Genomic DNA, 55493 nt, shown 5'->3' on the forward strand with positions numbered 1-55493 from the left:
ACGCGGAGATTTCGTCGGCGCGCACCGCGTGCTGACGGCCGCCGCCGGCATGCTGGGCGATCCGGCGCTCGTGGCGTCCGCCCGGGAAGGCCTCCTCCGCGCCCAGCCCGAGGTCTCGCTTGCCTGGATCACCCGCGAGCTACCGATGCTGCGGGACGAGGATCGTGCGCACTATCTCGAAGGCTTGCGACGCGCGGGCATGAAGTAGTGGCGGGGCGACAATGACCACGCACCTTCTCCATTGCAGCTTCCGATCCTGGGCCGGGTGTTATTCGTCATCCGGCCCGAACAGCCTGATCTGCGGAAAGCCGCTGCGTGGCCGGCCCGCATAGTCGCGCGCTTCGGAATCTTCGCGGACGTTGCGCGCGACGTCATCCCAATCGGTGCGGTCGCGCATGCCGCGCGGTTCGCGCAATTCATGGTGCCGGCGCTCGGCCCAGCGCTCGCGGCGCTCCGCCCGGCGCCGTTCGGTCGCCGCACGCTTCACGTCGGATTCCCTCGCCTTGGCATAGGCATTGTTCGAGGCGGATGACGGCTCGGTCGAGGCCTGCGGCTCGGCAGGTCTCGCGGCCTGCGCGGACACTGCCGGCGCCGGCCTGGGCGGCTCGACTGCAGCGGCTTGCGAAGGCTGCGGCGCCGGCGGTTCAGCATTCGCCTGCGTGGTTTGCGTGTCAGACTTTGCGGCTTCAGGCTTTGCTTCGGCCCGCGCTGGCGCAGCCATCATCGCCCCGAAGGCCTGCGAGCCGGTGAGATAGTTCACGCGCTCGGACGGCGCGTTCGTGGTCGCCGGCGTGGCGCCCTCGGTGCGCTGCGCCATCTTGCTGGTGTCCGGGCCCTGCCTGGACGCGACCGGATGCATGATGTTGCCGGCAACGATACCGCCGCCGAGACCAATGGCGATGGCCGCGATGATGGTTCCGGCACCGACAAAATAGGCTGTCGAGGCGCGCATTCGTCCACTCCCTCTTTGGAGCGGCCAACGCGTGGGGATTGCCAGATGTTCCTGATGGCTGCGGCTCCTGAAGCAGGAACCGCGCCGGATCAGATCTGCTGCGCGACCTTCTCGAGCCCGATGAGGCGAGCGAGCTTGCGCACTTCTTCCTTCTGGTCGTCACGCAGCTGGAACAACAGCGGCATCGCGGCCGACTTCAACTGCTGCACCTCGTCGCAATTCGGGTCGATCTGCGAACTGGGCGGCGCGTTCGGATTCGACAGCTTGTTCGCCTGGATCTTGCGGGCAACGTTGCGAAGCGCGGTCTCGACCGAGGGCCAGTAATATTCCTGCGACGACGACAGCTTCAGGCGATCCCTGATGCCCGCGATCTGCACGTCGGACAGCAGCGAATAGGCCTTCTGCGGCTGCGGCTTGGCGACGACCTTCGGCTTGGCCGGAACCTCGACGGCCGGAACCTCCGCCGCGGCGGGCGCCTCGTGCGCGCTTGCCTTCGGCATCGGGAAATCGGAGGGCGTGGCGGCGGCGAAGGCCTGGCGCAACGGCTCGGTCAGGACGGGCGCCTGGGAAAGCTTGTCGGCGGCCACCTGGACCGGCTCGATCGCGGCCGAGGCCAGCGCGAGTGTCGGGACCAGACGGTCGGCCTTGGCGGCGCGGTTGGTTGCGAGCGGCTTGGCCGGGGGCGTCTGGTCAATCATCTCGGCGCTGACGCTGGGCACGCTGTCGCGGCCGAGAATGGCGGTGGTGGCGGCGCCGAGGACGAGGAAACAGGTCAGCGCGACGATGGTGATGGCTTTGGACAAACGTCTCTCCGCGTCCGACTTCAAGTCCACGTGATCACTGCCCCGAAACTGGGCGATAAATAAGGCTTAACCGTGCCATTGCAGCGGCAATCGCTCGGACTGCGGCGACACCGCGCGAAAAACTCAACGAAATCAGGCGGCTGCCGCGAGGTCATAGGCGTCCTGGATGTCGGCCACGATCTCCGAGGCCTCCCAGACCGCGCGCGGCTCGACCGATTGCAGCGTCACCGTCCAGTTGCCGCCGCGGCGGGTCCGGGGAACGCTGACGATGTCGAAGCGGACGTTGCGGCACAGCGGGTGGCGGGCCAGGGCATGGGCGACGCGGACGCGGATTTCGTCCATCGTCGCAGCTGACTTGCTGTTGAGAAAATCGAAGTCCATCGCCTGTCCCCTCTCGGTCTGGTTGGCGGCCGTGAAGGGGATTCTTGGCGGGCGATGGTTAATCTGCCGTTAAGTGCGGGCGCGCAGGGGCCCGCTCGATTAACTGTGATCGGGGCCCGCCTCTTGATATTCCGCACGCGTCCGCGCGACGAGATCGTCGACCGCGAGCACCTCCGTCACCCCAGATGCGGAGTGCCCGGCGCTCCAGATGTCGCGCCAGCGCTTCGGCCGGTTCTCGCGCGCGGAGACGTCGATGTCCTTGACGATGTCGATCGCGCCGCGCGCCGGCAGGTCGTCCGGATCAAGTCCGGCGGCGACGACCGACGGCCGCAGCATGCTGGTCTGCAAGCCCGTGAACGCGGTGGTGAGCAGGACGTCGTCGGCGCTGCTCTCGACCAGCATCCGCTTGTAGCGGTCGTCCGCCATGCTCTCCCGCGTCGCAATGAACTTCGTGCCCATATAGGCGAGATCGCAGCCCAGCACTTCAGCGGCCCGCAGCGCGTAGCCGTCGCTGATGCCGCCCGCCAGCACGATGATGCCGTCGTAGAATGCGCGCACCGCGCGGACGAAGGCGAACGGGTTGAGCCAGCCGGTCTGGCCGCCCGCGCCCGCCGTGAGCAGCACCAGCCCGTCCGCGCCGGCTTCCGCCGCACGCTCGGCGTGGCGGATCGAGGCGACATCCGCCAGCACCAACGCGCCGGCATCATGGAGCGGCCTCAGCACCTGCGCCGGCGATCCGACCGAGGTGATGACGATCTCCGGCCCGTGCCTCAGCAGCACGGCGAGATCCTCTGCGAGCCGCGCATTGGAACGGTGCACGATCAGGTTCGGACAGAGCGGCGCGACCTTGCGCCCGGTCTGATCTTCGTGCCGTCGCAGCCGCGTGCCGATCTCGGTGAACCATGCGTCGAGTTGTTCCGTGCTGCGGCAATTCGCGGTGGGAAAGCTGCCGATCACGCCGTTGCGGCAGGACGCGACCATGAGCTCGACGCCCGACACCAGAAACATCGGCGCCGCGATCAGCGGCAGCGCGAGACGATCGTGGAAGCGTTGCAGTTGATCCGATGGCATGCATGCCTCCCTGCGCGGGCTTTGTCGTTTCCTCCCGCATTCGCTGTGCTAGCGTCATCGGTAACATTGGCACGCCAGAAGCCGGTGACAAAGCAACGAGGAAACATATGTCTGATCCGCTCCACGCATCGCCTCCAGCTTGTGCGCAGACGCTACGGGCGCTGTCGCGCTATCCCGATCGCACCGCTTTCGCCTGGCCCGAGGGTTCGCTGAGCTATGGTGGCACCATCGACCTGATCGGACGCATCCAGGGCGTGTTCATGCGGCTTGCATTGCAGCCAGGTGCGCGCGTCGCCTTCCTCACCGCGAATCGCGCCGATACCTGGTGCGCCGGTGTCGCCGCGCAATTGGCCCGGCTCTGCATCACCTGGCTGCATCCGCTGGGATCGCTGGAGGACCAGCTGTTCCAGCTCGAAGACTCCGAGGCAGAGATGCTGGTGGTCGATGCCGCCGCCTTCCGCGACCGCGGTGGCGAGCTCGCAGCCAAGGCCGGCCGGCTGAAGGCGGTCTTCACCATGGGGCCGGCCGGCTACGGCGTCGATCTGCTGGCCGCCATCGAAAATGCCGGACATGCGCGCCCGCTGTGCCTTGCCGGCCCCGACGATCTCGCCACGCTGAACTACACCGGCGGCACCACCGGCAAATCCAAGGGCGCACTGCGCTATCACCGCGAGAACGCCGGCGCCGCAGGCGCGATCCTCGCCGACTTCGAGATTCCGGAGGCTGCGCGCTATCTCACGGTCGCGCCGATCAGTCACGTCGCTGGGACGAAGGTGCTGCCGACCCTGATGCGCGGCGGCACCGTGCACATGCTGAAAGGCTTCGATCCCGAGGCGGTGCTGACGACGATCGCGCGGGAGCGCATCAACTTCACGCTGTTCGTGCCGACCATGATCTATGTGCTGCTCGATCATCCCGCCCTGGACAAGACCGATTTGTCCTCGCTCGAGCTCGTGCTCTATGGCGCCTCCGCGATGTCGCCGAGCCGATTGCTCGAGGGTATCGAACGCATCGGGCCCGTGTTCGCGCAGCTTTACGGCCAGACCGAATGCTATCCCGTCTCGGTGCTGCGCAAGGCCGACCACGATCCCAGGACCCCGGAGCTGTTCCTGTCCTGCGGTTTCCCGATCGCGGCCTGCGAGGTCAGGATTCTCGACGACGACGACCAGGAGGTGAAGACGGGCGAGCCTGGCGAGATCTGCGTGCGTGCCCCGCACGTGATGGCGGAGTACTGGAAGCGGCCGGACATCACCGCCGAGACGCTGAAGAACGGCTGGGTCCACACCGGCGACATCGCGCGCCAGGACGAGCGCGGCTACATGTTCATCCTCGACCGCAAGAAGGACATGATCGTGTCCGGCGGCTTCAACATCTTCCCGCGCGAGGTCGAGGACGTGCTGTCGCAACACGCTGATGTCGCGATGGTCGCGGTGGTCGGCATTCCCGACGAGAAGTGGGGCGAGGCCGTCACCGCCATCGTCGTGCCGCGCGAGGGCGCAAGGCCCGATCCGGACGAGTTGATCAACCTGGTCAAGACGCGAAAGGGCTCGGCGCATGCGCCGAAGCAGATCCAGTTCGTCAAGCAATTGCCGATGACCGGCGTCGGCAAGGTCGACAAGAAGGTGCTGCGGGCGGGCTTCTGGAGCGGGCGGGACCGGATGGTGGGATGAGCACCCGGGATTCTACGGGGGAGTTGTGGCCCGGACACCACAACACGCAACGGAGTTGTTGGCGACGAGGTCCACGAATTGCCGGCGAATCAGGGAATCACCTAGACCGCTGATGGGGCTGGGAAGCGGAGTAAGAGATGAGAGTCGCTTCCCTGGAAAGTGCAATCGCCGCGGTTACGTTGATCACGGCGATCATCGTGGTGCTGTGGGAGATCAAGATCTTCTACGGAATGTGAACTGGCAGGATGCCCTGGTCGAGCACGACCTTGCATCCCTTCCGCGGCGGCGGAAGCCTGCCGTTCAATCGGCTCCAAGAGCGACGCTAGCCGTCGCGCTCACCGCTTCTCGATCACCAGGCTCTGCACCGCGCGGCCGAAATAGCCCTGCCGGTCGGCCAGCCGAGACATCGCAAGGCCGGCGCCGTCGGGACCGATCCACGACTCGCCGTCGAGCAATATCCACTCACCGATGGGTTGGCGCGAAAAGTTCACGGTGAGATCGGCGTTGATGTAGGTCCAGGCGCGGAAGTCGAGCGTCGAGGCGGTGCCATTGGAGAAGTCGGCGGCGACCACGGCGCGCATCGCCTGCGAGACCGCTTCACCGGCTATCAGCGGATGGTCGACGCGAAACCAGATCGCGCCGGCGCCGGCTTGGCCGAAGCGACCGCGCGCGGCACGCATCGAGACCGATCGCACGAACGGGCTGGTGGCGGCGTGACCGTCCTCGACCAGCGAGTCCTCCGGCAACGGCAGCGTGACCGGCAGCTCCTCGACGTCTTCAGGCAAGGTCAGCGCTTGGCGCCTGACCTTCAGCACGGTGGCGCCGACGACCTGCACGCCGTCGGCGAGCAGCTTGACCCCGCACAGCTGGATCTTGCGGCCCTCGCGCAGGACCTCCGTGGCGATCGTCAGCGGCGCCACGGGGACCGGGCGCATCAGATCGATGGTGACGCGCGCGATGTCCATCGGGGCAGGCGTCGGAATGCGTTCGGCAGCCCACGTCACCAGGGAAGCAGGCGCCGAGCCGTGCTGCATGCGCCTGTCCCAGGGACCGGCGGCATCCGGGCTGGTGATGACGCTGTTGCCGTCGACGCGGTAGATGGCGGTCATCATTTCAATCGGTCTCGGTTGACGTTGCCCCGACGCGGCGCAGCGGTGCGCCGCTGATCCGGGGTCCCACGCGTGGCGGCGATGGTCCCCGGCTCTGCGGAGCAATGCTACGCATTGCACCGCGTCCGGGACAAGAGAACTACAGCGGCGGATCGACCGCCTCGTCGTATTCCTTCTTGAAGCGCGCGATCAGCTCGGCGGCGGGGACGACCTTGTCGATGCTGCCGATGCCTTGTCCGCTTCCCCAGATCTCCTTCCAGGCTTTCGGCTTGGCGCGCTCGCCGGAGGCGTCGGTGCCGAAATTCATCTTGGAAGGATCGGAGGTCGGCAGATTGTCGGGATCCATGCCGGCCGCGAGGATCGAGGGCTTCAGATAATTGCCGTGCACGCCGGTGAAGAGGTTGGAATAGACGATGTCGTCGGCCGACGAACCCGCGATCATCTCCTTGTAGCGCTCGACCGCATTGGCCTCCTTGGTCGCGATGAAGGCCGAGCCGATATAGGCGAAGTCGGCGCCGAGAATGCGTGCGGCGCGGATGGCCTTGCCGTTGCCGATCGCTCCCGACAGCGCGATCGGACCGTCGAACCATTTTCGCGTTTCGGCAACGAAAGCCAGCGGCGAGATGGTGCCGGCATGGCCGCCGGCGCCGGCTGCAACCAGGATCAGGCCGTCGGCGCCCTTCTCGATCGCCTTGTGCGCGAATTTCTGGTTGATCACGTCGTGGAAGACGATGCCGCCCCAGCCGTGCACGGCCTGGTTCAGCTCCTCGCGCGCGCCGAGCGAGGAGATGATCATCGGCACCTTGTACTTGGCACACAGCTGCATGTCGTGGTCGAGCCGGTTGTTCGACTTGTGCACGATCTGGTTGACCGCGAACGGCGCCGACGGCTTGTCGGGATGGGCGCGGTCATAGGCCGCGAGTTCTTCGGTGATCCGCGCCAGCCATTCGTCGAGCAGCTCCGGCGGCCGCGCATTCAGCGCCGGAAACGAGCCGACCACACCCGCCTTGCACTGCGCGATCACGAGATCGGGCACCGAGATGATGAAGAGCGGCGAGCCGATCACGGGGATCGACAGGCGCCCTTTGAACAAGGCAGGCATGGACATTGCGGAACGATCCTCTGTTGGCCGGTCAATGGAAGGTTGGGCACCATACCAACAAGGCAATCTTTCCACTGTCAAGTATTGCGTTTTGGCGCCGTGGCGGAGGCGCCGATCGCAATTCCAACCAACGGAATTCTTCTTCCGTCATTCCGGGGCGACGCGAAGCGTCGAGCCCGGAATCCATCGGGCGTCAGTACGCGTAGTAAAATGGATTCCGGGTTCGCGCTTCGCGCGCCCCGGAATGACGAGAGGAGAGACCTGCCCCTACCCGATTATATCCGGATTGATCAGCCGCTCGAACGAGAACATCTCGTCCCACTTCTCCTGCGTGAGCAGTTTGCGCTCGACCACGACGATCTGATGCAGCGATTTGCCCGTCTTGTAACCCTCGCGCGCGATCTCGGCGCATTGCTTGTAGCCGAGCAGCGGCTTCAGCACGGTGACGATGCCGAGAGAGTTCAGCACCATGTTGCGGGTGTGCTCCTCGTTGGCGGTGATGCCGACCACGCAGTTCTCGCGCAGGCTGTTGACCGCGCGCTCCATGGTGCGGATCGAGAAGAACAGCGCGAACGAGATCACCGGCTCCATCACGTTGAGCTGGAGCTGTCCGGCGGAAGCCGCGAGCGTCACCGTGGTGTCGAGCCCGATGACGAGGAAGCTGGTCTGGTTGACGACCTCGGGGATGACAGGATTGACCTTGCCGGGCATGATCGAGGAGCCCGGCTGCAGCTGCGGCAGATTGATCTCGTTGAAGCCGGCGCGCGGACCCGAGGCGAGCAGGCGGATGTCGTTGCAGATCTTCGTCAGCTTGCTCGCCGTGCGCTTCAGCACGCCCGAGAGCTGCACATAGGCGCCGGTGTCGGAGGTCGCCTCGACGAGATCGCCGGCGAGGATGAAGTCGACGCCGGTAAGCGCGCTGAGGTGCCGGACGGCGAGCTTGGGATAGCCGACCGCGGCCGTGACGGAGGTGCCGATCGCGGTGGCGCCGAGATTGATCTCGCGCAACAGCGCGCGCGCTTCCGAGATGCGCTCGACCTCCTCGCCGATGGTGGTGCCCCAGCCGCGGAATTCGGCCCCGAGCGACATCGGCACCGCGTCCTGGAGATGCGTGCGGCCCATCTTCAGCACGCGGTCGAATTCGCGGCCCTTGGTGAAGAAGGCCTCCTGGAGCTGGCGCAGCGCCGTCATGTAGCTCTCGAGCCGCAGGATCAGCGCCAGCCGAAAGGCGGTCGGATAGGTATCGTTGGTCGACTGGCCGTAATTGACGTGATCGTTGGGACTGACGTGCTGGTAGTCGCCCTTGGCAAAGCCGAGCGCTTCCAGTGCGAGGTTCGCGATCACCTCGTTGGCGTTCATGTTGGTGGAGGTGCCGGCGCCGCCCTGGATGAAGTCGGTGACGAACTGATCCATCATGTCGCCGGCGATGACGCGGTCGCAGCCGAGGATGATGGCGTCCGCGACCTTGGCGTCGATCGCACCGAGATCGCGATTGGCCATCGCGGCAGCCTTCTTGACGTAACCGAGCGCCTTCACGAAGTAAGGCTCCTGGCTCATCGGAATGCCGGTGATGTGGAAGTTCTCCTTCCCGCGGATGGTCTGGACGCCGTAATAGATGTCGTCGGCGATCTCACGCTGCCCGAGGAAGTCCTGCTCCGTCCTGCTCATGGGCACTCCTTGTTGCTCGCGCGATGTCCTCTAATTCTGGCACAGCGCACTGGTCACGAACGTATCGGTGCGGCAATCATCCGGTTTGCGTTGCCTGCCCGGAATGAGAACCTTGGCTGAGCATTTCTCCGCGGAGTCGGCGTTCAGGCTCTTGCCTTCCTTGTAGCCCTTGCCCTGGCAGAGCTGGTCGGCGGCCTGCTTGCAGTCCGGGGCGCCGTTCGACGAGATGGGGCAGACCACGCGCCCTGATACCATGGTCGAGGGCGTGGCCAGCCGCGACAGGTCGTTCATGGTCTCGCTCGGGCTTTTGATCGGCGGCAGGATCGAAGGCAGCTTGTCGAACAGCTTGCCCATTTCATTGATCAGCCCGGGATTTTCCTCGCGGGTCGGCGCGGCGGACGAGGCCGGCGTCGAGGGCGACGGCGCGGACTGGCCCCCCTGCTGCTGGAGGCCGAGCGATGGCGGTGCAGATTGCGTCCATCCGATGCCGCCGCCACCGAGAAGGAGCAGCAGCGCCGCTGACATCAGCGTCCCGAGCCGGACCGCCGGATTGCCGGATCGAACCATCATGGCGGCAACCGTAGCCGAAGCCGGCCCTGCGGCAAAGCCGCCAGCGCCTAGATCAACTTGACCGCCACCACGAAGCCGAGCACCAGCACGATGGCACCGAGCGCGACCCACAATCCGAGATGCCGCTCGATCCTGACCCGGATCCAGTCGCCGTAGCGGTTGAGCAGGATCGCGACGACGAAGAAGCGTCCGCCGCGCGCGACAATCGAGCAGAGGATGAACAGGATGATGTTGTAGCCGGCAAAGCCCGAGGTGATGGTGACGAGCTTGTAGGGGATCGGCGTCAGCCCCTTGAGCAGGATGATCACCGCGCCCCATTCCGCATAGGAGGCGCGGAAGGCGTCGACCTTGTCGCCGAGGCCGTAGACCTGGATCAGCCATTGGCCCACCGAGTCGAACAGCAGCGCTCCGATGGCGTAGCCGACGATGCCGCCAAGCACCGACGTCGCGGTGCAGACCGCCGCATAGAGCCAGGCGCGCTGCGGGCGCGCCAGTGACATCGGAATCAGCATCACATCCGGCGGGACCGGAAAGAATGAGCTTTCGGCGAAGGAGACGACACCCATGATCCAGAGCGCGTAGGGCTTGTGGGCGGCGTCGATGCACCAGTCGTAAATACGTTTCAGCATGGCGCCGCGATGAAGCACCATGGGACGGATTTGTCCATGCCGAGATTGAGGCGAATTATGACGTTTCTAGTGGCGCTTGCGCGCGGCACGGCTCTCGAGCGCGACAATTGGCCGCCTGGCCGCAGCGCGGGGTGACGCGACTTTGGGCAGTTTCATCGGTGATTTCGGCAGCTTCTCGGCAATGCCGAGCATGTCTTCACGCCGCGTCATCTCCTGCCAGACGTCCTCGGGGCGTACCCCGGCCGAGGCCCACAGCACGGTGAGATTGTAGAGCAGATCGGCACTTTCCCGGATGACGGCCTCGCTATCGCCGTTAACCGCATCGATTACGACTTCGATGGCCTCTTCGGCCAGCTTCTTCGCCATTTTTGAAGGGCCGCGCTGAAACAGCCGGGCCGTGCGCGATGTTGCCGGATCAAGATCTCTGGCCGCGAGCACAGCCAGATATAGCCGCTCAAGCGAATCACTCATGGTACTCAAACTACTCTAAACCAATGGCGAGCGCGTTAACGCGCGACAATAAAAGCAGAAAACGGGCCGGCGCAAGCGCGACGGCCCGTCATGGTCAACCCATGGATGCCGAACTAGTAGCAGTTCTGATAGTAGCCCTGGCCGCAGAACTCGGACGGAGCCGTGCCGCCATAGCGCTGATACTGGTAGTTCGGGCCCGGACCATAATAGGGACCATAGGCCGGAGCGCTGTAATAGACCGGACCGCCGTAATAGCCGTAGCCCGGACCGTAGTCATAGGCATAGGCGTTGCGGCTGGCGGCGATGGCGAGACCCGTGCCGATGGCGGCGAAAGCCGCAGCTGCGGCCGCGCCGCCTCCACCGCCATGCCAGTGGCGGCCGCCCGCATATGAAGCGGTCGGGGCAATCGTGGTCAGCGCCAGCACGGCGGTGGTGGCAAGAACGGCCTTTCGGCCCGCAAATTTGGAGACTCGCTCGAACATGTCTTGGCCCTCCTTTGGGACCTGGAATGGACGCCTGCGGACAGGCTCATGCCTCTCAAACCCACATAATCTAAGTTAGGTTCCCCAAGCCCAATACAAGCTGAACGGGGTTGCGTAACGATGCCGCAACGCCGCTCATCCTGCGTTCATGTTGGCGCGCGCACGGTCGCGGGCCGCGCGCTGCAAGCGTCACGAAACCATAACAATGCGGGACCGGCGCAACCGATGTCAGGATTCAAGACAACCGCACTTCACGGCCTGCTGGCTCTCTCGATCTTGCTTGCGACGCTGTTTGCACGCGATGTCGGCGCGACCGAGACCAACGCGCCCGTTGCGATCCACTTCACCTTCGACCGCCCACCGGACGCAAGCATGGCGCCGTTTTTCCTTGCGGCGAAGGACGGCAGGTTCGGCGCCGAGCGCCTCAACGTGGCCTTCAACAGCGCAAGCGGATCGCCGGAGGCGCTCGCACGTGTCGCCAGGGGCGACAGCGAGCTTGCGCTCGTCGACATCAACGAGCTGATCCGCTTTCGTGACAAGGACGACGCGGCGCCGATCAAGGCCGTGTTCATGCTGTTCAACCGCGCGCCCTACGCGATCGTCGCGCGCAAGAGCCGCGGGATCCAGCTGTTGACCGATCTCGACCGCAAGGCCGTCGGCGTCGCCGACAGCGATCTGTCGATGCGGCTGTGGCCGGCGCTGGCGCGGCAGAACGGAATCGATCCATCGCGCGTCAAATTCCACAAGATCAGCGCGGCGGTGCGCGAGCCGATCCTCTCCGCGGGCCAAGTCGATGCGGTCGCCGGCTTCAGCTATCTCACGGCGGTGAACCTGCGCGACCGCGGCGTGCCCGACGCCGATCTCGTCGTGCTGCGCTACGCGGACTACGGCTGCGAAGCCTACGGCTTTGCCGTGGTGGTCAATCCCGCCTTTGCCGCAGCAAAGCCGGACGCCGTGAGGGGCTTCGTCCGCGCCCTGATGGCCGGCATCACCGCGACCGTCAGGGAGCCGGGACGAGCGGCGGAGGAGGCGGCGAGCCGCATCGACGGCGGCGACCCCAGCCTGGAGCTTGAGCGCCTGCGCGCCGTACTCGCCGACAACATCCTGACGGACGAAGTCAGGCGCAACGGCCTCGGCGGCGTCGACCCGGCACGCTTCGATCGTTCGATCGGCCAGATCGCGCAGGACTTCAAATTCCGAAAGCTGCCCACGGCGGGTGATATCTTCGACGACCGGTTCCTGCCACCGGTTGCCGGACGGCTGATCAACTGAGCAAAACTGACAGCTTCCGCTATATCTCCCGCACGATCCCTGCTTAGAATGCGGGCTCCGTTACTCGCCCGAGCTCGTCGCCGCATGTCCATCTTCCGCCTCTACATCCGCGTTCTCGAGCTGCTCGGCAAGGAGGCGCGGCTGGGCTGGCTGCTCGCGGTCGCCAATCTCCTGCTCGCGGCCTCGCAATTCGCCGAGCCTGTGCTGTTCGGCCGTATCGTCGACGTGCTCTCGGGCAAGGCGGTGGCCGGGTCGAACTCGGCCTGGCCGTTCCTGGCTGCCTGGGTGGCGTTCGGGCTCTTCACCATCGCCTGCAGCGCGCTCGTGGCCTTGCAAGCCGACCGGCTCTCTCACCGCCAGCGTCAGGCGGTGCTGACGAGCTATTTCGAGCACATCCTGCAACTGCCGTTGACGTTCCATTCCGGCACCCATTCCGGTCGGCTGATGAAGGTGATGCTCAACGGCACGGACGCGCTGTGGCGGCTCTGGCTCGGCTTCTTCCGCGAGCATTTTGCCGCGATCCTCTCGGTCGTGGTGCTGCTGCCGCTGTCGCTCTACCTGAACTGGCGGCTCGCAATCCTGCTGTTCGTGCTCTGCATCGTCTTCACCGCGCTGACCACCTTCGTGGTGCGCAAGACCTTCGGCATGCAGATGGCGGTCGAGGAGCACTACAGCGAGCTCTCCGCGCGCGCCTCCGACGCACTCGGCAACGTCGCGCTGGTGCAGAGTTTCGTGCGTGTCGAATCCGAGGTGAAAGGGCTGCGCTCCGTCGCCGACGAGCTGCTGGCCGCGCAGATGCCGGTGCTGTCGTGGTGGGCGCTGGTCACCGTGATCACACGCGCCTCCACAACCATCACGGTGCTCGCGATCTTCACTTTCGGCATCGCCCTGCACGACCAGGGGCTCACCTCGGTCGGCGAGATCGTGATGTTCGTGAGCTTCGCGACGATGCTGATCCAGAAGCTCGAGCAGGTCGTGAGCTTCATCAACAACGTGTTCATGGAGGCCCCGCGCCTGCGCGAGTTCTTCAATGTGCTCGACGCCGTGCCCGCGGTGCACGACCGGCCCGACGCAATCGACGCCGGCCGGCTGTCCGGCCTCGTCGAGTTCAACGACGTCACGTTCTCCTATGACGGCAAGCGGCCGGCGATCGAGGACCTCACCTTCACCGCCCTGCCCGGCCAGACCATTGCGCTGGTCGGCCCGACCGGCGCCGGCAAGTCGACCGCGATTGCGCTGTTGCATCGCGCCTTCGATCCGCAGTCCGGCGTCATCAAGATCGACGGCATGGACGTGCGCGGCGTCACCTTGACCTCGCTGCGGCGAAACATCGGCGTGGTGTTCCAGGAAGCGCTGCTGTTCAACCGCTCGATCGCCGACAATTTGCGCGTCGGCAAGCCGGACGCGACCGAGGCCGAGATGCGCATGGCGGCGGAGCGCGCGCAGGCGCTCGCGTTCATCGAGCGCAGCGGCGGCTTCGAGACCAATGCCGGCGAACGCGGCCGCATGCTCTCGGGCGGCGAGCGCCAACGCCTGTCCATCGCCCGTGCGCTGCTGAAGGATCCGCCGATCCTGATCCTGGACGAAGCCACCAGCGCGCTCGACGCCGTCACCGAGGCCAAGGTGAATGCCGCTCTCGACGAAGTGATGAAGGGCCGAACCACCTTCGTGATCGCCCACCGCCTTTCGACCATCCGCAACGCCACGCGGATCCTGGTGTTCGAGAATGGGCGCGTGATCGAAAGCGGAACTTTCGATGAACTCGTGGCCAAAGGCGGCCATTTCGCCGAGCTCGCCAAGGCCCAGTTCATGGTTCAGGAGACCGCGCGGGCCAGCGTGACGGCGGCCGAGACTGCCGCGACGGCCGCCAAATCCCCCTAGCAAGTCCCCACGGCGCCGTCGAAATTCGGCCTATTTCATTGCGGAATACCGCGCCGATCCCCCTATTCTCGACGCACGAGCCGGTATAGGTTTGCGACGCCGCAAGCGGCGGCGCTGGATTTCAGGAACCGACCATCAGATCACGAGAGCCGACCGTATCAGGCGGATCTCCAAGGACCGGAATCGGATAGTGCACGCCCTTCGCCCGCTGCTTCGCAAATCGCTGTTCAACCTGTTCGCTGCGAGCCTCGCATGCGCCGCATTGCTCGCGCCGCGCGAGGCGAGCGCCGAAGCGCTGCTGCTGATCGAGGCCGACAGCGGCAAGGTGCTGCAGGCGGACAACGCGACCATTCCCTGGTATCCGGCCTCCGTCACCAAGATCATGACCGCCTATGTCACGTTGAAGGCGGTCAAGGACGGCAGGCTGACGCTCGACACGCTGCTCACGGTGTCGCCGACGGCGGCCTCGCAGTCGCCCTCGAAGATGGGCTTCCGCCCGGGGACGCAGCTCACCGTCGACAACGCGCTGAAGATGATGATGGTCAAGTCGGCGAACGACATGGCCGTGGTGCTCGCCGAAGGCGTCGGCGGCTCGATCGACGGCTTCTCCGCGATCATGAACGACACCGCGAAGAAGCTCGGCATGACGCAGACGAGCTACGTCAATCCGAACGGCCTGCCCGCCGACGGCCAGATCACGTCCGCGCGCGATCTCGGAATCCTGGCGCGCGCCTTCCTGCGCGACCTGCCGGAATACGAATACTTCGTACACATCCCGGCGATCCGCTTCGGCAAGCGCGTTACCGGCAATTTCAACAAGCTGATCGGCCGCTATCCCGGCGCCGACGGTTTCAAGACCGGCTTCATCTGCGCCTCCGGGTACAACCTGGTGGCCTCGGCCACGCGCAACGGCCGCCGGCTGATCGCAGTGGTGCTCGGCGCCAGTTCCGGCACCGCGCGCGCGGTAAAGGCGGCGCAGCTGCTCGAGCGCGGCTTCGCCCAGGACAATCTCACCTGGCTGCGCCCCTCGCTCGGCACCGTCGACAATCTCGTCCCGGTCGACGCCTCGCCGCCGAACCTGCGCGACGAGATGTGCGGGCCCCACCGCAAGCGGCCGGCCAGTGACGACGACGATGCGCTGATTGCGGCCAATGGCGGCGCGACCGGATCGGCCTCGGCCACCGGTGGAGAAGCCCAGGTCACCTTCTTCACGGCGGGCCTGCAGCCGCCCCTGATGATGAAGGCTTCCGAGCTGATGGCCTCGGCCCCCGCGGCGGCCGAACCCGTGCTGGTCTATACCGGCCCGACCCGCACCGGCACCGCCCTGATCGCGGCGGTCGCGGCCGATGCCGACCAGCAGGCCGCATCCAAGCCGCGTGGCAAGAAGTCGCGCGTCGCCAAGAAGCCTGAGGCCGCCGACAAGCCCAAGGATGGGAACAAGGATGGACACAAGGACGCAGGCAAGGACACCAAGACGGCGGCGGTGAAGCCGGACCCCAAGTCCGAAGCCAAGCTTGGAGCCAAGTCTGAAGCCAAGTCCGGCGCCAAGGGTGACGCCAAGATCGCAGCCAAGCCGGCCGGGTCCAAGCATGCCGCGACCAAGCATGATGCGGCGGCGAAGCCCGCCGAGAAGCCTGCGGCAGGCGGCGATCAGGCAGCCAAGCCCGCCAAGCCCAAGGCCGCGACCAAGCCCGCCGCTGCCGCCAAGCCGGCGAACAACAGTTAACGTTCCTCGGGCCTAACCGCAGCCCGCGCTTCGCACCCGCGGCAGCGCGGTTTGCGACGATTCCAGTAGCTACGCCCCGACCTTTGCCCTAAGCCACGACGGCTTGCCACCAGTTCCGGCAGGCTGGATACTGGCGGCAATGCGGCAAGCCCGTGACACAACGGGCTCTGGTCAATGAGGGGAGTTTTCCATGGAGCGCATCTGGCTCAAGCAATATCCGCCCGGCGTGCCCGCCGATATCGAGCCGACACAATACGCATCGCTGGTCGACCTTCTGGAGGAGAGCTTCACCAAGTTCGCCGACCGCAAGGCGTTCATCTGCATGGACAAGTCGATCAGCTATCGCGACCTCGACCAGATGTCGGTCGCGCTCGCCGCTTACTTGCAGGGCCGCGGGCTCCAGCGCGGCGCCCGTGTTGCGATCATGATGCCGAACGTACTGCAGTACCCCGTCGCGACCGCCGCCGTGCTGCGCGCCGGATACGCGGTCGTGAACGTCAACCCGCTTTACACCCCGCGCGAGCTCGAGCACCAACTCAAGGATTCCGGCGCCGAAGCCATCATCGTGCTGGAGAACTTTGCCCACACGGTCGATCAGGTGATCGCGAAGACGCAGGTGAAGCACGTCATCGTCGCCAGCATGGGCGACCTGCTCGGCTTCAAGGGGATCATCGTCAATCTCGTCGTCCGCCGGGTCAAGAAGATGGTACCGGCCTGGTCGCTGCCGGGGGCGGTGGCCTTCAACGACGCGCTCTCCGCCGGCCGCGGCATGACGTTCAACAAGCCGAAAATCTCGCCGGGCGACGTCGCGTTCCTGCAATATACCGGCGGCACCACCGGTGTCTCCAAGGGCGCGACGCTGCTCCATCGCAACATCGTCGCCAACGTCCTGCAGAACGACGCCTGGCTCCAGCCGGCGCTCGCCGCGCCGCCCCATGTCGACCAGCTCATGATCGTCTGCGCGCTGCCGCTCTATCACATCTTCGCGCTGACGGCCTGCTACCTGCTCGCGGTACGCGCCGGCGGCTGCAATCTCCTGATCCCCAACCCGCGCGACATTCCCGGCTTCATCAAGGAGCTGGCGAAATACCAGGTCAACAGCTTCCCGGCCGTCAACACGCTCTACAACGGGCTGATGCATCATCCCGACTTCAAGAAGCTCGACTTCTCCAAGCTGAAGATCTCCAACGGCGGCGGCATGGCGGTGCAGCGACCCGTTGCCGACCAGTGGAAGGCGATCACCGGCTGCTTCATCGCCGAAGGCTACGGCCTGTCGGAGACCTCGCCGACGCTGACCTGCAATCCGGCGACCGCGACCGAGTTCTCCGGCTCGATCGGCATCCCCGTGCCATCGACTTACATCTCGATCCGCGACGACGACGGCAACGAGGTCCCGCTCGGGCAGCCCGGCGAGATCTGCGCCAAGGGCCCGCAGGTGATGTCGGGCTACTGGAACAGGCCGGAAGACACCGCGAAGGTCATGACGGCGGACGGCTTTTTCCGCACCGGCGACATCGGCATCATGGACGAGAAGGGCTACACCAAGATCGTCGACCGCAAGAAGGACATGATCCTGGTCTCCGGCTTCAACGTCTATCCCAACGAGGTCGAGGAAGTGATCGCGAGCCATCCGGGCGTGCTCGAATGCGCCGTGATCGGCATGCCCGATTCCAAATCGGGTGAGGCGGTGAAGGCCTTCGTGGTGAGGAAGGACCCGAACCTCACCGCCGAGGCGGTGATCGCGTTCTGTCACGAGCAGCTCACCGGCTACAAGGTGCCCAAGCACATCGAGTTCCGCACCGACCTGCCGAAGACCAATGTCGGCAAGATCTTGCGCCGGCAGCTCCGCGACGAGCAAAAGGCCGAGGCGGCGTAAGCCGCGCCTCCGGTTCATGACCGACGTCGACGACATCTCGCCGTCAGGCATTCTCGCCTTCTGGCGCGAGGCCGGCCGCGAGCGCTGGTACGCGCGCGACGAAGGCTTCGACGCGGAGATCAGGCGCCGCTATCTCGCGCTCTGGCACAAGGCGGCCGCCGGGGAGCTGGCGGACTGGGAGACCAGCGACGAGGGCGCGCTGGCGCTCGTCATTCTGCTTGATCAGTTTCCGCGCAACATGTTCCGCGGCACGCCGCAAGCCTTTGCCAGCGATGCGCTGGCGCGCGACGTTGCCCGCCGCGCCATCCAGCGGGGGACCGATCGCAGGATCGATCCCGCCCTGCTCGAATTCCTCTACATGCCTTTCATGCATTCCGAGCACCTGGCGGACCAGGAGCGCTGCGTCGCCCTGTTCGAGGGCGCCGGTGACGCCGAGAGCCTGAGCTACGCCCGGGAGCACGCAGACATCATCCGCCGCTTCGGCCGCTTTCCTCACCGCAACCGCATCCTCGGCCGCGAGACCTTGCCCGAAGAACAGGCTTTCCTGGACGGTGGCGGCTTTGCAGGCTGATGACGTCGCCGTGAGGGCCGGTCGGCCTTGCTGCTTCCCCGGCCGGCAATATTGTGCAGTCCCGCCGCACGGTCTAAAACGCGGGACCGATTTCCAGGGAGACTGATGATGGCGATCCAGATTGGCGACAAGCTACCCGAGGCGAAATTCCGCGTGATGACGGCGGAAGGCCCGCAGGTGAAGACCACCGACGACATCTTCAAGGGCAAGAAGGTGGCGCTGTTCGCGGTGCCCGGCGCCTATACCGGCACCTGCCACAAGATGCATCTGCCGAGCATCTTCCTCAACGCCTATGCCATCAAGGACAAGGGCGTCGACACCATCGCCATTATCTCCGTCAACGACGCCTTCGTCATGAACGCCTGGAAGCGCGACACCGACCAGCGCGACGAGGCCGTCTTCCTCGCCGATGGCAATGCCGACTTCACCAAGGCGATCGGCATGGAGCTCGACGCCTCCGCCAACGGCCTCGGCATCCGCTCGAAGCGCTATTCGATGCTGGTCGAGGACGGCGTGGTCAAGAAGCTGAACCTCGAGGCGATGCCCGGCAAGGTCGAGGTCTCCGGCGGCGATACGCTGCTCGGGCAGCTGTAAGGCGACCGCCGTTATTGGCTACGCGTAACGCTGTCATGCCCCGCGAAGGCGGGGCATCCAGTACGCCGAGGCCTCTCGGCTCAATCACAAGCGTCTCTGGAATACTGGATCGCCCGCCCCTGTGCGCAATTGCGCACTAGGCGGGCGATGACAGCCGAGAGTGGGGCAATGACAGCGCGCCCCCTACTCCCTCACCCGCTGCTGCAAGCGCGCCATCGCAACGCCCTCGCGCGCGAGCTGATCGGCGCGCTCGTTCTCCGGGTGCCCGGCGTGGCCCTTGACCCAGTGCCAGCGGACCTCGTGCTGCTTCAGCGCGGCATCCAGGCGCTGCCATAGCTCCACATTCTTCACCGGCTTCTTGTCGGCGGTGCGCCAGCCGTTGCGCTTCCAGCCGAAGATCCAGCCCGTGATGCCCTGCCGGACATACTGACTGTCGGTGTAGAGATCGACCGTGCACGGCTTCTTCAGCGCCTCGAGGGCGGAGATCGCCGCCATCAGCTCCATCTGGTTGTTGGTGGTATGTCGCTCGCCGCCGTTCAGCTCCTTTTCCTTGTCGCCGAACTTCAGGATCGCGCCCCAGCCGCCCGGCCCGGGATTTCCCGAGCAGGCGCCGTCGGTATAGATCGTGACATTGGGGAGCTCGCTCACGCCACCAGCCCCGACGGCGTCAGCCCATAGTCGCGCGCACTCGTCACGCTCTGGTGGAAGCGCAGCTTGCGGAAATATTCCAAGGGATCCTTCGGCCTGACCAGCGCGCCCGGCGGCACGTTGAGCCAGTCGACCAGCCGCGTCAGCAGGAAGCGGATCGCGGCGCCGCGTGCCAGCAGCGGCAGCGCCGCCTCTTCCGTCTCGGAGAGCTTGCGCACCCGGCCATAGGCGTTGAGAAAAGCGCGCGCCTTGGTGACGTTGAAGGAGTGATCCGGCTCGAAGCACCAGGCGTTGAGGCAGATCGCGACGTCATAGGCCAGCATGTCGTTGCAGGCGAAAGTGAAGTCGATGATGCCCGAGAGCTTGTCGCCGAGGAAGAAGACGTTGTCGTTGAAGAGGTCGGCGTGGATCACGCCCTCCGGCAGATTGGTCGGCCAGACGCCGCTCGAGAGATAATCGAGCTCGGCGGCAAGAAAATCGCGCAAGCCCGGCTGCACCTCGTCGGCACGGCCTGAAGCCGCCTCGAACAGCGGCCGCCAGCCGGAAACCGAGAGCGCATTGGTGCGCTTGATCGCAAAGTTCGCGCCCGCCAGATGCAGTTTCGCCAGCCCGTCGCCGACCCCGGCGCAATGCGTCGCGTTCGGCTTGCGCGGCCAGACGCCTTCGAGAAAGGTGATGATCGCCGCGGGCCGGCCTGCCAGCTCGCGCAGCGCCTCGCCGTCTTTCGCCTTCACAGGCAGCGGACAATTGACGCCGTGCTCGGCCAGATGCGTCATCAACGCGAGGAAGAACGGCAGATCGTTCTTCGCCACGCGCTTTTCGTAGAGCGTGAGAATGAACGAGCCCTTGCTGGTGTGCAGCAGGAAGTTGGAATTCTCGACACCCTCGGCGATGCCCTTGTAGGAGAGCAATTCGCCGAGATCATATTGTTTCAGGAAATCCGCAAGCTCGTCGGCGGCGACGTCGGTGTAGACCGCCATAAACGTCTACTCGGCGGCAGCTTCGGGGCGCACCTGACGCGGCAGCGGGAAGAACTCGTTCTCCTCCGCGGCCGAGACCGTCTCCACATGCAGCGTGTAGCGCTCGGCGAAGGCGTCCATGATCTCCTCGACAATCACTTCAGGCGCGGAGGCGCCCGCCGTGATGCCGAGACTGGCGATGTTGCCGAACCTGGTCCAGTCGATGTCGGTGGCGCGCTGCGCCAGCACCGCGATCTTGCAGCCCTCGCGCTCGGCGACCTCGCGCAGGCGCTGCGAGTTCGACGAATTCGGCGCACCGACCACGATCAGGGCGTCCACCACCGGCGCCACCTTCTTCACCGCGAGCTGGCGGTTGGTGGTGGCGTAGCAGATGTCTTCCTTGTGCGGGCCGTTGATGTTCGGGAAGCGCTCCTTGAGCAGCGCCACGATCTCCGCGGTGTCGTCGATCGACAGCGTGGTCTGGGTCACGAAGGCAAGGTTGTTGGGGTCCTTCGGCGTGATCGTCTTGGCGTCCTCGGCGGTCTCGATCAGGGTCACAGCACCGGGCGGAAGCTGGCCAAGCGTGCCGACCACCTCGGGATGGTGGGAGTGGCCGATCAGGAAGATCTCGCGGCCGCGCTTGAAATGGATCGCGGCCTCGCGGTGGACCTTGGTCACCAGCGGGCAGGTCGCGTCCAGCGAGAAAAGATTGCGGGACTGGGCGTCGGCCGGAACCGACTTCGGCACGCCGTGCGCCGAGAACACCACCGGAGCGGTGGTGTTTTCCGGGATTTCAGCGAGCTCCTCGACGAAGATGGCGCCCTTCTTCTTCAACCCATCGACGACGTACTTATTGTGCACAATCTCGTGGCGAACATAGACCGGGGCGCCGTACTTATCGAGCGCCCGTTCCACGGTGTCGATCGCCCGGACCACGCCGGCACAAAAGCCGCGGGGAGAACAAAGCACGATCTTGAGGTCTGGTTTGGCTGACATTGAGCGATCTCGGGACCGAATCGCCCGTTTCGCCTTCTGGCGGGGGCGGTCGATGGATTGAATAGGGGCTTAAAACGGTCGGCTTGAACCCTACAGCGGTTCAAAGGGAATTGGGCCCCCTTTCGGGCGGTGTCAAGGCACTATCTATAGCAGAACCATTGCGTGGCTGCCCCCTCCCGGCTTATATAGCGCGAATTCCCTGTCATCGCTGATGACCACCGGTTTCGCCTCCAGAGGGGTGGGCGAAGCACAAAGGAGATTTGCCATGAGCAACGCACCTCTGATGCCCAAGGCGACCGCCGTCTGGCTGCTCGACAACACCGCGCTGACCTTCGACCAGGTCGCCGATTTCACCAAGATGCACCCCCTCGAGGTCCGCGCGATCGCCGATGGCGACGCCGCCCAGGGCATCAAGGGCATGGATCCCCTCTCCAACGGCCAGCTGACGCGCGAGGAGATCGAGAAGGGTGAGAGGAACCCGGATTACCGGCTCCGCCTGCAGGAGAGCAAGGTGGTGCTGCCGCCCCAGCCCAAGCGCAAGGGACCGCGCTACACCCCTGTCTCGCGCCGCCACGAACGTCCGAGCGCCATCCTCTGGCTGCTGCGCAACCATCCGGAACTCAAGGACGCCCAGATCATGCGCCTGGTCGGCACCACCAAGAGCACGATCGCGAGCGTGCGCGACCGTACCCACTGGAACACGTCGGCGCTGACCCCGATCGACCCCGTCACCCTCGGCCTGTGCTCGCAGATCGAGCTCGATTTCGAGGTGCAGCGCGCTGCGAAGGAAAAGCCGATCGACGCAACCTATGGCGGCGCGACCCTGCTGCCGGCCTCCGAGACCACCCGCAAGGACGAGTACGAGCCCGCGGAAAAGTCCAGCGACGATCTCAATGTCGACGCCGTGTTCGCCAAGCTCAAGACGCTCGGCGGCAAGAAGCACGAAGACGACGAGGAGTGAGGCGCTCCGGGTAATTCGACGATCGATCGCAAAAAACGCGGCAGGGAAACCTGCCGCGTTTTTGGCTTTATGAGATCCGCGGGCGTCGCGACGACGCCGCAACCGCCTCAGAACTTGTACGTCACACCCGCGCCGACCAGCCACGGATCGATATGCGCTGTGCCGGTCACCGGCAGGCCGGAGACGGTCGCCGAGTAGTTCGGACGCAGCCAGAGCTTCTTGACGTCGACGTTGAGACCCCAGTGCCGGTCGATCATGTAGTCGAAGCCGAACTGGACGGCACCGCCCCAGGCGTTGCTGACGTGCAGGTTGGTGGTGGTGGCGACGATCGCGGGCGGACCGGCGATCGCAGCCGGCGCATTCGCGGCGGAGTTGTTGAAGAACACCGTGTAATTCACGCCGGCGCCGATATAGGGCTTGAACGCGCCGAAATTGTCGAAGTGATATTGCAGCGTCAGCGTCGGCGGCAGCAGCGTGGTCTTGCCGATCGGCAGGTTTGCCAGCGAGCCGGTGCCGCTGATCGAGTGCCTGGTCACGCCGAGGATCAGCTCGGCCGCGATGTTCTTGGTGAAGAAATAGCTGATGTCGAGCTCGGGAACGACCTGATCGCTGATCGACAGGCCGGAATTCGGCGACGAGAGCGAGGGCACGCCCGCCACGTTCACGCTGCTGCCGCCGCCATCGGGCAGCACGCCGAGCGCACGCAGGCGGATCATCCATGGATTGAACGCCTCTACCGGCGGCGGCGCCTTCTTGTAGACCGGCAAATCGGCAGCCTGCGCCGAGGCAAAGGTGCCCACAAGCATCGCGCCAATCGTGGCCAGCCGCGCCAGGTTTCTCGTCGTTCTGTGCATTTCAATCCCCTTCAGCCATCTCTCGCGCATCGTTGCGCGACATCAGCGTCAGAGCAGAAAGGAGATGGTGAAGGATTTGATGCCGATCAAATCAGGACAAGCGCGCCACGATTTGGTCGAGGCGTTGCAGATGTGTCACGAAAAGCACGAACGCACGGCGCGTGGAGCGGCACCATAATGCCGCGCCTCACATCACGGCCGCACGGGATTGTTCAGCATGTACTCGCCGAGGTCGCGCTGGCGGCGGTCGGCGCGGGCGGTGGCGGCATTGCGCTGGACGTCGCGGTCCTTGCGGCAGGCCACGTATTCCGGCGAGCCTTGCGCATAGCCCCGGCTCTGGCAGACCGCGTCATCATCGTCGCCGCCCATCGCCACCGGCGTCTGGTAGCGCGCGGAGCAGGCGGCGAGAGCGATGGCGAGAGCTAAAGCGATCAGCAGGCGCGACGTGACGGCGAGTGGCATACGAGGTTCCCTATCGGCCGCCCTGTTTAGCGCGGAATAAGGAGATTGTAAGTCCCCGAACGCCGTTCCCCGCTCGCGGTCATTCCCCGCGACCCGGCTACGCCAAGGCTTCGCCGGGTCGCGGGTGATGACAGCGGAGATTGGGTTGCGCCGTCGCGCCTCACTGGCCCGGCGACCGAAGCGCAATCCTCACACCCTCCCCTTCAGCGCCTCCCCGATCTCCTCGAGCGCCTTGGGATCCTCGATGGTCGCCGGCATGGTCCAGGAGTCGCCGTCGGCGATTTTCTTGATGGTGCCGCGCAGGATCTTTCCGGAACGCGTCTTGGGCAGGCGGCCGACGGTGATGGCGAGCTTGAAGGCGGCGACCGGGCCGAGCTTGTCGCGCACCAATGCGATGATTTCCTTCTCGATCTCGGCCGGCGGGCGCTTCACGCCCGCTTTCAGCACCAGGAAGCCGCAGGGCACCTCGCCCTTGATCGCGTCCTTGACGCCGAGCACGGCGCATTCGGCGACGTCGGGATGCGAGGCCAAAATCTCCTCCATGCCGCCGGTGGAGAGCCGATGGCCGGCGACGTTGATGATGTCGTCGGTGCGGCCCATGACGAAGACATAGCCGTCCTCGTCCTTGTAGCCGGCATCAGAGGTTTTGTAGTAGCCGGGGAATTCGCTGAGGTAGGCCTCCTTGAAGCGCTCGTCCTGATTCCACAGCGTCGGCAGACAGCCCGGCGGCATCGGCAGCTTGATGACGATCGAGCCCATGGTGTTGGCGCCGACCGGCTTTGCCGCTTCATCGACGACATCGACCTGGTAGCCCGGCATCGGCACCGTCGGCGAGCCGTGCTTCACGGGCAGCATGCCGAGCCCGACCGGATTGCCGGCGATGCACCAGCCGGTCTCGGTCTGCCACCAATGGTCGATCACCGGCACGTTCAGCTGCTGCTCCGCCCACTCCACCGTCGGCGGATCGGCGCGCTCGCCGGCGAGGAACAGCGTGCGGAATTTGGAGAGGTCGTACTGCCGGATGAATTTTCCTTCCGGATCGTCCTTGCGGATGGCGCGGAATGCGGTCGGAGCGGTGAAGAAGGCCACCGCCTTGTGCTCGGAGATCACGCGCCAGAACGCGCCGGCATCGGGCGTGCCGACCGGCTTGCCCTCGTACATGATCGTGGTCGCGCCATGAAACAGCGGGCCGTAGACGATGTAGCTGTGGCCGACCACCCAGCCGATGTCGGAGCCGCACCACCAGACCTCGCCCGGCTTGACGCCATAGAGGTTGAACATCGACCATTTCACCGCGACGAGATGCCCGCCATTGTCGCGCACGACGCCCTTCGGCACGCCGGTCGTGCCCGAGGTGTAGAGGATGTAGAGCGGATCGGTCGCGGCGACAGGCACGCAAGCCGCGCTCTTGCCGTCGTTCAGCGCCTTGCGGCGCAGGCTGGCCCAGTCGTAGTCGCGGCTTGGCGTCATCTCGCAGGTGAGTTGCGGACGCTGCAGCACGATACAGGCTTTCGGCTTGCTGCCGGCGAGCCTGATCGCCTCGTCGAGCAGCGGCTTGTAATGCACGATACGGCCGGGCTCGATGCCGCAGCTTGCGGAGAGGATCAGCTTCGGCTGCGCGTCGTCGATGCGGGTGGCGAGCTCTTTCGCCGCGAAGCCGCCGAACACGACGGAGTGCACCGCGCCGATACGCGCGCAGGCCAGCATCGCGACCACCGCTTCCGGCACCATCGGCATATAAAGGATGACACGGTCGCCCTTGGCGACGCCGAAGTCCTGCATGACGGCGGCGAGCGCCTGGACCTCGTTCAGCAGTTCGGCATAGGTGAGTTTGGTGACCGAATTGGTCAGCGGCGAATCATGGATCAGCGCGACCTGGTCGGCGCGGCCGCGTTCCACATGGCGGTCGAGCGCGTTGTAGCAGGTGTTGACGACGCCGCCGGCGAACCAGCGGCCGTAGGTTCCTTGCGAGGGATCGAAGATCCTGGTCGGAGGCTCGATCCAGTCGATCTCCTTCGCCGCCTCGGCCCAGAAGCCGGCGGGATCGGACAGCGAGCGCGCATGGACCTCATGATAACGACTTTTGCCGTCGGCGTTCCCTTGGACGTTCCCTTGGACGTTCATTCCCGCGCTCCCGTGCCTTTATTCGCCTGCCCTTGACCCTTGTGGCAGGACAGGCGCCCCGCCATGACCAGGATCAATTGCCGGCCTTGTTGTGAAGCTATTTTCGCGGGAACGGGCCGCGGTTCAAGCTCAAAAGGATGGGCCTTTCGGGAAAGACACAACTACCGCCGCGCGGGCGGTGCGCCCCCTCGCCCCGCTTGCGGGCAGGGTGATCGCATTTGAAATATTGCAGAGGTCGTCATGCCCGGGCTTGTCCCGGGCATCCACGTTCTTTGTGCTGCATGGAAGGGCGTGGATGGCCGGGACAGGCCCGGCCATGACGTTGTGGGGACAGTCGGTGCCCATAGCCACATCTCATATGCGATAGCCCTGCGCTTGCGGGGGCAGGGGTCTCCGGAAGGACGGTGGTGGTTCGACTCGAGGAGAGACGACGAGTTCGGAACGCTTCTCAGCTCTCCATCGCGTTCAGCTTCTGCAACCGCTGCTGCATGATCTTCTTCAGATCATAGTCGGGGCGGCCGAAGCTGGCGTTGCGCGTGGCGAGGAAATCGCGCTGCGTCCTGCGCAATTCGCCGGCCGAGCGCTTGTTCGCCAGCTTCAGCACGCGCTCGTAGGCCTCTGCGATCCGGCGGTCGAGCACGCCGAGCTGGGGATCGGCACAGATCACCTTCTCGACCTCGCGCTTCGCCGTCGCGCAATCGAACGACGGGCCGTTGCCGAAAGCCGCATTCAGCGGACGTAGCGGCTCGGCACCGAACTTTGCGATCTCGGCGATCATGGCGCGGCGGCCGTTGGCTGCATTCTCGTTGCCCGGATCGAGCTTCAGCGTCGTCTCGTAGTCCGCCAGCGCCTTCTTGCGCTCGCCCATCTTCTTGTAGAGCACGGCACGGTTGTTGTAGGTCTTCGCAAAATTCGGATCGAGCTCGAGCGCGGCGTCATAGTCGCTCAGCGCGGCCCCGAGCTCGCCCTTGAACTGGTAGGAATCGCCGCGGTTGGTCAGGAAGTTGGCGCGCCGCTCACGCCGGATCGCTTCGTCGTAATCGGCGATGGCCTTGTCGTACTCGCCCATCGCGGCATAGGCGAGACCGCGATTGTCGTAATATTCCGGCACCTTCGGGTCGAGCCTGATGGCCTCGGTGTTGTCGGCGACCGATTTGTCGTTCTGGCCGAGCTTCTTCCAGGCCGCGCCGCGGTTGGTGTAGGTGCGAGGCCGGTTGGGGTCGAGCCGCAGCGCCTCGTCGAAATTCCTGATGGCCTTCTCGTTGTCGCCGCCGAGATAGTAGGCCACGCCGCGGTCGGACCAGGCCTGCGCATCGTCCGGCTTCAGCTTGATGGCCTGGTCGTAATCGGCGAGCGCGCGGTCGAGCCGGCGCTGATTGGTGTAGACCACGCCGCGCGACTCGTAAGCCTCCGCATCCTGCGGATCGAGCTCGATCGCCCTGGTCAAATCCGCCGCAGCGCGGCTGAGATCGCCGCCGGCCTCGCGCAGGAGGTCGCCGCGCAGGCGCCAGGCCTTTGCGTTCCTGCCGTCGAGCGCGATGGCGCGGTCCAGATCGCGCAGCGCCTGCGATTGCCCGCCAAGGGTTCGCGCATTGGCTTCGGCGCGGACAACGAGGGCCGGGCTGCGATCGGAGGCCGGATTTGCAGTCTTGTCGATGATGGCGCTGCATGCCGCAATCAACTCTGCCGGGGCAGCCTTGCTGCCCAGCACGCACTCGGTGCTCGCCGAGGCTGGGGAAGCAAGAACAAGGCTCATTGCCGCGCTGAGGAAAAAGGCGCGAAGCGAGATTTTGGCAGGCGAAGGCGCTTGCGCGGAGGTTTGGGTGCCGCACATGACATTGGGCTCCGTGACGTCGGGTTCTCACCGTTGTCGCAGCCGGCAAGGGATGGGTTCAAATCGGGTCCGTCCGCGCCGTCATGGCCGGGCCTGCCTCCGGCGAAGGCCCGTCAATATCCGCCCGCCCCGTTCAGCCGCTGCAACCGCTCCTGCATCGCCTTCTTGAGATCATAGCCCGGCCGGCCGAAACCGGCATTTCGCCGCGCGATGAATTCATCCTGCTCGCGCTGGAGTGCCTTTGCTTCATCCGCATTGCGCGCCGCGCGAATCACGCGCGCGTTCGACGCAAAAATCTCCCGGTCGAGATCGGCGAGCTCGCGATTGCCGCAGATCGCCCTTTCCACCGCGCGGCGCGCTCGCGCGCAATTGAAGCTGGGCTTGCCGGCGACCGCCATCTGCGCGCCGATCCGCTCGAGCTCGCGCGCCATCGCCTTGTGATTGGCCTTGGCCTTCGCGTGGTTCGGATCGATCTTGAGTGCTGCGCCGAAATCCTGCACCGCCCTGGGCTTGTCGCCCTTCTTCAGCCAGAGCTCGCCGCGCGCGTTGAAGATGTCGGCGAGGGTCGGATCGAGCAAAAGAGCACGGCTGTCGTCGGCGATCGCACGGTCGACCTGGTCGTGCCGCGCCAGCAGTGCGCCGCGCGCGATCAGCGCCTTGATCAGATCCTCCTTCGTCGTCTTCTCATTGTCGATCACGGCAGCGCAGGCGGTGGCCGCCTTGTCCACGTCGTCGGCCGCGGTCGCCGCGAGGCAGAGCTCGACATCGACCTGCGTCACCGCTACCGGCTCGCCTCCGGTCGCAGCATCGGCCGGGGCGAGCGAGAGTGCGTAGAGCAGCCCGGCGCCAAACAGGTGAAGGAGAGAACGCATGTTCGTTGCAGCCGGAAAGCCTTGTCTCAGGATCTTGTCTTAAGGTCTTGCCTTGACGCTGCACTATCCATCATACGGCCGGATTGGTGCTAGCTTGTGGCGCCGCTCAGGTCGGTCTCGGGGATCATCGTGTCGACATTCGAATGGATCATTGCACTTCTGCTCGGCGCTGTTGCCTTATCGGCGCTGGCGCGGCGGATCAAGGTCCCTTACCCGACCTTTCTCGCCATCGGTGGCGCTCTGATCGCCTTCGTGCCGTCCAGTCCGTCCTGGGCGCTGGAGCCGGACCTGGCCTTGGCCCTTTTTGTCGCACCGGTCCTGCTCGATGCCGCCTTCGACACCTCGCTGCGCGATCTACGGAACAATTGGGTTCCGGTCTCGACCCTGGTGGTCGCCGCAGTCGGCCTGACCACGGCCGCCGTGGCCTACGTCGCGCACCGGCTGATGCCCGACATGCCCTGGGCCGCCGCGGTCGCGCTCGGCGCGATCGTGGCGCCGCCGGATGCGGCCGCTGCCGTTGCGATCCTGAGCCAGGTGAAGCTGCCCCACCGCATGATGAAGGTGCTGGAGGGCGAGAGCCTGCTCAACGACGCCAGCGCGCTTCTAATCTATCGCATCGCGGTCGGCGCGGTCGCCACCCAGCATCTGACATGGAGCCAGGTCGCACCGACCATGGCGCTGGGCCTGGTCGGCAGCGTCATCGCCGGCCTGGTCGCGGCCCGCATCATCCTCCCCATCATGGAGCGCGTGAAGGAGGCGCCGAGCGCCATCATCGTGCAGTTCGCCACCACCTTCATGATCTGGATCGCCGCCGAGCATCTCGGCCTCTCCGGCATCCTCACCATCGTGGTCTATGCCATCGCGATCGCGCGCACGGCGCCGGTACGCATGCCGGCGCGGCTGCGGGTGCCGTCCTATGCGGTCTGGGAGACGATGGTGTTCGTGCTCAACGTGCTCGCCTTCATGCTGATCGGCATGCAGATGCGACCGATCTGGACGCGGCTGGACGCGGACGTGCGCTGGGAATATTGCGTGGCCGCCGGCTGGATCCTGCTCACCGTGGTGCTGGTACGGCTGTTCTGGGTGACGTTCTACCGCGCCACGTTGCGCGCGCTGGTCGCGCGCGGGATCTACCATCCGAAGGATCCGAAACAGGTCGCCTCGGCGAGGGGCGGCCTCATCATCTCCTGGTGCGGCATGCGCGGCCTCGTCACGCTGGCCGCCGCCTTTGCCCTGCCCGAGAACTTTCCCTATCGCGACTTCATCGTCTTCATTGCGTTCGCGGTGGTGCTGGGTTCGCTGGTGATCCAGGGCCTGACGCTGCGGCCGCTGATCCTCGCCTTCAACCTCGAGGACGATGATCCGGTCGGCGTCGAGGTCGCGCGCGGGCGCGCGGTCGCCTATCGCGCAGCGCTCGATGCGATCGAGAGCGATCCGTCGGAGGAGGCGGAAATCCTGCGGCTCGAGTATCGCGCCATCCTGATGCAGGCCGAGACCGATCCGAACGGCGGCATCGCCAATGGCGAATTGCCCGCCGATCCCCTGCGCCGCCGCGCCATCGAGGCCGCGCGCAAAGCGATCTTCGACCTCCGCACCACCGAGGTGATCGGCGACGACGCGTTTCATCGGCTGGAGGAAGAGCTCGATCGCGCAGAATTGAGCGCAGGGGGATGATGTCTCTCCGCGGTCGTCCCGGACAAGCGCGCCCTAAGCGCGCAAATCCGGAAATGACGGCGAGCTTTGGGGCGTTCAGCAACGTGCGCCAGGTCACACAGATCATCCCGAACTTTGAACCAAGCCCCGCCGCCCCAGACTCACCCCTGATGACGACCCTGATCGACGACCGTCGTGTCCGCGCGCGTGATGCGTCGCCTGCACGATATTTTTATCTCAACATGGCGCTTGCCTGCGCCGCGACCGCCTTCCTCGGCTTCGCACCGACCTATTGGGTGCCGCTCGCTCACCGGACGTTGTCCGCAAGCCCGGTGATTCATTTTCACGGACTCTTGTTCTTCACCTGGTCACTCTATTTCGTGCTCCAGACTTGGCTCGCGGCCTCGGGCCGTGTGGTCAACCACCGCTCGTTAGGCATTGCCGGCGTCTCGCTTGCGACCGCTATGGTCATATTTGGCTTCTTCGCATCCGTGACCTCGATGAAGAACGCCGCGGCGCTTGGGAAGGCCGATGCAGGCGTTGCCTTCTCGATCGTGCCGATGAGCGGAATCGCGTTCTTCGCCGTGGTGTTCGTGCTGGCGATCATGAACACGCGCAGACCGGAGATCCACAAGCGCCTGATGCTGCTGGCGGCGGTCTCGATCCTCGATGCCGCGATTGCGCGCTGGTTCCTGACCTTCCTCGCGCCGCCGGGACCGCCCGGCCCGCCGCCGGTGCCCGTGACGATTGCGCCGGCCGTCGTCGCCTCCCTTCTGCTCGTCGTCGCCATGGTGCGCGACTGGCGCACCGAGGGCCGCGTGCATCCGGTCTACATCTACGGCACGCTCGCGCTATTGGCGGTGAAGGTGCTGAACTGGCCGGTCAGCGAGACGGCGGCATGGCATGCCTTCGCCGGCGGCATCCTGGCGCTGGCGCAGTAATCACCGCTGTCGTCCCGGATCGGCGCGCGCTGGTCCGGGACGACAACGGAGTATGAGGCGCTTACGCCCCCGCCTTGCACGTGATCCCGCCGTCGACCACGAGCTCGATTCCCGTCACGTATTTCGACTCGTCCGAGGCTAGGAACAGCGCGGCGTTGGCGACGTCGAAGGCATCGCCCATGTGGCCCATCGGCACCTGCGCATCGCGCGCGCGCCACATCGCTTCCACGTCGCCCTTGGCGTAGCTGGCGGCAAGACCCGCTGAATGCTCGACCATCGGCGTCTTCATCAGGCCGGGCAGGATCGCGTTGACGCGGACATGATGGCGCGCGAACTCGATCGCCGTGGTGCGCGTCATCTGGTTCATCGCCGCCTTCGAGGTGCCGTAGGTGACGTAGGAGATGCCCATGTGGCGGATCGAGGCGATCGAGGAAATGTTGATGATTGAGCCGCCGCCCTGCTTCACCATGACGGGGATGACGTGCTTCATGGCGAGATAGGCGCTCTTGAGGTTGACGCTGAAGACGCGGTCCCAGCTCTCCTCGCTCACCTCGACCACGCTGCCCATCTCGGCAATGCCGACATTGTTATCGAGCACGTCGATGCGGCCATGGGCCTTCAGGCACGCTGCCACCATCGCCTCGATCTCACTTGCGCGCGACACGTCGGCCGTGAACGCCGTCGCCTTGCCGCCTTCCTCGGTGATGATCTTCGCGGTCTCCTCGGCCGCGGCATCGTTGCGATCGACGCAAAACACCTGCGCGCCCTCGCGCGCGAACGCCACCGCGGTGGCCTTGCCATTGCCCCAGCCGGGCCCGATCGAGCCGGCGCCCACCACCATCGCAACCTTGCCCTTGAGCCTATCCATCATGATCTCCCTTTATTTCTCTTGTTGTTCGCAGATGCTCATTGTGGTGACGTTAGCACCGATCGGATGGCCGACAATCTCCGACAATGTCCGGCACTTCCCGTCATGGCACAATCGCCATTCCCCGGCCGCACCGGAATTACCGAGGATCACCTCCTGCATCGGCGAACGCTGCGGCCGCCATTGAAACCAGCCATCGACGAGCCGCGCCTCGGGCGGCGGCTCCATGCCGGGCCCGGTGCCCTTGACGCGAGCCTGCACCAGCTCGAGGCCGGCAGGCGTGACACGCCAATCTTCCTGCCATTCGACCTTCGCGACCGAATGCGTCCAGGCCAGCGTGAAGGCGGACAGGGCCAGCGCCTTCACACCTGATGCCGTTGCGAAGCAGAGGCTCACGCCGCCTCGACCGCCGCCGGCGGGCGCTGCCGCCATTGCCACAGCGCCAGCGCAGCAGCGAGCACGAAGCCCGCGGTGTCGCTGAACGGGAATTCGCCGAGCAGGCAGAACGCGGCGCCGAGCGCAACCAGGCGCTCGATCAGCGTCAGCCGCGTGAACAGGAAGCCGATCGCGACCATGCCGAACAGGCCGATCGCCACCAGCGCCTTGGTGGCGGCCAGCGCCACCGCGCCGTAGAAGCCAAGCTTGGCCGCCATGGGATCGCCCGCCTGCAGCATCAACGCCGGCGAGTAGACGAAGATGAAGGGGATGACGTAACCGGCGAGCGCGATGCGCATCGCCTCCCAGCCGATCTTGTCCGGGTTCTCCTTCGCAATCGGTGCCGCCGCAAGCGCGGCCAGCGCCACCGGTGGCGAAAGGTCGGCCATGATACCGTAGTAGAACGCGAACATGTGGCTCGCGATCAGCGGCACGCCGAGCTTGGCGAGGGCCGGCGCGGCGAGCGCGGCGGTGATGATGTAGGTCGGGATGGTCGGAATGCCGGTGCCGAGCAGGATCGACAGCAGCATGGTCATGACCAGCGCCAGGAACAGGCTCTTCTCGCCGAGCCCGATCACCCAGCCGCCGAAGATGGTGCCGACGCCGGTCTGCGACATCATGCCGATGATGACGCCGACGATGGCGCAGGCCATGCCGACGGTGATGGCGGATTTCGCGCTCTCGGCCAGCGCATCGCGGCAGGCGCGCAACGCCGCAAAGCCGCCGCGGACGAAGGCCGTGATCACGATCAGCCCGACCACGACGCTTGCGACCGGCACGATCTGCAAGCCGTCGCGTGACAGCGCGGCGACCACGAGCGCAAGTCCGATCCAGAAGATGTAGCGGATCGCCGTCGCGGAGACGCCGGCCGTGATGGCAGTGCCAAGGATCAGCGTCACGGTCAGCGCGAGGCCCATGCTGCCGGCATAGAGCGGCGTGAAGCCCTCGAACAGCATGTAGACGAGGGCGGCGAGCGGCAGCACGAGGTACCAGCGCGTCACCAGCGCCTTCCAGGCGCTCGGGATTTCCGAGCGCTTCATGCCGACGAGGCCGTGCTTGCCGGCTTCGAGATGCACCATCCAGAACGCGGAAGCGAAATAGAGGATCGCGGGGATCGCGGCAGCCTTGACGATCTCCGAATACTGCACGCCGAGCGTCTCGGCCATGATGAAGGCGACCGCGCCCATCACCGGCGGCATGATCTGGCCGCCCATCGACGCCGTCGCCTCGACGCCGGCGGCGAAGGCACGGCGGTAGCCGAACCTGATCATCAAGGGAATCGTGAACTGGCCGACGGTGACGACGTTGGCGACGCCCGAGCCTGAAATCGTGCCCATCATGCCCGAGGCGAACACCGCGACCTTGGCAGGTCCGCCGCGGGTGCGGCCGAACAGGCCGAGCGAGACGTCGGTGAAGAGCTGGATCATGCCGGCACGCTCCAGGAACGAGCCGAACAGGATGAACAGGAAGATGTAGGTCGCCGACACGTAGATCGGCACGCCGTAGAAGCCTTCGGTGCCGAACGACAGATGCGTGACGATCTGGTCGAAATCATAGCCGCGATGGTTGAGCGGCGACGGCAGGTACTGGCCGAAGAACCAGTAGACCAGACACGCGCCGCACATCAGCGGCAGCGCCGCTCCCATCAGGCGCCGCGTGCCCTCGAAGATCAGCACCGCGAGCAGCGTGCCGACCACGAGATCGAGCCGGGTCGGATCGCCGTCGCGCGCGATCAGGTCGGCGTAGAAGATCCATTGGTAGAGGCCGCAGAAGAAGCCGGCGCCGCCGATCACCCAGCCGAGCGCACGGCCGAAATTGCTCTTCGCAGTGAAGTTCGCGATCAGGCCGAAGGTGAGCAGAACGAGGAAGCCGACATGGACGCCGCGCACCACCTGGCTCGGCAGATAGTTGAAAGCGGCGACATAGAGCTGGAAGGTCGCGAACGCGATGCCGATCCAGTAGGCGAGCAGTCCCCACCAGCCCGGGCCGAAGCCTTCCGGGAAACCATGCTCGAAATTGTCGAACTCGACCTTGACCTTGTCGGGCGCCGTCGCCGTGCCCTCTGCCTTTTCGAGCATATCGTTCGTCCTTAGCCTGTCCGCCCCGGACAGCGGTGGCACATGGCGCCAAAACGTCATGCCCGGGCTTACCCTGGGCATTCACAACTTTCCCTCTCCGTCATTCCGGGGCGATGCGCAGCATCGAGCCCGGAATCTCGAGATTCCGGGTCTGGTCCTTCGGACCATCCCGGAATGACGACGAAAGAGAGACCTACTTGATCAGCCCTTTTTCCTTGTAATAGCGGATCGCGCCGGGGTGCAGCGGAACCGGGCTGCCATTGGCTGCGGTCTCGAGCTTGATCTCCTTGCCGGCCGCATGGGCGTTGACGAGTTCGGGCAGCGACTCGTAGACCAGCTTGGTCATCTGATAGGCGAGATCGTCCGACACGGCGGAGCTCGTGACGAGATAGTTGATCACGGCCGCAGTCGGCACGTCCTTGTCCTGACCGGTATAGGTCTTGGCCGGAATGATCGCCGAAACGAACGGGGGCCCGATCTTGTCGACGGTCTCCTTCGGCACCGACACCACAGTGATCGGGCTCGAGGTCGACAGGTCCTTCAGCGAGGCGACGCCGAGCCCGGCCGATTGCAGCGTGGCGTTGAGCTGCCGGTTCTTCATGAGATCGACCGATTCGGCGAAGGGCAGATATTCGACCTTGCCGAGATCCTTGTAGCTCATGCCGGCGGCCGCGAGGATCGCGCGCGAGTTCAGCTCCGTGCCGGACTTCGGCGCGCCGACCGACAGGCTCTTGCCCTTGAGGTCGGCGAGCGTCTTGATGCCACTGTCGGCGGTCGCGACGATCTGGATGTAGTTCGGGTAGATCGCGCCGATGGTCCGGAGCTTGTCGAGCTTGGTCTTGAAGCCGGCCTCCTCCTCGCCGTCCCAGGCCGCTTTCAGCGAGTCGCCGAGCGTGAACGCCAACTCACCGCGCCCCTGCTGCAGCAGGATCAGATTCTCGACCGACGCCTTGGTGGCCTGCACCTGCGTCTTCACGTTCGGAATCTTGTCGCCGTAGATCTTCCCGATTGCGACGCCGAGCGGATAGTAGACGCCCGAGGTGCCGCCGGTCAGCACGTTGATGAAGGATTGCGCATGCGCGCAAGGCGCCGACGCCGCCAGAGCAAGAGCCGCGGCCACGCCGAAAATCGTCCGTTTCATGGTTGTTGTTCTCCCCAAACCGGCGGCGAAATTGGCTGGATGAGGGGTGCGGGTCAACCCATCCAAAAGGCAAAACAGGACTGCCGTAAGGTTCGGCTCGTTCTTTTCGGGAACCCGGCGGCTGCGGCGAGTTGGCGCAGCGCGAGGCCGTTGCTGCGTCGGATGCGAAGGCTGGAGCGGCTTGCTCGGTCACCCTCCCGTGTGCGGGAGAGGCCGGCGCGTCCGGGCGAGGGTTCTCTCCTCTAGGGGACTATCCCATCGTGGAGACACCCTCTCCCCAGCCCTCCCCGCAATCGGGGGAGGGAGCGCACCATTGCTGGCGATCTACTGGAACGTCATGTCCAGGCACTTGGAGATGTCGGAGCCGAGGCCGGAGGAGATGGTGATGCAGCCGCGGATCTTCTGCGCGCCGACATCGGCGGCCCAGACCGAATAGCCGCCGGGGCCGAAGAACGAATTGGTGTTCGGCGGCTCGGTCTCGGTGGCGTCGAAGTCGTAATGTCCGTCGGTCTCGAAGATGCGCGGTTTCTTGGTGCAGCCGCCGTCGGTCTGGACGTTGATGACCTCCTTGTTGTCGCGGGTCAGAGCCAGGGAAACCTGGCAGCGGAAATATTCCGACGTCTTGGTGTTGAAGAGATAAGTGTAGGACTTGCAGGTCGCCGTGTTCAGCTTGCCCGGCGCGAGGCCGCGGCTGCAGGAAATGCGCTGATTATGGCTGAGCTGGTAATCATCGGCGCGGGCCGCCGGCGCCATCGCCGCCAGCGACAATGCAGCAGCCCAGCAAAGCTTGATCACATGGCGCATCCGAATCATCCCTACCAGTAATTTTGTCGAATTGCGTTCTAGACGGAAAGCGGAACATAGTCGCGAGGGGACGAAGGGAAAATCACAAGCTACTGGGCAAGACGTGATGCGCTGCGGCGCTTTCGCAAATTGACCCTGTCGCGCCGTTCGTGATTTGTTCAAGCCTGGAATGTCCCGACGGTGGGAGGATGGGATGACGGCATTTTCAACCAAGACATTTGCAATCGTAGCCGCGCTCGGCGCCTGCGCAGGGCCCGCATTGGCGCAAACCGGAGCGACGCCCTGGGAGCTCAAGCCCGACATGGGCTATGCCTATGACAGGGACGGCAAAACCTATTCCTACAAAATGGGTACCAGCAACGCCGGCGAGCTCCTCAAGGGAGCCAAGAAGGTGCCGAAGGGCACGCTGTTCTTCATCGGCCAGAACGGCCAGCTCTACATGCGGAGCGGCCCTTATCTGGAGGGCGACGGCAAGTTCAAGTTCGGGCCGGATCAGTAAAGTCTGATCGGCTCTCGCCGATTGCCGCACCACGCACTCGGTGTCATCACCCGCGAAAGCGGGTGATCCAGTATTCCAGAGGCCGCAGCAATTGAATCGAGAGGCTGCGGCGTACTGACATGCCCCGGTCGAGCCGGGGCATGTCAGCGGAAAACGTGGCGGACTGAGAGCTAAAACGCCCCCGCGAGCTCCCGCGCGCCGGCTTTGCTGCTGTTCGAGTCCATCCGCTCGTCGGTGACGGCAAGCAGCTTGGCCACCGTGTTGTGGCGGATCGCGACCGGATTGCGCTCGTAGCCGCCGCGCTGGAAGAAGTTCGAGGTGGGCACCTTCTCGCGCATCGCCTGCGGCATCGTCACCATGTCGAGACCGGTGCCGTCGCCGGTGAGGTTCATCATTTCGAGCTCGGCCGCGGAGAGCGGTCGGGTGTAGCCCTTGGCGCGGGCGAACAGCACCGACGTCAGCAGCTTGTGGGTCTGCAGCATCGGGCCAATGTCGACGTCGAGCACCATCGCATGCATCGCCCAGCCCTGTGGGGTGTTGCCGATCTTCTCGTGCTCCGACCAGGTGTCGGGCACCGACTTCGCATGCGCCACCATCTTCCTGAGCACGGCGAGCTTGTGCTCGAGCGCATGCCGCGCCGGCCCTGATGTCCGCGCCACCTTCTCGGACAGCGCACGGATGAGTTCATGGCCCTGCTCCGCCAGCAGCTCGACGCTGTTGGTGGTCAGCAGCTGGTTGTAGCCCATCGCGGTCGAGATCGCGCGCTTGCCGCCATGCTCGATGCCCGCCTGCACGTCGTAGCTGCCGGTGCCGCCGGTTTCGAACGAATAGACCCGCACCGCCTGCTCACGTGTCAAGCCGTTGGCCAATGCATAGCGCGCATAGGCGCGCTTGAACTCGAGCTCGCTGGACGGGCGCTGCGGCGTGAATTGGTAGAGCTCCTGCGCCGCGCGCAGGAAATCGGCAACCACCGGAATAGGCTTTCGCGGCGGCCGTTCCGGCGTCTCCTCCGGCTCCGGGTTCACCGGGCGCTTCGGCCCGGCATAGAGCGGCGGATGCTCCAGGACGTAATCGTCGAGCGTGATCTGCTGCCCATTGCGTCGCTTGGCGTTGCGCGTCTTCCGCTTCTCGGAGATCTGGCTCCAATAGGCGCCGGCCTCGGCATCGAAGGCCGCGCGCGCAGCCTGATATTCCGCCAGCTTGCGGCGATATTCGAGCACGGCCGGCGAGGCACCTTGCGCGAAGAACTGCGACAGCAGCTGGGCGTTGGCATTGCGAACGGCCGGCGGCAGCGCGTCGGCTTCGGCGCCGCGCGCAGAGGGTGAGATCAGGACCAGCGCGAATGGAACCAGCGCCAGGCTTCTTCGAATCGAACGATGCATGCTGCTCTCTTAGCAGGCATCCGGTAACCGTCACGTTAACGCGCCGTTTACCATCACTTCCAGGCAAATACCGGTTGTTCCAGGTCGGTGACGCGGGTCTGCCGCCCCGCCAGCACCTCGCGGAACTGGTAGATCAGCGCCGCGGTGGGCGCGTGGATCAGGCTCATCTGGTGATGGAAGCGGATCACGCGGCGGCTGCTTTCGGGGATCGCGACGAAATCGAAAGCGTCCTCGCGCTCGATCGTCGCCAGCGCGATGCGATGCACGGACGCGACCTCCTCCGGGTTCGGCCGGATCGCGCCGCTGCCCGCAGCCCAGACCACGACCGGCGTGATCAGATAGCCGGACCGCGTAGGATAGTCGTCGAGCGTGCCGAGCACATCCGCGTCCGTAAGGCGAAGGCCGAGCTCCTCGTCGAGCTCGCGCAGCGCCGCTTCGACCGGCGTCTCGCCGGGATCGCATCGGCCGCCCGGCAGCGCCCATTGACCGCGATGGGCGCGCAGATGCGACGCGCGCAGCGTGAGCAGCAGCGCAGTGTCGTCGCCCTCGCTCGCGGTTAGCGCAACCGCCACCGCGGCGCGCTTGAGCGTCGCTTGCGCATCATCCTCCTGCAGGCGCGTGAAGGCCGCGCAGGCATCCGCGATATTCCGCCGTGTGGCATCATCGAACGGTCTCATGATGCTTGACTACACCACGTCCGGCCCCGATGAAATGCGCTCGCAAGGCCCACGCAGGAACGGACGACGACATGACCACCAAGGCCGCCGCAAGGCTCAAATCAGACGGCTGGAGCATCCTGGAGACCACGGGTTTCCTCCACCTCGTCGGTCCCTTGTGGGAGCGCAAGGTCGACGGCCATTACGAATTCGCACTCGCCACGGAGGACAAGCACCACAATCGCCGTGGCATGGTCCAGGGCGGCGTGATGATGACCTTCGCCGACCGCACCTGCGGCATGACGGCCCGCCATGTCTCCGGCAAGGAATATCTGGCGACGGTGCAGCTCGACACCCACTTCGTCGAGGCCGGCCAGATCGGCGACATCCTGATCTCCCGCCCGCGCGTGGTACGCTCGACCCGTAGCCTGATTTTCATGAGCACCGAAGTCAGCGTGGACGATCGTTGCGTCGTGATGGCAAATGGCGTGTTCAAGATATTGAAGGGGCCGGCGTAGGCGAAGCGGTCAGGCCGCCACCGAGCTCACCGCATACTCGCTGTCATTCCCCGCGAACGCGGGGAATCCAGTACGCCGCGGCCTCTCGACCGATCACAGCCGTCTCAGCGTACTGGATCGCCCGATCGCGTCGGGCGATGACACCGTATATGAGGCAGGAGCGCCTCCACCCGTCGTTGCGAGCGCAGCGAAGCAATCCAGAATCCCTCCACGGACACATTTCTGGATTGCGTCGCTGCGCTCGCAATGACGAGATGACGCGACTATGCTGGTGCCTGAAACGCACCAAGGACCCGCCCATGCAATACCGCCAACTCGGCCGCAGCGGCCTGAAAGTGTCGCCGATCTGCCTGGGCACCATGATGTTCGGCGGGCCGACCGATGAAACCGCATCGAAGCGGATCATCGACAAGGCACACGGCGCCGGTATCAACTTCATCGATACCGCCGATGCCTACTCGAAAGGCGCATCCGAAGAGGTGGTGGGGCGCGCGATCGGCAACAACCGTCACGCCTGGGTGCTCGCCACGAAGCTCGCCAACCCCATGGGTAACGACCCGAACCGTGGCGGATTGTCACGACGCTGGGTCTTGCAGGCTGCCGACGAAAGCCTGACGCGGCTCGGCACCGATCACATCGACATCTACTATTTGCACAAGGAAGACCACGCGACTCCGCTGGAAGAGACGGTGCGCGCGATGGGTGACCTGATCCGCGCGGGCAAGGTGCGCTATTTCGGCGTCTCCAACTACCGCGCCTGGCGCGTTGCCGAGATCTGCAACATCTGCGACCGGCTCGGCATCGATCGACCCGCGGTGAGCCAGCCTTACTACAACGCCATGAACCGCATGCCGGAGGTCGAGCACTTCCCGGCCTGTTCCTATTACGGTCTCGGCATCGTGCCCTATAGCCCCTTGGCGCGCGGCGTGCTCACTGGCAAGTACAAGCCAGATGCAGCCCCCGACAAGGAGACGCGCGCAGGCCGCAACGACACCCGCATGATGCAGACCGAATGGCGGCCGGAATCGCTGCGCCTTGCGCAGGAGATCAAGACTCACGCGGAGAAGAAGGGCATCACCGCCGGACAGTTCGCGGTCGCCTGGGTGCTGAACTCCGCCTTCGTCTCGTCGGTGATTGCCGGTCCCCGCACCGAGGAGCAATGGGACGGCTACATCAGCGCGCTCGATTACTCCTTCACCACGGAGGACGAGGCGCTGGTCGACCGGCTGGTGACGCCGGGCCATCCCTCGACGCCGGGCTACAACGACCCCGCCTATCCGATCGAGGGCCGTCGCGCGCGGACGGCTTGAGAACGAGAGACGACGATGCCGCTCGAAGACCGCTACGGCCTGCCGCTCTCCACCACCTCGCATGAGGCAGCAAGCGCCTATCGCGAAGGCGTCGACCTCATGCTCGCGGGCTGGACCGGCACGGCGGAGACGCTGGATCGCGCGATCGCGACCGACCCGGATTTCGCACTTCCCCATATCGCCCGCGCCCGCGTGCATGCCTTCTACCAGCAGGGCGATCTCGCGCGGCAGAAGGCGGCGCTCGCGCGCGAGCTGGTGGCGAAGCGCGGCTCGATGCGCGAGCGCTCGCATGTCGAGACCCTGGCGCTCGCGATCGAGGGCCGGCTGCCGGAGGCGATCGCATCGACGCTGAAGCACGTCGACGCATGGCCACGCGACGCCGTGGTGCTGTCGCTGCCGCTCGGCGCTTTCGGCCTGTTCGCATTCTCCGGCATGGCCGACCACGATCGCGCCCGGTACGAGCTCTGCGAGCGCGTCGCGCGGCATTATGGCGAGGACTGGTGGTTCCTCACCATGTCCGGCTGGGCGATGACGGAGAATGGCGACGTCGCCCGCGGCCGCGCCGTCACCGAGCGCGGCTTCAATCTGCGCCGGGCGAACGCCCACGCCGTGCACGCGGTGCTGCATGCGATGTTCGAGGACGGCTCGATCGATGCGGCCGACCGCCTCGTCGACGAGTGGATCCCGACTTACGACCGGGCCGGACTCCTGCACAGCCATATCCGCTGGCACCAGGCGCTCGGCGCGCTCGAGCATGGCGATGCGGCGCGGGCGCTGTCGATCTATGCCGACGTGATTCAGCCCTCCGCCACGCAGGCGCCGCCGCTCAACGTCGTCACCGACAGCGCCTCGCTGCTCTGGCGCCTGTCGGCCTACGGCCATGCCGTGCCGAAAGCGCTGTGGCGCGAGGCTGATGCCGCCGCGCAAAAGCTGTTTCCGAAGTCGAGCCTGTCCTTCGCCGACGTCCACATGGCGCTGTTCGCGGCCGCCACGCAAAACCGCGAGGCGCTCGCCGCGCGCCTTGGGGCGATCGAGCAGCGGCTCGCTGACGGCAAGCTGCCCGCCGGTCCCGTGGTACCGGCAATCTGCCGCGCGCTCTTGGCGTTCGCCGATGAGGATTACCGGACTTGCGTCCAGGTGCTCGCGCCGGTCCTCGGCGAGGTCGTGCGCATCGGCGGCAGCCATGCCCAGCGCGAGCTGATCGAGGACACCTTTATCGTCGCGCTCATGCGCAGCGGTGAGCTGCCCCGCGCCCGCGCCCTGCTGGATGCCCGCCTGCACCGCCGGCCCTCGCTTCGGGATGCGCGCTGGCAGGCGGCGATGGGCTAGCTCCGCCACGAAAAAAACACTGCCCTGATGGCATGTGCTGGCCATACGGGTTGGGCAATTTGGGCAAAGCGCCGTCGGGGGTGACGCGGTGGTATTCCAGGCGGGAATTGCGGTGCAAACGGGATCGCAACCAATTTGCGGTTCGATGGTTGTCGGACGGACCCTGTCCGCCGCCACGGCCCCCTGGCACACGAGCCCAACGATGCGCCTCCGCCGACCGGTCCTCGCCGCCCTGATCATGGTCTTGGCAAGTCCTTGTTTTGCCGAGACTTCTGGACCCATTCCGGTCAACAATCCGCAGCCGCAGCAGAACGCCTTTATCGACCTCCTGGCGCTGATCTCCGGCCACTGCAAGACGTTCAAGGTCGCAGGCCGCACCTATGCCTGCAAGACGGTGGCCTACGCCCATGGCGACAAGGGCCGGGTCAATTTCGCGGTCGCTGTCGACAATCCCTCCGATGACAGCCACGTCGTGTCGTTTTCCGGGGAGAACGGCAAGCGCGCCGACGACAATTCCTACGAGCTGCCGATCGACCGCATGCTGCTGAACTCAAAGGACCGCCCCAGGGTCGACGGCCTGCCGGTGCCGGCCGAGCAGACCTCCACCGGTGTCTGCCGCCAGACCGGCAATTTCGCCGCCCGGAAGGTGAACGACGTCACCTGCTCGGCGACCGACAACCAGGGCCGGAAATACGAGCTCGTGTTCGTCTCCGACGGCTCGCCGGTCAGCGTGCGCCGCATCCGCCAGTCGGCGCCGTCGATCCAGGACCCGTTCAAGTAGCCATCACGTGAACGCCTTTTCCAGCGTCGCGAAGATCACGGCGAGCGACTTGTCGTGCCGCGTCACCGGCGGCACCGGGCGATCGATCTTCATGAGCCGATAGACCGCCATCTGCGCCGCACGCACCGAATATTCGACGGTGAACACGACGTCATCGGGGATTTCGACGAACTGGCTGACGAAGGCGAGATTGACGGAATTTTTGGGCACCGGCAGCGGACGGTCGGCCGCCTTGCGCGGCATGAACATGCTGGTGATGTAGGGCATGCGGCAGGGAATGCAGATGGCATCCTCGAACACGGCGGGATCGAAGTTCAGGTGACCGCAGAGCTCCTTCAGGATGTCGGCGCCGCCGCAATCCGACATTGGCTTTGCCACGAAATTGCCGATGCGGTCGGGATGCAGCGCGTAGCCCCAGAACACCTGCACGTTCTTGGGCTGGCCCGTGAAATGCGGCTGGTGATAGAGCACGACCGACATCAGCCAGTTGGAGTCCTTGAACGTGACGAGACCGCCGGTGCCGGCCCTGTTGCCCGAGAACGCTTCCATCCGGTCGAAGAACCGGGGATCGCGGCAGGTGACGGTGAAGGACAGCCAGTAGGATTCGGGGATCGAACTGTTGAACGCCGACGGATTGCCGAATTCGGGACGTCCTTGCGCGATCGTCTCCCACAGCGCCCAACCCTGACTATCGGCCTTGGTCAGGCGCGGCGGCGGCTCGGTCATCGTGCCCAGGCTCGAAGCGTCCGTCATCGAGCCGTTCTGGAAGAAGACGAGATCGCCGTCTTCGACCCGGACGTTGGCGGTGCGGCTGTCGCGGTCGAGCGTGAGCTGACGCACGCGCAAGCGCGCGCCGTCGGCCTCGAACGCCATGTCGGTGACGCGCGTGCCGCGCACGAACTGCACCCCCTGGCGCTTGAGCCAGTCGGCGAGCGGCCGCACGATCGCGTCATACTGATTGTAGACGGTGCGCTTGACGCCGCCGAGCGTCTCGATGCGCGGAAACTCGCTCATGAAGCGGTGCAGATAGCGCTTCAGCTCGACCGCGCTGTGCCAGGGCTGGAAGGCGAAGGTGGTCTGCCACATGTACCAGAAATTGGACTCGAAGAATCCGGGCGACAGCCAGTCGGTGATGCGGCTATTGCCGAGCGTCTCCTCCGAAGCTTCGGTGAGCCGCAGCAGCTCGATCCGGTCGCGCGCGGAAAAGCCCATATGCGAGACGTCGACCTTGAAGCGGTTGCGGTCGACCAGCCGCGCGCGGGAATGCGCCGGGTTCTCTTCGTTGAAGGCGATGGTCTCGTCGCGCACGCTGAGGCCGGGATGTTCGAGCGAGGGAATGCTCGAGAGCAGATCCCAGGTGCATTCGTAATGGTCGGTGGTGAGCATGCGGCCGCCGCGCAGCGAATAGGCGCCGTTCGCGAGCTGCGCGCCGTCGAGACTGCCGCCGACCAGCGGCTGCGTCTCGTAGATCACGATGTCGCGCCCCGGCAGCTGCGCATCGCGAACGAGGAACGCCGCGCCTGCGAGCGATCCAATGCCACCGCCGATGAAATACGCCTTCATGATCCGCCTCGATTGCATTTCGAATGTCGCGGCCACATTGCATCGGGCGGCGGCGGCCGAAGTTGCGCTGGATCAAGGGCAACCGGAGGCGAAATCACGTCGACGTTATCGGCGCCGGCTTCCTGGCGTAGATCTGCTCGATCTCGGCGGCGAAGCGGCGCTCCAGCGCGGGGCGCTTGTTCTTCAGCGTCGGCGTGAGCAGGCCGCCGGCAATGGTCCACGGATCCAGGGTCCACCAGACCGCGCGCGGCGTCGCGTAGGACGGATAGGCCTTCACGGCGGCCGCAATCCTGGCCAGCAGCACAGCCCGCTCCGCCGCGGCGCCTTGCTTGCCGCTCGCCGCGAGCCTTTCTTTTTCCTGCACCCAGGCTTTTGCATTCAGTACGACCAGCGCGGCGAGGAACGGCCGCTGTTCGCCGATCACCAACGCTTGCTCGAACAAGGGATCGGCGAGGATGGCGGTCTCCAGATCCACCGGCGCGATCTTCTCGCCGGTCGAAGTGACCAGGATGTCCTTGATGCGGCCGGTGATGGTGATACGCCCGTTCTCGATGCGGGCCTGATCGCCGGTGTGCAGCCAGCCATCGGCCTGCTTGACCCTGCGCGTCTCCTCCGGCTTGTGCCAGTAGCCGAGCATCACGCTCGGCCCGCGAACGAGCAGCTCGTCGAGCTCGCCGAGCCTGACCTCCAGACCGTCCAGGACGCGGCCGACCGAGGACGGATCGTTGTCGTCGGGCGTATTGACGGACACGACCGGCGAGGTCTCGGTCATGCCGTAGCCCTGAAGAACGTCAAGCCCGAGCGCGAGAAACAGGTGGATGACCGGCTCGGCAATCGGAGCGCCGCCGGAGACCGCAACGCGCAGGCGCCCGCCGAACTGGGCCAGCACCTTGTCGGCGACGAAACGCTTCAGGAGCGGCCAGGCAAGCCGGTCGAACAGCGCCGGCGAGCGGCGACCCTGCCGCACATCGAAGCGCCGGCCTCCGACGGCAAGAGCAAGATCGAGCAGCGCGCGTTCTGCGCCGCCGGCCGCCGCGCGATGTTGCATGATCAGGGCGTAGATGCGCTCGTAAATGCGCGGCACCGAAACAAGCACCGTCGGCCGCACCGTTTTCAGGTCTTCCCCGAGCTGCGACACCGAGCGCGCATAGGCGACGCAGGCGCCAACCGCGATCGGATAATAGTAGCCGCCGGTACGCTCGAAGGTGTGCGAGAGCGGCAGAAAGGACAAGAAGACGTCGTTCGGCACGGCCGCGATGCGCCGCGCGACGGCCTTCACGTTGGCGACGATGTTGCCATGCGACAGCATCACGCCCTTGGGCCGGCCCGTCGTGCCCGAAGTGTAGACGATGGCGGCAAGATCGCCCGGCTCGACCGCGACGTCAGCCAGCGGCGCGCCGGCGCTTCGAGGCTCCGCAAGCCAGCGGTCGAGCGCGACGATACGGGCGTCGGCAGCACTGAGCCCCGCCGCATCCGCGCAGATGATGCGCTTGAGATGGTCGAGCGGCTGACCAGTGGCGGTGATCGCCTGCCAGCGCGCCAGCGTATCCACGAACAGCAGCAGCGCACCGGAATCGGCGAGGATGTAGGCGATGCTGTCGGGGTTGTCGACGGCATGCATCGGCACCGGAACGAGCCCGCGCGACAGCGCCGCCTGGTCCATCGCGACATGGGGAATGCCGTTCGGCATCAGGATGGCAACGCGCTCGCCGGCCGAAAAGCCCTCCGCAGCCAGCGCCCGCCGCCAGCGCTCGAATTCCGCATCGATGTCCTGCCAGGACTGGCTGACCCATCGCCCGGCAGCGCCGTCAAAATGGCGATAGGCCTCCGCCGCCGGCGTCGCACGGACGCGCCAGCGCAGGAGCTCCGGCAGTGTCGTCACGTCGGCGAGTGACTGCGGTTGACTGATCGGCCCCGGCATGGCGTTCTTTCTTAACCCTATTGATCCCCAACCATTTGGGGCCTCGACACTAGGCCGGCCAGACCGCGCCGCCTTGATCCTCAGCAAGGCGGCCATGCTTCGGAGCGACCCATGACGCGCGACCGCCTGTTTCTGCTGCGTCCCGGTTTCGAGGATCCGGCCTTTCCGAATCGCCGGTTCTACTGCTGGCATTGCGCGCTGATCGAGGGCGTGCTGGCCTCGTTTCCGGCGCTCGCCGAAAAGCTGGACGTCGAGCGGGTCCCCTGGCCGCGACCGCGGCAAGCCGTGATCGCGCTGGTCGGCGAGGAGAACCAATCGCTGCCGCTGCTCGTGCTCGCGACTGGGGCGACTTCGCCGCACCAGACCGGCAGCCATCATGGCCGCGCCTTCATCGCCGACAAGGACGCGATCCTCGCCGCGCTCTCCGAGCGCCACGGCTTTCCCGATCCGCATCCATAGAAAGAATTCCCGCGGCCCGCGTAGCCCTATTCTGATGTCGCGGCTCTACAGGCGCACCTTCGAGCTGCGCTGCGTCCGGGGCACGGAAACTGTCGCGAAACGAGGGAAGATCGGCATTGCGCTTCCCTGATCGTCTCGCATAGTCGGCCGAACAAACCTGCCGAGAGCCACTCCTCATGCCATACCCCCTCCCCGCCCTCATCGTCGTCGACGTCCAGCGCGCATTCGACGAATGGGAAGCTGCGGGCAAGCGACGCAACAATCCGGATGCGGTGGCGCGCATCGTCGATCTGCTGAAGGCCTTCAGGACGAATCGCGCGCCGATCTTCCACATCCGCCACGAAGGCACGAAGCCGAATTCGTCGTTTCTGCCATCGCGTTCCGGCTACGCGGTCAAGGACGAGGCGCGCGAGCAGGACGGCGAGCCCGTGATCGTCAAGCGCGTCAACAGCGCCTTCATCGGCACGGAGCTCGAGACCCGCCTGCGCGCAAGCAACATCGCCACGCTCGTCATCTGCGGCGCCACCACGAATCATTGCGTCGAAACGACGACGCGGATGGCGGGCAATCTCGGCTTCGATGCATGCCTGGTGCGCGATGCGACCTGGACGTTCGACCGCATCGGGCCCGACGGCGAGGCGCATTCCGCCGAGGAAATCCACGCCATGACGCTGTCGAATCTCAACGGCGAATTCGCGCGCATCGCCACGACGGACGAGGTGGTCGCATCATTCGCGGCGAAGTGATGGCGACCGCGCGGCGACGCCGGTGATGCGACAATACATCTCACGATGAACGAATCATCCTCGTGAAGTCCACATCACACTGCGTCGTTTCGACGCCCGCATTGGCTGGAACGCAGCCAGCACCCATGTGTTGTCACACGACATTCAACTGGAGTGATGACATGAAGTATCTCATTGCCGCGATCGCCCTCGGTGCTGCGGCGTTCGCCGGCGGATCGGCGGCCAACGCGGCAGGAAGCGTGGGCGCCAAACAGACCGCGCAGGAAAGCCGGTCCACCGACATCAGCGCGCACCGCAGGCACCATCGCTGGCACGGTCACCATCATCACTGGCGGCATCATCACGGCCACTACCGGCCCCATTACAGAAGCTACGGCTACTATCCGCGGCACCACGGCTATTACGGCGGCGGACCGTATGGCTATTACGGCGGCGGTCCCGGCGTGACGTTCAGCTTCGGCGGCGGACGCTGGTAAGACAAAAGGCCCGCAGAGATGCGGGCCTTTTCCGTTATCCCTGCAAGATTCTCTCCGCCGTCTCCAACCCGCTCGCCAGCGCCGCCTCGACTGTGCCCATATCGCGGCCGCGATAGAGCGCTTCACCCGAAAACAGCACGCGCCCGTCGGCACGTGCGAGGATCGCCTGTGCCTCCCGCGTCCGCGGCGTCGCCCAGGAATAGGCGCCGCGCGCGAATCGATCATGCGCCCAGTTGATCGCAGCCGCCGCCACGAGCTCGCGCGCGATATCATCGCGCGGCAGGCCGAACACGGCGGCGAGCGAGCCGAGCCCGGCATCGATCAGTCCTTGCGGATCGAGGCTTTCCAGCTCCGCCGTGCGCGGGCCGCCGAACCAGCCCGTGAACACGGGCTGCTGGTCCGGATGGCGCGTCCACCACACCGGGATCGCCTGGTCGGACAAGAGGAAGGTCATGTCCGCGAGATTTTCCTTGCGCTCGCGCCACCATGGCCGAGCGAAGCGCAGCAGGATCTTGATGACATTGCCGAAGCCGATGTCGTCGGCAGCGGCAAGCTTCGCGCGCGCCTCCGCCGGCAGCGCGATCTCGCGCAGCAGGGGCAGCGGCACGGTGAGGATCACGCGATCGCAGGCGTGCACATCACCGCCGGCGCAGCGAACGGTCACCGCGCCGCCCTCCTCCGCGAGGGCCGACACGACACAGCCGAGGCGGATGGTCGCGCCGTGCCTGCGGCAGTCGGCCGCCAGCACATCGATCATGGCACCGTATCCGCCGTCGATCCGCGCCAGCGGAGCATGTCCGCCATCCATCCATTCCGCGCGCAATGCCAGCGTGGACGCGCGCTCGGGGTCGGCCGCATCATAGCCCTCGACCATCCGTTCGATCGAACGGCGCATCGGCGCATAGTCGTCCCCGGCAAAATGCCGGCGCAGGAAATCGGCGACCACAAGATCGTCCTTCAGGCCCCGCAGCGTGGCTCGAAGCTCTGCCTCATGGAGATCGCGGCGATCCTCGCGCGCGAGCCTCGTCCCGTCAAAGCTCCACTGCTCGCCTTCGATCTCCTGAAGGGACAGCCCGGCGTCGCGCAGGAGTGCGCGCGTGACCGGCGCCTCGCCATGAACGAATTCAGCGCCGCCATCGGCGCGATAGCCGAACTCCGAGGCCGGCAGCGGATGAATGCGGCCGCCACAGCGCTGGCGTGCCTCCAGGATCGTCACCTTCCGGCCGGCACGCGCCAATTCGCGCGCCGCCATCAGGCCGGCCGCACCGGCACCGACAATGACGATGTGCTCGGATGGATCGGACATGCCGCGCTTACCGGCTCACTGCGCGAGGGTCGTTCTTGATCAGATATCGCAGCAGCAGGACGCCGCCGCCGAGCTCGCGCGTGCTCTCCAGAGTCATCGCGGTGATCGGTGCACGCCGGTCGCTGTCCGCCTCTGTCGAGTCGAACACGAAGGGGGCGCCCCTTGCGCCGTCGATTGCGGGGCTGAGGATCAGGTTGAACTCGTCGATGAGACCGGCGCGCAGGAACGCGCCGTTGGCGACGCCGCCGCCCTCCACCAGCAGACGCTTCACGCCCAGCTCGCGGGCGAGGATGTCCAGCGTCAGCCCAAGGTCGATCTCGGACTTGCCGGCAAAGATGTAGGACACGCCCTCGCCACGAAGGCCGGCGAGATGCGAATCCGGCACACGCTCGGTCAGCACGACGACGATCGGGTCGCCGCCGATGTCCGAGCGTCCCCAGCCGATCTTGCCCTGTGCATCGAGCACCACGCCATAGGTCTTCGCATCGCGCGAAGCAAACCAGCTTTCGCGCGGGAATGTCGCGTCCGTCGCGGGATAGGGCTTGCCCTTGGCGAACTCCGCCCCGGTGACGCGGCCGATCACCCAGGCATCGCCGCCGAGTTCGTCATGGATCTTCTCGAACCAATCCGTGCCTGCCCCCTTCGGACGCCAGCGGCTCGGATGCGTGCGGCCGTCCAGGCTGGAGTGCATCAGACAGATGACATACGGCTTCATGCAATTCTCCGGGTAGCGCTCAGGCCGCGGATCCACCGCCGGCTGCTGCATTTTCCTTGGCGCGATCGTTGACGATCGCCGCCAGCGGATTGAGCTTTGGCGGCGCGACGAGCTGGAGCGTGTTGGTGTCGCGATGATTGAACGGCGCGCCGCGCACGAACAACTCGGTCTGGATCAGATAGGTCCAGCTGCCGTCATCGTTGAAGGTGATGTCGCAGCGGTAGGCATCGGTACGGAACGCCTGTTCCAGGAAGTCGGTCGAGCAGATTCCGTAAGCGGTGTCGCCGCGTTTGGCCGTGACCGTGATTGTCCTGTCATCCGGCCCGGCCTTGCCCGACGCCAGCAGCACCTGCCCGCGCGGGATCGCCAGAGTCTGCATGATCAACCCGGTTGCGGGCTCCCACAGCCAATAGCCGACCTGGTCGTGGAAGGTGATGTCTTCCTCGGGCGTGTTGATGTGGATGTGATAGCGCAGGCCGTACAGCAGCTGCGGCCCGTTGGCCTGCGGATCGATCGGGTCCATGCGGATGCGCTCGATGAAGGTTCGCCGCTCCGGCCCTTCCGCCTTCGGATTGATGTCGATGCCCTTGTCCGCCTGCCAGGTGCCGGCGAGCCGCCGCAGCGGGCCGAGATTGGCAAGGCCGTCGGGCGAGACGTCCTCGGGCTCGGTGAAGATATCGGCGGGAATGGGGAGCATGGAGGCCTCGCGGGATTGCAGAGGCCAGCAATATCACAGCCAGGCGCGGCGTGAATTCAACTCGTGCCCCGACAAGCGCCGGAGGCATTCGAGCCATGCGACGATGCTCGTTGCATCCCGTGCGCCGACGGCCCGTGGCGCGGCCGCCGGCCCCGATACTGCTCTCAAGCTGCTTCCGACATTGATTTCGCGCGCTGCTCGAGCACGCCGATCGTCGACACCAGGTTATCGCGTCGTGTGCGCAGGTTGAGCGCGAGCAGCGGATAGGTCGGCTGGTTCACGTCGAACACCCTGGCCCGAGCTTCCTCCTCGAGGATGTCGGTGTTCAGGAGCCGAACGCGCCACCACAAATCGGCGATCAATGCATCGAGCCGGAGTTCACCGGGAGCACCAGAACGGGACATTTTCTGCATCACTTGCCTCAACCTGAAACGGCCTCTCGCCGAGACCTTGGCTTGGCTCCTGACTGAGCAAGCGGAGTGCCAGGATGGGCGGGTGGCAGGGCATGCGCATCGGAACCAATCGGAACCAGCAATTGAGCATTTCACGGTGATCTGGGGCCTGTTCCCGCTCGTTCTCAGCCACGGAGATCGCTTGTCGAGGCGCTATGATCGCTGCTATCCGGGCTATAGATGTGCCAATCCGGGCTGAAGCTGGCGTGCCCCGGAGGGGTAAGGTGCGGCTTTTCATTGGTGCGAGCAAAGGGCCGAAGGCAAAGGTGGACTGGGCTGATTTGATCGGACGCGTTGCCTCTCACGGTGACCGGGCCGCTTTCAAGCGGCTATTCGAGCATTTCGCGCCCCGTATCAAGGGGCTGATGCAGAGAGCCGGTTGCAGCTCCGACGAGGCGGAAGAGATCGCCCAGAACGCCATGATTGCGGTGTGGCGGAAGGCGAGCCTTTTCGATCCTGCGACAGCGGGCGCAGCGGCCTGGATATTCACGATCGCGCGCAATCTGCGGATCGATTTATTCCGTCGCAGAGCGCGGGCAGACCGTCTGCGGGCCGATTCCGAGCTGCCCGATGCACCGGATCCGGCCGAACCGGCCGATGCCGCCATTTCGCGAGTGCAAGACGCCGCACGGATCGAGGCGGCCATCAAGCAGCTCTCGACAGAGCAATCCATGGTGGTGAGGCTGTCGTTCATCGAGGAGAGGACGCACCCTGAAATCGCGAGCCTGCTCGGTATTCCGCTCGGAACGGTCAAGTCGCGGATCAGGCTGGCGATGAACCGGTTGAGAGACATATTGGACGAAGAAGCATGACGATCAGCCACCATCCGCCCGAAGATCTTCTGGCCGATTTCGCGGCCGGCAAGCTGGAAGAGGCTCATCAGCTGGTTGTAGGAGTGCATGTGGCAGGTTGCACGCGGTGCGCCCGCTTTGTGCAAGCCATAGAGCAGCTTGCGGGAGCAACGCTAGAGGATTTCGAGCCGGTGCCGATCGCGCCGGATGCGTTCGACCGTGTGATGTCGCGAATTGACAACTCTCCGGAAGATGAAGCGGCGCCCCCCCTCGCGTCCGCCACCGACCATGATCTTCCGCCGGCACTGCGAAAATATCGCATCGGCAAGCGCCGGCGCATCGCGCCGGGCCTGAGCATGCGGCCAATCGAGCTTTCCGGTTCGGGCAAGGCGCGCGCCTTTCTGCTTCGGTCCGCACCAGGCTCGCGCATGCTTGAACACACGCACACCGGCACCGAACTGACCCTCGTCCTCGAGGGCAGCTTCAGTCACGAGGGCGGACGCTTTGGTCCTGGTGATTTTGATTACGGTGATGATGAGATCGAGCATCGTCCCGTCGTCGGCGACGAAGGCCCGTGTGTCTGCCTGGTCGCAATGACCGGCGGCCTGCGCATGAACGGCTTTCTCGGCCGACTGATCGGGCCGTTCGTACGACTTTGATTTTCTCAAGTCCTTCTCCCGGGGGTGATCCAGACATGCGCCCGGAGCGTTTCGAAACAAACGCAAGGGAGACACGGACATGGCCGGTTCAAGCCTGGCGAGTCAGGTGCCGAGCGAGAGGCTGCCTGAGCTATTGGCGCGCGTTTCCGCAGGCGAGACACGTGCCTTCGCAGAGCTCCATACGCTGACACGAGATCGGCTGCGCAGGATAGCGCTGGCCGTTGGAGCCTCGCCTCACGACGTCGACGATATCCTCCAGGAAACCTTTCTGAAGATCTGGCGCAACGCTGACCGGTTCGATGCCGGACGCGCCCCGGCGATGGCCTGGATGTCCGCGGTTGTCCGGAATGCCGCAATTGATCATCACCGAGCCAGAAGGCAGCCAACCTACGAACTGGACGAAGCGCTTTTGGTTCCGGCAGGAGCCGGCCCGTCTTCGATCGAGGATTTCGACTACGCCAGTGCCGAACCGATTGCGCGCGGAGCATTGGCTCGTTTACCGGAAGATCGCCGCAGGCTGTTGGCTCTCGCTTATCTCGAAGGCGAGAGCCGCGCCAGCCTGTCACGGCGCTTCGGTGTGCCGGTCGGGACCATCAAGACCTGGCTACATCGAACCATTCTGGCGGTGCGCAAGGATTGCATTGCGGCATCGGCGGCGGCCTGAAGCCGGAGACCACGCATGACCGCAGAGATCATCGCGTTTCCCAAGCAAGAGTGCGGGGACCGGCTCGTCTCTTCGATCGCACGGCTCGAAGCGCTGTCGATCGATGTCGAACGTGTCGGAGCCGACGATCCCGGAGCCTGCCTCGATCAGCTGCTTGCCGCCATGGAGCGCATGAGCGATCAACTCGTCGACCTCGCGAGCCTCTTGCTCGACGAAGATACGAAGCTGCAGGCTCAAAGCGCATTCCGATCCTTGTCCGGCAGGATCGCGGAAACCAGGGAGACGTTCGACCTGATCGGACGGCGAAGAGATATCTAACTCAGCCTGGCACGCTTGTTCTCGGCTCAGTGTACCAGTTTTCGAGCGACGATGAATCCGATCCAGGCACTGACACCGGCGAGAAACGATCCCCAGCAAACGTCCGCAAGTGTCAGCCCGGTCGACCAATTCCGAAGGGTCGCCTGATTGGTGAGATCATAGGTCGCATAGCTGAAGCAGCCGAGCATCAGGCCGGACGTGAAAGCGCGTAGCGCACTCCCGTCTTGCTGCGCGGGCAGCACCGCGAACCAGATCAAACCGATGGGATACAGCAAGTAAAATGCTGCAGCGGCCGCCAGATTGGGCTCGCCGCGCAACATGTCGCCCAGCACCGGCCGGTAAAGCCGTTCGACCATGATCTTGAGCCAGACCATGTCGATTGCAACGAAGGTCAAGGCCACCGAAAGATAGGTGAAGAGAAGATTCATGTCCGCGTTCCCGTCCGATTGCATCTGCCCGGCTTGTCGAACCCGGCACCGGATTAACGACCGGCGAGCCACGCCGGATCATATCCGCACACACGCGCCCGCTTGCGTGCAGTCAACAACCACCGGCCATCAATGTGCGTGTTTCGGCGGCCACGGGAAGAATGCACTGGTACGTGCCTGATACTCCCGATAGCGGTCGCCGCGCGATTGCAGCATCTGCTCCTCGAGCGGGGGTATCCCCGTCACATGCACGAGTATCCAGTACATGATCGCCGGCGCCGCCAGGCTGGCCCACCCCCAGGCGTATCCGGGCGAGAGCGCGATGACGGGGTAAGCCAGCCACCCCAGCCATTCGAAGAAATAGTTTGGATGACGCGACCATCGCCAAAGTCCGACATCGCAGACGAGACTGGCATTGGACGAGGAGAGCTTGAACCGGCGCAATTGCTGGTCCGCCAATGCTTCACCAGCGACAGCCACCAGAATGATGACGACTCCGGCATAGTCCTGCGGCCGCAATCCAGGCTCGGGGGCGTGGGCTGCGAGGAAGATGGCGAACGGCAGCGGCACCGAGACCAGCGCCTGCGATTGCAGGAACAGGAACATCCGGCGAGGGGCCGCCGCCCCCCACTGCCGCGCATAGTTCGCGTAGCGCGGATCGTCGATGCCCGCCGCGGCGCGGCGCGCAATGTGCGTTCCAAGTCGCACCGACCAAAGCAACGCGAGCCCTGCGACGAGCACTCGGCGTGACGGCGTGCCAGCGTCGAGGGGCCACAGGGCGGCGACCGCGCCGACGAGGCCGGTCGCGTAGGACCAGATCGCATCGACCCATCCGGAGTTTCCCGTGCGCTGCTGAACGACCCAGGCCAGTCCCATCAAGAGGCAAAGGGCCAGCGCAATGCCGACTATGGCCTGAACATGCACAAAAACCATGCGTCACCAGAATTAACCTCTCCTCGATACGTCCGCTGCACGAGCCGGTTTCGCGTTCGGCCGCGGGTCGGCCGATGATCCGCAGGGTGATCCGCGCCATCTCGCCGAACGTTTCCTTGCACAGCGACCGTTTCAAGTACCGTAGTGACGGTATCCAGTGGGGGCGACAGAGGATGCGTTTGGCCGTGATCGGGACGGGAATTGCCGGCAATGCCGCCGCGTGGCTCCTGTCGAAACGCCATGCGGTGACGGTGTACGAGCGCGAGCTGCGCCCGGGCGGACATAGCCACACCGTTCGCGTCGACTACGATGGCGAGGCCGTTGACGTCGATGTCGGCTTCATCGTGTTCAACGAGGCGAATTATCCGCAATTGACGGCACTGTTCGAGCGGCTGGGCGCGAGGACCGTCGAGACGTGCATGAGCTTCGCCA

General features: G+C 65.3%; 58 protein-coding genes (2 of these 58 cut by a window edge). 24 read left to right on the forward strand and 34 right to left on the reverse strand.

The features are described 5' to 3' along the window. Nucleotides 1-208, forward strand: partial view of a winged helix-turn-helix domain-containing protein gene (locus XH96_RS36405; RefSeq protein ID WP_194390093.1) — the 3' portion only. 1349 nt of this gene lie to the left of the window's left edge; 208 of the gene's 1557 nt are visible here — the last part of the coding sequence; its start codon lies off the left edge, out of view; its stop codon occupies nt 206-208. Nucleotides 209-268: 60 nt separating this feature from the next. Here the strand turns inward: XH96_RS36405 and XH96_RS36410 are convergent, their stop codons facing one another. The 4 genes from XH96_RS36410 to XH96_RS36425 all read right to left on the reverse strand — a co-directional run bounded on the left by XH96_RS36410 (nt 269) and on the right by XH96_RS36425 (nt 3207). Next, a complete protein-coding gene (locus XH96_RS36410; protein ID WP_194390094.1) occupies nt 269-952 on the reverse strand; it encodes a hypothetical protein in 684 nt (227 codons plus the stop codon). A gap of 89 nt (nt 953-1041) precedes the next feature. Beyond that, nucleotides 1042-1755, reverse strand: a complete 714-nt coding sequence (locus XH96_RS36415) for a hypothetical protein (protein ID WP_194390095.1) — start codon at nt 1753-1755, stop codon at nt 1042-1044. A gap of 132 nt (nt 1756-1887) precedes the next feature. Continuing rightward, nucleotides 1888-2136, reverse strand: coding sequence for a hypothetical protein (locus XH96_RS36420; RefSeq protein WP_124159385.1), 249 nt, complete (start codon nt 2134-2136; stop codon nt 1888-1890). A 99-nt stretch (nt 2137-2235) separates the two neighbouring features. After that, nucleotides 2236-3207, reverse strand: coding sequence for a nitronate monooxygenase family protein (locus XH96_RS36425; RefSeq protein WP_194390096.1), 972 nt, complete (start codon nt 3205-3207; stop codon nt 2236-2238). A 107-nt stretch (nt 3208-3314) separates the two neighbouring features. Between XH96_RS36425 and XH96_RS36430 the strand changes: the two genes are divergently transcribed. After that, nucleotides 3315-4877, forward strand: coding sequence for an AMP-binding protein (locus XH96_RS36430; protein ID WP_194390097.1), 1563 nt, complete (start codon nt 3315-3317; stop codon nt 4875-4877). Nucleotides 4878-5212: 335 nt separating this feature from the next. Here XH96_RS36430 and XH96_RS36435 read toward each other — a convergent pair whose 3' ends face one another. From XH96_RS36435 to XH96_RS36465, 7 genes are all read right to left on the reverse strand, one after another. After that, on the reverse strand, nt 5213-5986 hold the full coding sequence (locus XH96_RS36435) for a thioesterase family protein (protein ID WP_194394395.1): 774 nt from the start codon (nt 5984-5986) through the stop codon (nt 5213-5215). Nucleotides 5987-6125: 139 nt separating this feature from the next. Further along, nucleotides 6126-7094: a nitronate monooxygenase family protein gene (locus XH96_RS36440; RefSeq protein WP_128928149.1), complete on the reverse strand. Its 969-nt coding sequence runs from the start codon at nt 7092-7094 to the stop codon at nt 6126-6128. Between the two features lie 261 nt (nt 7095-7355). Beyond that, nucleotides 7356-8756 carry an aspartate ammonia-lyase gene (locus XH96_RS36445; RefSeq protein WP_194390098.1) on the reverse strand — a complete coding sequence of 467 codons (1401 nt, stop codon included), beginning with the start codon at nt 8754-8756 and terminating at the stop codon, nt 7356-7358. 30 nt (nt 8757-8786) lie between these two features. After that, on the reverse strand, nt 8787-9326 hold the full coding sequence (locus tag XH96_RS36450) for a hypothetical protein (protein ID WP_194390099.1): 540 nt from the start codon (nt 9324-9326) through the stop codon (nt 8787-8789). 47 nt (nt 9327-9373) lie between these two features. After that, nucleotides 9374-9955, reverse strand: a complete 582-nt coding sequence (locus XH96_RS36455) for a YqaA family protein (RefSeq protein WP_131871867.1) — start codon at nt 9953-9955, stop codon at nt 9374-9376. Between the two features lie 66 nt (nt 9956-10021). Beyond that, complete coding sequence (gene hisE, locus XH96_RS36460; RefSeq protein WP_194390101.1) at nt 10022-10426, reverse strand: phosphoribosyl-ATP diphosphatase; 405 nt, start codon at nt 10424-10426, stop codon at nt 10022-10024. A 113-nt stretch (nt 10427-10539) separates the two neighbouring features. Continuing rightward, complete coding sequence (locus tag XH96_RS36465) at nt 10540-10908, reverse strand: hypothetical protein (protein ID WP_194390102.1); 369 nt, start codon at nt 10906-10908, stop codon at nt 10540-10542. 225 nt (nt 10909-11133) lie between these two features. On the opposite strand from XH96_RS36465, the gene XH96_RS36470 reads away from it, so the two are divergent. The 6 genes from XH96_RS36470 (at nt 11134) to XH96_RS36495 (ending at nt 18828) form a co-directional block, all read left to right on the forward strand. After that, nucleotides 11134-12180 (forward strand): ABC transporter substrate-binding protein, encoded by a 1047-nt coding sequence (locus tag XH96_RS36470; protein ID WP_194390103.1) that lies wholly within the window; start codon nt 11134-11136, stop codon nt 12178-12180. An 84-nt stretch (nt 12181-12264) separates the two neighbouring features. After that, complete coding sequence (locus tag XH96_RS36475; RefSeq protein ID WP_194390104.1) at nt 12265-14061, forward strand: glucan ABC transporter ATP-binding protein/ permease; 1797 nt, start codon at nt 12265-12267, stop codon at nt 14059-14061. 190 nt (nt 14062-14251) lie between these two features. Beyond that, on the forward strand, nt 14252-15787 hold the full coding sequence (locus XH96_RS36480) for a D-alanyl-D-alanine carboxypeptidase family protein (protein ID WP_194390105.1): 1536 nt from the start codon (nt 14252-14254) through the stop codon (nt 15785-15787). A 190-nt stretch (nt 15788-15977) separates the two neighbouring features. Beyond that, complete coding sequence (locus XH96_RS36485; protein ID WP_194390106.1) at nt 15978-17663, forward strand: long-chain fatty acid--CoA ligase; 1686 nt, start codon at nt 15978-15980, stop codon at nt 17661-17663. A gap of 16 nt (nt 17664-17679) precedes the next feature. Beyond that, nucleotides 17680-18234 (forward strand): DUF924 family protein, encoded by a 555-nt coding sequence (locus XH96_RS36490; protein ID WP_194390107.1) that lies wholly within the window; start codon nt 17680-17682, stop codon nt 18232-18234. Nucleotides 18235-18342: 108 nt separating this feature from the next. Continuing rightward, entirely contained in the window at nt 18343-18828 is a 486-nt protein-coding gene (locus tag XH96_RS36495) for a peroxiredoxin (RefSeq protein WP_194390108.1), read from the forward strand. Between the two features lie 183 nt (nt 18829-19011). On the opposite strand, the gene rnhA is transcribed toward XH96_RS36495, so the two are convergent. Genes rnhA through ispH form a run of 3 tightly spaced genes read right to left on the reverse strand, consistent with a single transcriptional unit; the run spans nt 19012 to nt 21431 of the window. Then, nucleotides 19012-19476 carry a ribonuclease HI gene (gene rnhA / locus XH96_RS36500; protein ID WP_028180276.1) on the reverse strand — a complete coding sequence of 155 codons (465 nt, stop codon included), beginning with the start codon at nt 19474-19476 and terminating at the stop codon, nt 19012-19014. Next, entirely contained in the window at nt 19473-20456 is a 984-nt protein-coding gene (locus XH96_RS36505) for a homoserine kinase (RefSeq protein WP_194390109.1), read from the reverse strand. The genes rnhA and XH96_RS36505 overlap by 4 nt, the downstream gene beginning before the upstream one ends. A 6-nt stretch (nt 20457-20462) precedes the next feature. Then, nucleotides 20463-21431, reverse strand: a complete 969-nt coding sequence (gene ispH, locus XH96_RS36510) for a 4-hydroxy-3-methylbut-2-enyl diphosphate reductase (protein ID WP_061881126.1) — start codon at nt 21429-21431, stop codon at nt 20463-20465. 265 nt (nt 21432-21696) lie between these two features. On the opposite strand from ispH, the gene XH96_RS36515 reads away from it, so the two are divergent. Continuing rightward, entirely contained in the window at nt 21697-22392 is a 696-nt protein-coding gene (locus XH96_RS36515) for a DUF1013 domain-containing protein (protein ID WP_194390110.1), read from the forward strand. A 107-nt stretch (nt 22393-22499) separates the two neighbouring features. Here XH96_RS36515 and XH96_RS36520 read toward each other — a convergent pair whose 3' ends face one another. From XH96_RS36520 to XH96_RS36540, 5 genes are all read right to left on the reverse strand, one after another. After that, nucleotides 22500-23246: an OmpW family protein gene (locus tag XH96_RS36520; protein ID WP_028180280.1), complete on the reverse strand. Its 747-nt coding sequence runs from the start codon at nt 23244-23246 to the stop codon at nt 22500-22502. A gap of 192 nt (nt 23247-23438) precedes the next feature. Further along, nucleotides 23439-23708: a hypothetical protein gene (locus XH96_RS36525; protein ID WP_194390111.1), complete on the reverse strand. Its 270-nt coding sequence runs from the start codon at nt 23706-23708 to the stop codon at nt 23439-23441. A gap of 189 nt (nt 23709-23897) precedes the next feature. Continuing rightward, a complete protein-coding gene (locus XH96_RS36530; protein ID WP_194390112.1) occupies nt 23898-25832 on the reverse strand; it encodes a propionyl-CoA synthetase in 1935 nt (644 codons plus the stop codon). 448 nt (nt 25833-26280) lie between these two features. Then, complete coding sequence (locus tag XH96_RS36535; RefSeq protein WP_194390113.1) at nt 26281-27666, reverse strand: tetratricopeptide repeat protein; 1386 nt, start codon at nt 27664-27666, stop codon at nt 26281-26283. 113 nt (nt 27667-27779) lie between these two features. After that, nucleotides 27780-28538 carry a tetratricopeptide repeat protein gene (locus XH96_RS36540; RefSeq protein ID WP_194390114.1) on the reverse strand — a complete coding sequence of 253 codons (759 nt, stop codon included), beginning with the start codon at nt 28536-28538 and terminating at the stop codon, nt 27780-27782. 96 nt (nt 28539-28634) lie between these two features. Between XH96_RS36540 and XH96_RS36545 the strand changes: the two genes are divergently transcribed. Both XH96_RS36545 and XH96_RS36550 read left to right on the forward strand, forming a co-directional pair. Further along, nucleotides 28635-30212, forward strand: a complete 1578-nt coding sequence (locus XH96_RS36545) for a sodium:proton antiporter (RefSeq protein WP_194390115.1) — start codon at nt 28635-28637, stop codon at nt 30210-30212. A gap of 149 nt (nt 30213-30361) precedes the next feature. Next, nucleotides 30362-31132: a hypothetical protein gene (locus XH96_RS36550; protein ID WP_194390116.1), complete on the forward strand. Its 771-nt coding sequence runs from the start codon at nt 30362-30364 to the stop codon at nt 31130-31132. Nucleotides 31133-31193: 61 nt separating this feature from the next. Here the strand turns inward: XH96_RS36550 and XH96_RS36555 are convergent, their stop codons facing one another. From XH96_RS36555 to XH96_RS36575, 5 genes are all read right to left on the reverse strand, one after another. Continuing rightward, nucleotides 31194-32000, reverse strand: coding sequence for an SDR family NAD(P)-dependent oxidoreductase (locus XH96_RS36555; RefSeq protein ID WP_194394396.1), 807 nt, complete (start codon nt 31998-32000; stop codon nt 31194-31196). Between the two features lie 12 nt (nt 32001-32012). Next, nucleotides 32013-32432 carry a DUF1850 domain-containing protein gene (locus XH96_RS36560; protein ID WP_194390117.1) on the reverse strand — a complete coding sequence of 140 codons (420 nt, stop codon included), beginning with the start codon at nt 32430-32432 and terminating at the stop codon, nt 32013-32015. After that, nucleotides 32393-34513 carry a TRAP transporter permease gene (locus XH96_RS36565; protein WP_194390118.1) on the reverse strand — a complete coding sequence of 707 codons (2121 nt, stop codon included), beginning with the start codon at nt 34511-34513 and terminating at the stop codon, nt 32393-32395. The genes XH96_RS36560 and XH96_RS36565 overlap by 40 nt, the downstream gene beginning before the upstream one ends. A gap of 193 nt (nt 34514-34706) precedes the next feature. Next, the gene (locus tag XH96_RS36570) at nt 34707-35654 is read right to left on the reverse strand and encodes a TAXI family TRAP transporter solute-binding subunit (protein WP_194390119.1); all 948 of its coding nucleotides are present in this window, start codon (nt 35652-35654) and stop codon (nt 34707-34709) included. 324 nt (nt 35655-35978) lie between these two features. Continuing rightward, the gene (locus XH96_RS36575) at nt 35979-36458 is read right to left on the reverse strand and encodes a hypothetical protein (RefSeq protein WP_194390120.1); all 480 of its coding nucleotides are present in this window, start codon (nt 36456-36458) and stop codon (nt 35979-35981) included. Nucleotides 36459-36651: 193 nt separating this feature from the next. Here XH96_RS36575 and XH96_RS36580 point away from each other — a divergent pair, with 193 nt between their 5' ends. Continuing rightward, nucleotides 36652-36957: a hypothetical protein gene (locus XH96_RS36580; RefSeq protein WP_028180291.1), complete on the forward strand. Its 306-nt coding sequence runs from the start codon at nt 36652-36654 to the stop codon at nt 36955-36957. Between the two features lie 170 nt (nt 36958-37127). On the opposite strand, the gene XH96_RS36585 is transcribed toward XH96_RS36580, so the two are convergent. Together XH96_RS36585 and XH96_RS36590 are read right to left on the reverse strand one after the other, a co-directional pair. Beyond that, nucleotides 37128-38339 carry a hypothetical protein gene (locus XH96_RS36585; protein ID WP_194390121.1) on the reverse strand — a complete coding sequence of 404 codons (1212 nt, stop codon included), beginning with the start codon at nt 38337-38339 and terminating at the stop codon, nt 37128-37130. Between the two features lie 53 nt (nt 38340-38392). After that, nucleotides 38393-39019, reverse strand: a complete 627-nt coding sequence (locus tag XH96_RS36590) for a CoA pyrophosphatase (protein WP_371740195.1) — start codon at nt 39017-39019, stop codon at nt 38393-38395. Nucleotides 39020-39087: 68 nt separating this feature from the next. Here XH96_RS36590 and XH96_RS36595 point away from each other — a divergent pair, with 68 nt between their 5' ends. The 4 genes from XH96_RS36595 (at nt 39088) to XH96_RS36610 (ending at nt 42933) form a co-directional block, all read left to right on the forward strand. Continuing rightward, nucleotides 39088-39513, forward strand: a complete 426-nt coding sequence (locus XH96_RS36595; RefSeq protein ID WP_194390123.1) for a PaaI family thioesterase — start codon at nt 39088-39090, stop codon at nt 39511-39513. Nucleotides 39514-39812: 299 nt separating this feature from the next. Continuing rightward, on the forward strand, nt 39813-40823 hold the full coding sequence (locus XH96_RS36600; RefSeq protein WP_194390124.1) for an aldo/keto reductase: 1011 nt from the start codon (nt 39813-39815) through the stop codon (nt 40821-40823). 15 nt (nt 40824-40838) lie between these two features. Continuing rightward, nucleotides 40839-42152, forward strand: a complete 1314-nt coding sequence (locus tag XH96_RS36605; RefSeq protein ID WP_194390125.1) for a tetratricopeptide repeat protein — start codon at nt 40839-40841, stop codon at nt 42150-42152. Between the two features lie 202 nt (nt 42153-42354). Next, the gene (locus XH96_RS36610) at nt 42355-42933 is read left to right on the forward strand and encodes a hypothetical protein (RefSeq protein WP_194390126.1); all 579 of its coding nucleotides are present in this window, start codon (nt 42355-42357) and stop codon (nt 42931-42933) included. A 3-nt stretch (nt 42934-42936) separates the two neighbouring features. Here the strand turns inward: XH96_RS36610 and XH96_RS36615 are convergent, their stop codons facing one another. Together XH96_RS36615 and XH96_RS36620 are read right to left on the reverse strand one after the other, a co-directional pair. After that, nucleotides 42937-44496 carry an oleate hydratase gene (locus XH96_RS36615; RefSeq protein ID WP_194390127.1) on the reverse strand — a complete coding sequence of 520 codons (1560 nt, stop codon included), beginning with the start codon at nt 44494-44496 and terminating at the stop codon, nt 42937-42939. A 94-nt stretch (nt 44497-44590) separates the two neighbouring features. Further along, nucleotides 44591-46417, reverse strand: coding sequence for a long-chain fatty acid--CoA ligase (locus XH96_RS36620; RefSeq protein ID WP_194394397.1), 1827 nt, complete (start codon nt 46415-46417; stop codon nt 44591-44593). Between the two features lie 111 nt (nt 46418-46528). On the opposite strand from XH96_RS36620, the gene XH96_RS36625 reads away from it, so the two are divergent. The 3 genes from XH96_RS36625 to XH96_RS36635 all read left to right on the forward strand — a co-directional run bounded on the left by XH96_RS36625 (nt 46529) and on the right by XH96_RS36635 (nt 48098). Then, complete coding sequence (locus XH96_RS36625) at nt 46529-46876, forward strand: DUF3088 domain-containing protein (RefSeq protein WP_194390128.1); 348 nt, start codon at nt 46529-46531, stop codon at nt 46874-46876. Nucleotides 46877-47052: 176 nt separating this feature from the next. After that, nucleotides 47053-47622 carry a cysteine hydrolase family protein gene (locus tag XH96_RS36630; protein WP_194390129.1) on the forward strand — a complete coding sequence of 190 codons (570 nt, stop codon included), beginning with the start codon at nt 47053-47055 and terminating at the stop codon, nt 47620-47622. A gap of 161 nt (nt 47623-47783) precedes the next feature. After that, a complete protein-coding gene (locus XH96_RS36635) occupies nt 47784-48098 on the forward strand; it encodes a hypothetical protein (protein WP_194390130.1) in 315 nt (104 codons plus the stop codon). Between the two features lie 34 nt (nt 48099-48132). Here the strand turns inward: XH96_RS36635 and XH96_RS36640 are convergent, their stop codons facing one another. The 4 genes from XH96_RS36640 to XH96_RS36655 all read right to left on the reverse strand — a co-directional run bounded on the left by XH96_RS36640 (nt 48133) and on the right by XH96_RS36655 (nt 51229). Then, nucleotides 48133-49404 carry an NAD(P)/FAD-dependent oxidoreductase gene (locus tag XH96_RS36640; RefSeq protein WP_194390131.1) on the reverse strand — a complete coding sequence of 424 codons (1272 nt, stop codon included), beginning with the start codon at nt 49402-49404 and terminating at the stop codon, nt 48133-48135. Nucleotides 49405-49411: 7 nt separating this feature from the next. Continuing rightward, the gene (locus XH96_RS36645) at nt 49412-50119 is read right to left on the reverse strand and encodes a dihydrofolate reductase family protein (RefSeq protein WP_194390132.1); all 708 of its coding nucleotides are present in this window, start codon (nt 50117-50119) and stop codon (nt 49412-49414) included. 19 nt (nt 50120-50138) lie between these two features. Further along, a complete protein-coding gene (locus XH96_RS36650; protein WP_194390133.1) occupies nt 50139-50816 on the reverse strand; it encodes an FABP family protein in 678 nt (225 codons plus the stop codon). Between the two features lie 164 nt (nt 50817-50980). Further along, nucleotides 50981-51229 (reverse strand): hypothetical protein, encoded by a 249-nt coding sequence (locus tag XH96_RS36655; protein ID WP_194394398.1) that lies wholly within the window; start codon nt 51227-51229, stop codon nt 50981-50983. A gap of 305 nt (nt 51230-51534) precedes the next feature. Here XH96_RS36655 and XH96_RS36660 point away from each other — a divergent pair, with 305 nt between their 5' ends. The 4 genes from XH96_RS36660 to XH96_RS36675 all read left to right on the forward strand — a co-directional run bounded on the left by XH96_RS36660 (nt 51535) and on the right by XH96_RS36675 (nt 53700). After that, nucleotides 51535-52080: a sigma-70 family RNA polymerase sigma factor gene (locus XH96_RS36660; RefSeq protein WP_124159487.1), complete on the forward strand. Its 546-nt coding sequence runs from the start codon at nt 51535-51537 to the stop codon at nt 52078-52080. Next, a complete protein-coding gene (locus XH96_RS36665; RefSeq protein WP_194390134.1) occupies nt 52077-52718 on the forward strand; it encodes a ChrR family anti-sigma-E factor in 642 nt (213 codons plus the stop codon). Before XH96_RS36660 ends, XH96_RS36665 begins: the two co-directional genes overlap by 4 nt. Before the next feature lie 79 nt (nt 52719-52797). After that, a complete protein-coding gene (locus tag XH96_RS36670) occupies nt 52798-53382 on the forward strand; it encodes an RNA polymerase sigma factor (protein WP_194390135.1) in 585 nt (194 codons plus the stop codon). Between the two features lie 15 nt (nt 53383-53397). Continuing rightward, nucleotides 53398-53700, forward strand: a complete 303-nt coding sequence (locus XH96_RS36675; protein ID WP_194390136.1) for a hypothetical protein — start codon at nt 53398-53400, stop codon at nt 53698-53700. Between the two features lie 26 nt (nt 53701-53726). On the opposite strand, the gene XH96_RS36680 is transcribed toward XH96_RS36675, so the two are convergent. Together XH96_RS36680 and XH96_RS36685 are read right to left on the reverse strand one after the other, a co-directional pair. Next, the gene (locus XH96_RS36680) at nt 53727-54128 is read right to left on the reverse strand and encodes a DUF2177 family protein (RefSeq protein WP_124159430.1); all 402 of its coding nucleotides are present in this window, start codon (nt 54126-54128) and stop codon (nt 53727-53729) included. 129 nt (nt 54129-54257) lie between these two features. Further along, nucleotides 54258-55061, reverse strand: a complete 804-nt coding sequence (locus XH96_RS36685; protein ID WP_194390137.1) for a DUF1295 domain-containing protein — start codon at nt 55059-55061, stop codon at nt 54258-54260. A gap of 173 nt (nt 55062-55234) precedes the next feature. On the opposite strand from XH96_RS36685, the gene XH96_RS36690 reads away from it, so the two are divergent. Further along, nucleotides 55235-55493, forward strand: partial view of an NAD(P)/FAD-dependent oxidoreductase gene (locus XH96_RS36690; RefSeq protein ID WP_194394399.1) — the beginning only. The gene runs 1055 nt beyond the window's last position; only the first 259 of its 1314 coding nucleotides appear in the window; its start codon is at nt 55235-55237; the stop codon falls past the right edge of the window.

It is taken from the genome of Bradyrhizobium sp. CCBAU 51765, assembly GCF_015291725.1.
Classification (GTDB): Bacteria; Pseudomonadota; Alphaproteobacteria; order Rhizobiales; family Xanthobacteraceae; genus Bradyrhizobium; species Bradyrhizobium liaoningense.

Bases quoted from the DNA above. Each gene is read 5' to 3' on its own strand.
- XH96_RS36410 (WP_194390094.1), bottom strand. From the start codon at position 952: ATGCGCGCCTCGACAGCCTATTTTGTCGGTGCCGGAACCATCATCGCG.
- XH96_RS36420 (WP_124159385.1), bottom strand. From the start codon at position 2,136: ATGGACTTCGATTTTCTCAACAGCAAGTCAGCTGCGACGATGGACGAA.
- XH96_RS36425 (WP_194390096.1), bottom strand. From the start codon at position 3,207: ATGCCATCGGATCAACTGCAACGCTTCCACGATCGTCTCGCGCTGCCG.
- XH96_RS36430 (WP_194390097.1), top strand. From the start codon at position 3,315: ATGTCTGATCCGCTCCACGCATCGCCTCCAGCTTGTGCGCAGACGCTA.
- XH96_RS36435 (WP_194394395.1), bottom strand. From the start codon at position 5,986: ATGACCGCCATCTACCGCGTCGACGGCAACAGCGTCATCACCAGCCCG.
- XH96_RS36440 (WP_128928149.1), bottom strand. From the start codon at position 7,094: ATGTCCATGCCTGCCTTGTTCAAAGGGCGCCTGTCGATCCCCGTGATC.
- XH96_RS36445 (WP_194390098.1), bottom strand. From the start codon at position 8,756: ATGAGCAGGACGGAGCAGGACTTCCTCGGGCAGCGTGAGATCGCCGAC.
- XH96_RS36450 (WP_194390099.1), bottom strand. From the start codon at position 9,326: ATGATGGTTCGATCCGGCAATCCGGCGGTCCGGCTCGGGACGCTGATG.
- XH96_RS36455 (WP_131871867.1), bottom strand. From the start codon at position 9,955: ATGCTGAAACGTATTTACGACTGGTGCATCGACGCCGCCCACAAGCCC.
- hisE (WP_194390101.1), bottom strand. From the start codon at position 10,426: ATGAGTGATTCGCTTGAGCGGCTATATCTGGCTGTGCTCGCGGCCAGA.
- XH96_RS36465 (WP_194390102.1), bottom strand. From the start codon at position 10,908: ATGTTCGAGCGAGTCTCCAAATTTGCGGGCCGAAAGGCCGTTCTTGCC.
- XH96_RS36470 (WP_194390103.1), top strand. From the start codon at position 11,134: ATGTCAGGATTCAAGACAACCGCACTTCACGGCCTGCTGGCTCTCTCG.
- XH96_RS36475 (WP_194390104.1), top strand. From the start codon at position 12,265: ATGTCCATCTTCCGCCTCTACATCCGCGTTCTCGAGCTGCTCGGCAAG.
- XH96_RS36485 (WP_194390106.1), top strand. From the start codon at position 15,978: ATGGAGCGCATCTGGCTCAAGCAATATCCGCCCGGCGTGCCCGCCGAT.
- XH96_RS36490 (WP_194390107.1), top strand. From the start codon at position 17,680: ATGACCGACGTCGACGACATCTCGCCGTCAGGCATTCTCGCCTTCTGG.
- XH96_RS36495 (WP_194390108.1), top strand. From the start codon at position 18,343: ATGGCGATCCAGATTGGCGACAAGCTACCCGAGGCGAAATTCCGCGTG.
- XH96_RS36505 (WP_194390109.1), bottom strand. From the start codon at position 20,456: ATGGCGGTCTACACCGACGTCGCCGCCGACGAGCTTGCGGATTTCCTG.
- ispH (WP_061881126.1), bottom strand. From the start codon at position 21,431: ATGTCAGCCAAACCAGACCTCAAGATCGTGCTTTGTTCTCCCCGCGGC.
- XH96_RS36515 (WP_194390110.1), top strand. From the start codon at position 21,697: ATGAGCAACGCACCTCTGATGCCCAAGGCGACCGCCGTCTGGCTGCTC.
- XH96_RS36520 (WP_028180280.1), bottom strand. From the start codon at position 23,246: ATGCACAGAACGACGAGAAACCTGGCGCGGCTGGCCACGATTGGCGCG.
- XH96_RS36525 (WP_194390111.1), bottom strand. From the start codon at position 23,708: ATGCCACTCGCCGTCACGTCGCGCCTGCTGATCGCTTTAGCTCTCGCC.
- XH96_RS36530 (WP_194390112.1), bottom strand. From the start codon at position 25,832: ATGAACGTCCAAGGGAACGTCCAAGGGAACGCCGACGGCAAAAGTCGT.
- XH96_RS36535 (WP_194390113.1), bottom strand. From the start codon at position 27,666: ATGTGCGGCACCCAAACCTCCGCGCAAGCGCCTTCGCCTGCCAAAATC.
- XH96_RS36540 (WP_194390114.1), bottom strand. From the start codon at position 28,538: ATGCGTTCTCTCCTTCACCTGTTTGGCGCCGGGCTGCTCTACGCACTC.
- XH96_RS36550 (WP_194390116.1), top strand. From the start codon at position 30,362: ATGACGACCCTGATCGACGACCGTCGTGTCCGCGCGCGTGATGCGTCG.
- XH96_RS36555 (WP_194394396.1), bottom strand. From the start codon at position 32,000: ATGGATAGGCTCAAGGGCAAGGTTGCGATGGTGGTGGGCGCCGGCTCG.
- XH96_RS36560 (WP_194390117.1), bottom strand. From the start codon at position 32,432: ATGGCGGCAGCGCCCGCCGGCGGCGGTCGAGGCGGCGTGAGCCTCTGC.
- XH96_RS36565 (WP_194390118.1), bottom strand. From the start codon at position 34,513: ATGCTCGAAAAGGCAGAGGGCACGGCGACGGCGCCCGACAAGGTCAAG.
- XH96_RS36570 (WP_194390119.1), bottom strand. From the start codon at position 35,654: ATGAAACGGACGATTTTCGGCGTGGCCGCGGCTCTTGCTCTGGCGGCG.
- XH96_RS36575 (WP_194390120.1), bottom strand. From the start codon at position 36,458: ATGCGCCATGTGATCAAGCTTTGCTGGGCTGCTGCATTGTCGCTGGCG.
- XH96_RS36580 (WP_028180291.1), top strand. From the start codon at position 36,652: ATGACGGCATTTTCAACCAAGACATTTGCAATCGTAGCCGCGCTCGGC.
- XH96_RS36585 (WP_194390121.1), bottom strand. From the start codon at position 38,339: ATGCATCGTTCGATTCGAAGAAGCCTGGCGCTGGTTCCATTCGCGCTG.
- XH96_RS36595 (WP_194390123.1), top strand. From the start codon at position 39,088: ATGACCACCAAGGCCGCCGCAAGGCTCAAATCAGACGGCTGGAGCATC.
- XH96_RS36600 (WP_194390124.1), top strand. From the start codon at position 39,813: ATGCAATACCGCCAACTCGGCCGCAGCGGCCTGAAAGTGTCGCCGATC.
- XH96_RS36605 (WP_194390125.1), top strand. From the start codon at position 40,839: ATGCCGCTCGAAGACCGCTACGGCCTGCCGCTCTCCACCACCTCGCAT.
- XH96_RS36610 (WP_194390126.1), top strand. From the start codon at position 42,355: ATGCGCCTCCGCCGACCGGTCCTCGCCGCCCTGATCATGGTCTTGGCA.
- XH96_RS36615 (WP_194390127.1), bottom strand. From the start codon at position 44,496: ATGAAGGCGTATTTCATCGGCGGTGGCATTGGATCGCTCGCAGGCGCG.
- XH96_RS36620 (WP_194394397.1), bottom strand. From the start codon at position 46,417: ATGCCGGGGCCGATCAGTCAACCGCAGTCACTCGCCGACGTGACGACA.
- XH96_RS36625 (WP_194390128.1), top strand. From the start codon at position 46,529: ATGACGCGCGACCGCCTGTTTCTGCTGCGTCCCGGTTTCGAGGATCCG.
- XH96_RS36630 (WP_194390129.1), top strand. From the start codon at position 47,053: ATGCCATACCCCCTCCCCGCCCTCATCGTCGTCGACGTCCAGCGCGCA.
- XH96_RS36635 (WP_194390130.1), top strand. From the start codon at position 47,784: ATGAAGTATCTCATTGCCGCGATCGCCCTCGGTGCTGCGGCGTTCGCC.
- XH96_RS36640 (WP_194390131.1), bottom strand. From the start codon at position 49,404: ATGTCCGATCCATCCGAGCACATCGTCATTGTCGGTGCCGGTGCGGCC.
- XH96_RS36645 (WP_194390132.1), bottom strand. From the start codon at position 50,119: ATGAAGCCGTATGTCATCTGTCTGATGCACTCCAGCCTGGACGGCCGC.
- XH96_RS36650 (WP_194390133.1), bottom strand. From the start codon at position 50,816: ATGCTCCCCATTCCCGCCGATATCTTCACCGAGCCCGAGGACGTCTCG.
- XH96_RS36655 (WP_194394398.1), bottom strand. From the start codon at position 51,229: ATGCAGAAAATGTCCCGTTCTGGTGCTCCCGGTGAACTCCGGCTCGAT.
- XH96_RS36665 (WP_194390134.1), top strand. From the start codon at position 52,077: ATGACGATCAGCCACCATCCGCCCGAAGATCTTCTGGCCGATTTCGCG.
- XH96_RS36670 (WP_194390135.1), top strand. From the start codon at position 52,798: ATGGCCGGTTCAAGCCTGGCGAGTCAGGTGCCGAGCGAGAGGCTGCCT.
- XH96_RS36675 (WP_194390136.1), top strand. From the start codon at position 53,398: ATGACCGCAGAGATCATCGCGTTTCCCAAGCAAGAGTGCGGGGACCGG.
- XH96_RS36680 (WP_124159430.1), bottom strand. From the start codon at position 54,128: ATGAATCTTCTCTTCACCTATCTTTCGGTGGCCTTGACCTTCGTTGCA.
- XH96_RS36685 (WP_194390137.1), bottom strand. From the start codon at position 55,061: ATGGTTTTTGTGCATGTTCAGGCCATAGTCGGCATTGCGCTGGCCCTT.